Annotated in this window: 42 protein-coding genes and 3 pseudogenes (1 of these 45 running past the window's edge); 24 read left to right on the top strand and 21 right to left on the bottom strand. The window is 70.5% G+C overall.

Translation table 11 applies throughout. From position 1 onward, the window contains the following. Positions 1-282 precede the first annotated feature (282 nt). From SLW56_RS17305 to SLW56_RS17345, 9 genes are all read right to left on the bottom strand, one after another. Entirely contained in the window at positions 283-1383 is a 1101-nt protein-coding gene (locus SLW56_RS17305; RefSeq protein ID WP_267085380.1) for an alginate lyase family protein, read from the bottom strand. Between the two features lie 377 nt (positions 1384-1760). Then, positions 1761-3116 carry a substrate-binding domain-containing protein gene (locus tag SLW56_RS17310; protein WP_267085379.1) on the bottom strand — a complete coding sequence of 452 codons (1356 nt, stop codon included), beginning with the start codon at positions 3114-3116 and terminating at the stop codon, positions 1761-1763. Between the two features lie 154 nt (positions 3117-3270). Further along, positions 3271-4146 carry a methylglyoxal synthase gene (locus tag SLW56_RS17315; RefSeq protein WP_267085378.1) on the bottom strand — a complete coding sequence of 292 codons (876 nt, stop codon included), beginning with the start codon at positions 4144-4146 and terminating at the stop codon, positions 3271-3273. A 104-nt stretch (positions 4147-4250) separates the two neighbouring features. Further along, positions 4251-5306, bottom strand: coding sequence for a glycoside hydrolase family 5 protein (locus tag SLW56_RS17320; protein WP_320695231.1), 1056 nt, complete (start codon positions 5304-5306; stop codon positions 4251-4253). A 352-nt stretch (positions 5307-5658) separates the two neighbouring features. Next, positions 5659-6711 (bottom strand): glycoside hydrolase family 5 protein, encoded by a 1053-nt coding sequence (locus SLW56_RS17325; protein ID WP_267103126.1) that lies wholly within the window; start codon positions 6709-6711, stop codon positions 5659-5661. Between the two features lie 259 nt (positions 6712-6970). Next, the gene (locus tag SLW56_RS17330; RefSeq protein ID WP_267103125.1) at positions 6971-8029 is read right to left on the bottom strand and encodes a glycoside hydrolase family 5 protein; all 1059 of its coding nucleotides are present in this window, start codon (positions 8027-8029) and stop codon (positions 6971-6973) included. Positions 8030-8607: 578 nt separating this feature from the next. Next, on the bottom strand, positions 8608-10098 hold the full coding sequence (locus SLW56_RS17335) for an FAD-dependent oxidoreductase (protein ID WP_267103124.1): 1491 nt from the start codon (positions 10096-10098) through the stop codon (positions 8608-8610). Between the two features lie 126 nt (positions 10099-10224). Continuing rightward, positions 10225-14682, bottom strand: coding sequence for a glutamate synthase large subunit (gene gltB, locus SLW56_RS17340; RefSeq protein ID WP_320695232.1), 4458 nt, complete (start codon positions 14680-14682; stop codon positions 10225-10227). A 322-nt stretch (positions 14683-15004) separates the two neighbouring features. Then, positions 15005-15400 carry an I78 family peptidase inhibitor gene (locus tag SLW56_RS17345; RefSeq protein ID WP_148829055.1) on the bottom strand — a complete coding sequence of 132 codons (396 nt, stop codon included), beginning with the start codon at positions 15398-15400 and terminating at the stop codon, positions 15005-15007. A gap of 391 nt (positions 15401-15791) precedes the next feature. Here SLW56_RS17345 and SLW56_RS17350 point away from each other — a divergent pair, with 391 nt between their 5' ends. After that, positions 15792-17021: a DNA topoisomerase IB gene (locus SLW56_RS17350; protein WP_295965840.1), complete on the top strand. Its 1230-nt coding sequence runs from the start codon at positions 15792-15794 to the stop codon at positions 17019-17021. Between the two features lie 45 nt (positions 17022-17066). On the opposite strand, the gene SLW56_RS17355 is transcribed toward SLW56_RS17350, so the two are convergent. Beyond that, a complete protein-coding gene (locus SLW56_RS17355) occupies positions 17067-17423 on the bottom strand; it encodes a hypothetical protein (RefSeq protein ID WP_267085371.1) in 357 nt (118 codons plus the stop codon). A 139-nt stretch (positions 17424-17562) separates the two neighbouring features. Between SLW56_RS17355 and SLW56_RS17360 the strand changes: the two genes are divergently transcribed. Beyond that, positions 17563-17796, top strand: a complete 234-nt coding sequence (locus tag SLW56_RS17360; RefSeq protein WP_010342266.1) for a hypothetical protein — start codon at positions 17563-17565, stop codon at positions 17794-17796. 71 nt (positions 17797-17867) lie between these two features. After that, positions 17868-18902: an SDR family oxidoreductase gene (locus tag SLW56_RS17365; RefSeq protein ID WP_320695233.1), complete on the top strand. Its 1035-nt coding sequence runs from the start codon at positions 17868-17870 to the stop codon at positions 18900-18902. Between the two features lie 216 nt (positions 18903-19118). Here the strand turns inward: SLW56_RS17365 and ligD are convergent, their stop codons facing one another. The 3 genes from ligD to SLW56_RS17380 all read right to left on the bottom strand — a co-directional run bounded on the left by ligD (position 19119) and on the right by SLW56_RS17380 (position 24452). Next, positions 19119-21761: a DNA ligase D gene (ligD, locus tag SLW56_RS17370; RefSeq protein ID WP_320695234.1), complete on the bottom strand. Its 2643-nt coding sequence runs from the start codon at positions 21759-21761 to the stop codon at positions 19119-19121. Between the two features lie 19 nt (positions 21762-21780). Then, complete coding sequence (locus tag SLW56_RS17375; protein ID WP_152181281.1) at positions 21781-21957, bottom strand: DUF3606 domain-containing protein; 177 nt, start codon at positions 21955-21957, stop codon at positions 21781-21783. Between the two features lie 167 nt (positions 21958-22124). Beyond that, complete coding sequence (locus tag SLW56_RS17380) at positions 22125-24452, bottom strand: TonB-dependent receptor (RefSeq protein ID WP_320695242.1); 2328 nt, start codon at positions 24450-24452, stop codon at positions 22125-22127. A 688-nt stretch (positions 24453-25140) separates the two neighbouring features. On the opposite strand from SLW56_RS17380, the gene SLW56_RS17385 reads away from it, so the two are divergent. Next, positions 25141-25527, top strand: a complete 387-nt coding sequence (locus SLW56_RS17385; protein WP_017909741.1) for a BlaI/MecI/CopY family transcriptional regulator — start codon at positions 25141-25143, stop codon at positions 25525-25527. A gap of 3 nt (positions 25528-25530) precedes the next feature. Beyond that, positions 25531-26712: pseudogene (locus tag SLW56_RS17390) on the top strand (M56 family metallopeptidase); the annotation flags it as partial. 891 nt (positions 26713-27603) lie between these two features. Here SLW56_RS17390 and SLW56_RS17395 read toward each other — a convergent pair. After that, positions 27604-28410: pseudogene (locus SLW56_RS17395) on the bottom strand (ribonuclease H-like domain-containing protein); the annotation flags it as partial. Positions 28411-28712: 302 nt separating this feature from the next. Next, entirely contained in the window at positions 28713-31226 is a 2514-nt protein-coding gene (locus SLW56_RS17400; RefSeq protein ID WP_267082523.1) for a DEAD/DEAH box helicase, read from the bottom strand. A gap of 339 nt (positions 31227-31565) precedes the next feature. Here SLW56_RS17400 and SLW56_RS17405 point away from each other — a divergent pair, with 339 nt between their 5' ends. The 3 genes from SLW56_RS17405 (at position 31566) to SLW56_RS17415 (ending at position 33397) form a co-directional block, all read left to right on the top strand. Next, positions 31566-32039: a hypothetical protein gene (locus tag SLW56_RS17405; RefSeq protein ID WP_017911660.1), complete on the top strand. Its 474-nt coding sequence runs from the start codon at positions 31566-31568 to the stop codon at positions 32037-32039. 118 nt (positions 32040-32157) lie between these two features. Further along, entirely contained in the window at positions 32158-32820 is a 663-nt protein-coding gene (locus tag SLW56_RS17410) for a hemolysin III family protein (RefSeq protein ID WP_153751676.1), read from the top strand. Between the two features lie 64 nt (positions 32821-32884). Further along, positions 32885-33397, top strand: coding sequence for a hypothetical protein (locus SLW56_RS17415; RefSeq protein WP_295965852.1), 513 nt, complete (start codon positions 32885-32887; stop codon positions 33395-33397). 37 nt (positions 33398-33434) lie between these two features. Here SLW56_RS17415 and SLW56_RS17420 read toward each other — a convergent pair whose 3' ends face one another. From SLW56_RS17420 to SLW56_RS17430, 3 genes are all read right to left on the bottom strand, one after another. After that, positions 33435-34343: a hypothetical protein gene (locus tag SLW56_RS17420; RefSeq protein ID WP_295842152.1), complete on the bottom strand. Its 909-nt coding sequence runs from the start codon at positions 34341-34343 to the stop codon at positions 33435-33437. Positions 34344-34396: 53 nt separating this feature from the next. Further along, a complete protein-coding gene (locus SLW56_RS17425; RefSeq protein WP_267117179.1) occupies positions 34397-34954 on the bottom strand; it encodes a lysozyme inhibitor LprI family protein in 558 nt (185 codons plus the stop codon). Between the two features lie 97 nt (positions 34955-35051). After that, positions 35052-36875, bottom strand: coding sequence for a family 43 glycosylhydrolase (locus tag SLW56_RS17430; RefSeq protein WP_267085360.1), 1824 nt, complete (start codon positions 36873-36875; stop codon positions 35052-35054). A gap of 158 nt (positions 36876-37033) precedes the next feature. Between SLW56_RS17430 and SLW56_RS17435 the strand changes: the two genes are divergently transcribed. The 8 genes and pseudogenes from SLW56_RS17435 (at position 37034) to SLW56_RS17470 (ending at position 43981) form a co-directional block, all read left to right on the top strand. Next, the gene (locus tag SLW56_RS17435) at positions 37034-37942 is read left to right on the top strand and encodes a DUF4424 domain-containing protein (protein ID WP_267085359.1); all 909 of its coding nucleotides are present in this window, start codon (positions 37034-37036) and stop codon (positions 37940-37942) included. Positions 37943-38100: 158 nt separating this feature from the next. Continuing rightward, on the top strand, positions 38101-39495 hold the full coding sequence (locus tag SLW56_RS17440) for an MFS transporter (protein ID WP_295910776.1): 1395 nt from the start codon (positions 38101-38103) through the stop codon (positions 39493-39495). Between the two features lie 97 nt (positions 39496-39592). Then, a complete protein-coding gene (locus SLW56_RS17445) occupies positions 39593-40015 on the top strand; it encodes an NUDIX hydrolase (RefSeq protein WP_043094046.1) in 423 nt (140 codons plus the stop codon). Between the two features lie 384 nt (positions 40016-40399). Continuing rightward, a complete protein-coding gene (locus SLW56_RS17450) occupies positions 40400-41215 on the top strand; it encodes an EcsC family protein (RefSeq protein WP_198527688.1) in 816 nt (271 codons plus the stop codon). Between the two features lie 104 nt (positions 41216-41319). Next, a pseudogene (locus SLW56_RS17455) lies at positions 41320-41706 on the top strand (NYN domain-containing protein); the annotation flags it as partial. 178 nt (positions 41707-41884) lie between these two features. Next, positions 41885-42145: an OST-HTH/LOTUS domain-containing protein gene (locus SLW56_RS17460; protein WP_320695235.1), complete on the top strand. Its 261-nt coding sequence runs from the start codon at positions 41885-41887 to the stop codon at positions 42143-42145. Positions 42146-42218: 73 nt separating this feature from the next. Beyond that, positions 42219-42821 carry a class I SAM-dependent methyltransferase gene (locus tag SLW56_RS17465; RefSeq protein ID WP_267117672.1) on the top strand — a complete coding sequence of 201 codons (603 nt, stop codon included), beginning with the start codon at positions 42219-42221 and terminating at the stop codon, positions 42819-42821. Between the two features lie 377 nt (positions 42822-43198). Beyond that, positions 43199-43981, top strand: a complete 783-nt coding sequence (locus SLW56_RS17470) for a hypothetical protein (protein ID WP_010340940.1) — start codon at positions 43199-43201, stop codon at positions 43979-43981. Positions 43982-44285: 304 nt separating this feature from the next. Here SLW56_RS17470 and SLW56_RS17475 read toward each other — a convergent pair whose 3' ends face one another. Both SLW56_RS17475 and SLW56_RS17480 read right to left on the bottom strand, forming a co-directional pair. Continuing rightward, on the bottom strand, positions 44286-44894 hold the full coding sequence (locus SLW56_RS17475; protein WP_320695236.1) for a hypothetical protein: 609 nt from the start codon (positions 44892-44894) through the stop codon (positions 44286-44288). Positions 44895-45165: 271 nt separating this feature from the next. Then, entirely contained in the window at positions 45166-48888 is a 3723-nt protein-coding gene (locus SLW56_RS17480; RefSeq protein WP_320695237.1) for an indolepyruvate ferredoxin oxidoreductase family protein, read from the bottom strand. A 190-nt stretch (positions 48889-49078) separates the two neighbouring features. Between SLW56_RS17480 and SLW56_RS17485 the strand changes: the two genes are divergently transcribed. Together SLW56_RS17485 and SLW56_RS17490 are read left to right on the top strand one after the other, a co-directional pair. Further along, positions 49079-49690: a tetratricopeptide repeat protein gene (locus SLW56_RS17485; RefSeq protein WP_267094106.1), complete on the top strand. Its 612-nt coding sequence runs from the start codon at positions 49079-49081 to the stop codon at positions 49688-49690. A 223-nt stretch (positions 49691-49913) separates the two neighbouring features. Continuing rightward, positions 49914-50828 carry an AEC family transporter gene (locus tag SLW56_RS17490; RefSeq protein WP_043094054.1) on the top strand — a complete coding sequence of 305 codons (915 nt, stop codon included), beginning with the start codon at positions 49914-49916 and terminating at the stop codon, positions 50826-50828. A gap of 218 nt (positions 50829-51046) precedes the next feature. On the opposite strand, the gene SLW56_RS17495 is transcribed toward SLW56_RS17490, so the two are convergent. Continuing rightward, entirely contained in the window at positions 51047-52540 is a 1494-nt protein-coding gene (locus tag SLW56_RS17495; RefSeq protein WP_043094055.1) for an AAA family ATPase, read from the bottom strand. Positions 52541-52667: 127 nt separating this feature from the next. Here SLW56_RS17495 and SLW56_RS17500 point away from each other — a divergent pair, with 127 nt between their 5' ends. From SLW56_RS17500 to SLW56_RS17525, 6 genes are all read left to right on the top strand, one after another. Next, entirely contained in the window at positions 52668-53300 is a 633-nt protein-coding gene (locus SLW56_RS17500) for a ParA family protein (protein ID WP_017913046.1), read from the top strand. A gap of 15 nt (positions 53301-53315) precedes the next feature. Continuing rightward, positions 53316-53792: a histidine phosphatase family protein gene (locus tag SLW56_RS17505; protein ID WP_010340932.1), complete on the top strand. Its 477-nt coding sequence runs from the start codon at positions 53316-53318 to the stop codon at positions 53790-53792. 56 nt (positions 53793-53848) lie between these two features. After that, positions 53849-54403, top strand: coding sequence for a YceI family protein (locus tag SLW56_RS17510; protein ID WP_232760474.1), 555 nt, complete (start codon positions 53849-53851; stop codon positions 54401-54403). Further along, entirely contained in the window at positions 54403-56424 is a 2022-nt protein-coding gene (locus SLW56_RS17515) for a phospholipase D family protein (RefSeq protein ID WP_267101591.1), read from the top strand. The genes SLW56_RS17510 and SLW56_RS17515 overlap by 1 nt, the downstream gene beginning before the upstream one ends. A 144-nt stretch (positions 56425-56568) precedes the next feature. Further along, positions 56569-56988, top strand: a complete 420-nt coding sequence (locus tag SLW56_RS17520) for a hotdog fold thioesterase (protein ID WP_017908098.1) — start codon at positions 56569-56571, stop codon at positions 56986-56988. Between the two features lie 113 nt (positions 56989-57101). Then, positions 57102-57671, top strand: partial view of a lysophospholipid acyltransferase family protein gene (locus SLW56_RS17525; protein ID WP_019801786.1) — the 5' portion only. 225 nt of this gene lie beyond the right edge of the window; the window shows 570 of its 795 coding nt (coding positions 1-570); its start codon is at positions 57102-57104; its stop codon lies beyond the right edge, outside the window.

Genomic DNA, 57671 nt, shown 5'->3' on the forward strand with positions numbered 1-57671 from the left:
TGACCGATCGGCGAGGCGCTGCGCGCCCCGTACCCTCACCCCAACCCCTCTCCCGGGGGGAGAGGGGCTCGGTTCTTCCTTCTTCCGCCGGGACCATGGCCCTGTTTGCGGAGGAAGGTGCCCCGCAGGGGCTGATAAGGCCAAACCGCTGGACCACCTCCCGCGCCGCTGTGCCGCGCGATGAGATGTGCGATGGCTCGCATCGAGACCTGTCGCGTCGCGGACCCTCCGTGATGCCGTGGCTGAGCACCTGCACTCTGATGCCGTCGGAGTCGACGGAAGCTAGCGCGGTGAATCGGGCAATGTGCTGATCGCCAGGCGCCAGGGTGGCGTCCCGTGTCCGAGTTGCCGCGCCAGTTGCACGCACGCCGGATCGTAGGCCGCAGCAAGCACCAGCAGCGATTCCGCCCCCTCCGCGGCATACGGCTTGCCGATCACGTGGCCCGCTTCCCCGTTGTCGGAGCGCGCCTTGTCGAACGGCACCTGGCTGCCGACGAACTCCGCGTGGCTGCGCTCGCCGCGCAGATACGGCAGCAGCCAGTCGACGCTGCGCGCCAGAGATGCGCCGTTCGGCGCGCGCCAGTGGTACAGATCCTCACCGCGTTCGGAGAACAGCAGTGCCAGCGTCACCAGCGGACGCAGGTCGTAGACGTGGTAGGACAGCGCATCGCGCTCGACGAAGTCGATGCTGCGGCCGTCGGGCAACAGGTTTTCGGCGATCTGCTGACGAAAGCCGGTGCGGGCGTAGTTCAGCAGCCGGGCGTCGTCGAGCGCGGCGCCGATCATGCCCACGGTCTTCAGCCGATGGCTGTGCCAGTTGTTGGTGGCGGTCTTGCGCTTGAGATCGCGCGAGCCGATTTCGGCATCGGCGATCTTGCGCATCCATGCATCGATGGCGCGGCGTTGCGCGTCCGGCAGCGCCGGGCGGACGATGCGGTAGGCGAAGATCGCCGGTTCCAGCCCGGTCTCGTCGATCGGGTTGCCGTTGGGCACATTGCGCGCGGTCCATTGCGCGAGCTGGTCGCCGGCGGCCAGCGCGTCGCCGCGCTCGCCGTCCAGGGCGTAGCGCAGCGCCAACGCCTGGATGCGCGGCATGTCGCCCAGGCTGGTTTCGGTCGCCGCCTTCACTGGATCGCCGCGCAGGCGGCCGCCGGTGCTCAGATTCTCGAGCGGATGCGCGCCCTGCGTGCGTGCCATCTCGGCCAGCCGGGCCTGCGCCGCCTCGACCTGCCGCCAGGCCGGATCGGTGGCGGCTGACGCGTGCAACTGTTGCCATTGCTCCGCGGTCGGCCACAGCCGCTGCACCGCGGCGGCGGGCGTGCTGTGGGTCAGCACGAGTCCGGCAAGCACCACGCCGAGAACGGCGTGCGATGAGCGAAGCATGGCGATCTCCGGAAGCGCTGGCGAGGGTGTCGGGCGACTGTAGGCGCGATGCGGTGAACGCCGGATGGCCCGAGTCCGGGAGCACGGTCGCCAGCATGCGCTCGCCGATGCGCGGATGGCGACGGGTCGTATCGGCGCCAGCGCGACGTCACGCGCGCGGCTGCCAATGCCTGACAACGCGCTAACCTCCCAGCTTGCGCCGGTGAGGGCGCTTCGCGCTGCGTACCCTCACCCCAACCCCTCTCCCGACGGGAGAGGGGCTTTGGCTTCCCTTCTCCTCCCCGGACCACGGCCTGCTTTTCGGGGGAAAGGTTCCGAAGGGGACGAGCGGCCGAGCGATGTCGTGCCCAACCGGCCGCAACCACGCTCCGACTGCCCTATCGCGCCCGATCCAGCAACCACAGTTCGACGCGCTCGTTGCGCGCCTTGGCGGCGGCGTCTTCGCCGCCGATCAGCGGATGCAGTGCGCCGAGACCGCGTACCCGTTCCACGGCGACACCGCGTTGCACCAGGTAGGCGGCGACGACGTCGGCGCGGTCGTTGCTGGCGATGGTCGGGTACAGCCGGTTGGCGCTGTCCGGCGTGGCGAAGCCGATCACCGCCAGGGCGCGGCCGTGCATCGCCGGCTGTTGCATGAAGGCGACCAATCGGTCGAGATCCTGGGCGCTGCGCGCTTCGTACATGCCATTGAGCGACTGCAGGCTGAAACGCAGCGTGGTGGTCAGGCGCCGGGCGCCGGTGCTGGCCTGCGCGTAGGTAGCATCCGCGCGGGCAGCGGTGGCGCCGCTCTGCGGCGTGGCCGGATCGACGTCGATCGCCATGGAAATCGGGCCAAGCCGGCGCACCAGCTGTTGCGCCTGCGGACCGAGGGCGTACAGGGCCAGGCTGCGGCCGAGCGCCGACATCATCTGGCCGCCGTACAGGCTATAGCGCTGGACCAAGGGATAGTCCTCGCCGCGCACGGCTGCTGCCGTCGGGAGCACCGCGATACCGCCGTCGGCGATGGCTAGCGCACGTGTGCCGGCCGGCACCGGCGTGGTCAGCCCGACGATCGCCAGTGCGTCGGGATGGCCGACGACGGCGCGTGCCGCCTCGGCCAGGTCGGCATGCAGGACGTTCCCCGGCATGCGCACCGCCGGCAGCCCCAGGCGTTCGCGCAGGAAGTCATCGAGACCGCCGGGGATAGCACTGCGGTGCAGCGCGATCGGCAGGTCCGCGCCGCCGAGTTGCGACCAGCGCGTGGTCCGGCCGCTCAGGATGTCGCGCAGCTGCACGACGCTCAGCGTGGCGATGGGGTTGTCGGCGGCGACCAGCACCCGCGTGCCATCCAGGGCGACGACGAACTGTTGGTCCGGCGAGCCCAGGTCGCCGAGCTGCCAGGCGGCCTCGCGTTCGCGCGCATCGGGCTGACGCGCCAGCATCGCCAGCTCGGCGTCGCCATGCACCAGGTCGGCGATGCCGGCGGCCGAGCCGGTGCCGGCGATCTCGACCACCAGCGGCGCATCGTCGCGCACCGCGGCGATCTCCAGCGTCGTCGCATCGACGCGACGACGTTGCAGTTGCCGGTAGCCCATGCTCTGCAGCCAGGCTTCCACCAGCGCCGGCATCAGCCGCGCGCCGAGGCTGTTGGAGCCGTGTACGCGCAAGCGCTCGGCCGGTTGCGCGGACGCGGACGGCAGCGCGCACAGCGCTGCTGCGCCGAGCAGCAGCAGGCGCAGGGTGAAACGCAACATGGGATCCCCCCTGGGATCTGGACAGGCGCGGCAGTGTTGGCGATCGGCGTGACATCGCAGTGACTGTGCGCATGGTCACGCACGACAACGCGGCGTCGCCGCGTGTCCTGTCAGCGGTCCGCGCGCGACGCGATCGCGCGCGGACCGGACACTCTCAGGCGGATCGAAGCCGGCGTTCGGCGGCCTGCGCCCAGCGTGCGGCGATCGCCGGCGAGGTGATGCACACGGCGCTGTCGGTGACCGTGGTCACCGCGCGTTCCAGCAACTGGATGTCGGCTTCGTGCTGGCGCGCGACATGCGGATCCTCGAAGAAGATCGCGCGGTGGCAGCGCCGTTCCAGCACGCGATCGGCGATCTGCGCGTCGCCGCCCATCGGGCCGCTCTGATAGCGGTGCACCCACGCCTGGCCCTGCGGCCAGCCGCGACTCCAGGCCAGTTCGTTGAGCCGCTGCCCGGTGGTGCCGGTGGCCACGCGCTCGGCGAAGCGCGACAGCAGATCGAAATGTTCGCTGGCGAAGGCCAGCATCTGCGGTTTCATCGCATCGTGCGCGATCAGCGCCAGGGTCTGCCGCTGCAGCGCGTACAGGTCGTCGGCGCCGGCGTCGGCGGCCAGCCCGGCGTGGACGCGCTCCATCTCCACCCAATCGCGGGCGCTGGCCACGGTGGAAATGAACGGCTTGCCGTGGATCACGCATTGGCGCTTGAGCGCGATCGCCTCGGGGAAGATCGAGGACGGGTCGACCGGATCGATCAGGTAGATGGCACCGTCGAGGGTCCGCTCGGCGCCTTCCAGGCCCACGACCTCGGCCACCAGCTTCATCAGTCCGCCCTCGCGGCCGAACGGGTAGCGCCTGAGGCCGGCATGGCCGGCCAGCAGGCCGGCACGAACGATCGCCTCGTGGGTACGGCCGACCGCGTGCAGGCCGAGCTGCAATTCGCGGATACCGGCTTCGCTGGCGCGCAGCCAGCGGAACAGCGCGGCATCCTTGCCCTGGTGGTGCAGTCGGTTGGCGGCCAGGCCCAGGCGCATGCGTCGATCCGTGCGGGAAAGGTGCGACAGTCTGCGCCCGATGGCGGTGTCGACTCAATCGCCGCGATCGCCGGGCCGCCGCTGCGGACCCGGCGTTGCCGCGGTCACTGCGTAACTTGCTGGGCGCGCACCGCCAGTACGTCCATCTGCGGCTTGTCGGCGCCGCTCTTGTCCGGCTGCAGGTTGAACGCGTAGTCGCTGCGCCACCACGCGCCGCCGGCCCAGGCGGTCCAGCCCAGCCAGACGTCGCCGTTGTCGTGGACGTAGCCGAGCATGGTGTCCAGCGCGGCCAGGCAGGTGGGGTCGCTGCTGCCGCCGAACTCGCCGAGGAAGCCGCGATAGCCATTGGCGCGCAGCCATTGGGTGAACCCTTGCAGGCGTTCCGCACCGATGCTGGTGCTGACGCAGGCGGCGCTGGTGCCGGAGGAGTCGGGATCCAGGTATTGATGCACTTCGAACGCCAGGTTGCCGGCGGGGTCGTGGACCGTCAGCAAGCCCTGCGCGTTGGACACGCCGTACCAGGTGCTGTTCCAGCTGTGCGCGCCGCTGAAGGCGGTGCCTGGCACCAGGATCAGGTTGTCGGCGCCGGTGCCACGGATCGCATCGATCGACGCCTGCGCGATGGCCGCCCAATCGCCGGAGGCGAGGCCGTTGGGCTCGTTCATCAGCCCGAATGCCACGCTGGCATCGTTGCCGAACACCAGCGCCAGGCGCCGCCACAGATCGGCCAGCGCCGCCGCCGGTACCGCGTCGCCGCCGATGCGCACGCCGTCGTACTTGGCGTAGTTGTGCACGTCGAGGATCAGTTGCAGGTTGTTGCGCCTGGCGCGTTCGACCGCGGTGCGCAGCGCGTCGAGTTGCGCGGGGTCGAGCGGGCCGTTGGCTTGCGGCTGCAGCCGCTCCCACAGGAACGGCAGGCGCACGATGTTCATGCCCTGCGCCGCGGTGTACGCATAGTCGGCGTCGGTGGGATACACATAGTCCTTGAACAGCACGCCGGGCTTCTTCGCCGAGTTGAACTCGGCGCCGGCCAGGTTGATGCCGGCATAGCGCAGCGTCTGCTGGGCGTTTGCGAACGGCGCGCAGGCGGCCACGAGCAGGCACAGCACGGCGCGCTGCCGCCATTGGGGGGAGCGGAAAAAACGGGAATAGCGTGGCATGACGGATCCTTCGTGGGGAAAGAGCGGCAGGCGACGCCACGATGCGGCGTGCGCGGCCGTGCACCACGCTGCAACCGTCATGCCAGAGCGATCGAGGTCATCGGAAATATGCGACGCATTGCACGTCGCACGCAATGCGGGCACCTCGAATCACCTGCTTGCGTACAACCCGGCGGATGCACGTTGCTCTGTAGGAGAGGCTTAAACCCGCAACGGCGCGTGCCCAGGCAAAAGTCCGCTGCCGCTGAGCCGGTGAAAGGGCACGCGCCGTTCCTCGCAGACATGTCCCGACGTGACTTGGAGGTGCCTAGTTGTCGACGTGCGCCACGGCGTTGTCACGCATGCGCCGCGCTCAGCGCGTGATGCGCTGCGCCCAGGGCGCGAGGATCGCCATCTGCGGACGGTCGTGGCCGTCGGCGTCGGGTTGCACATTGAACGGATAGTCGGCGCGCCACCAGGCGCCGCCGGCCCAGTAGCTCCAGCCCAGCCACAGCGTCGGGTGCTGCGCGATGTCGGCCAGCATGCCGTCCAGCGCGCGCCGGCAGGTGGGATTGTCGGCGGCGGCGAATTCGCCGAGAAAGCCGAGATGGCCGGTCTGCTGCAGCCAATCGGTGAAGGCGCGCAGGCGTTGGACGCCGATGTCGTCGCTCACGCAGACCGGGCTGGTGCCGCTGGAATCGGCGTCCAGGTACTGGTGCACTTCGATCGCCACGCGCTGCAGCGGGTCGTGCAGCGTGGCCAGCGCGCTGGCGTTTGAGGTGCCGTCCACTGGCGTGTACCAGCTATGCGCGCCGGTCCACAGCGCGCCCGGTACCAGGACCAGGTTGCTGGCGCCGGTGGCGCGGATCGCATCGACCGCGGCCTGCGCGGCGGTGGCCCACGCGGCCGGGCTGATGCCGTGCGGCTCGTTCATCAGCCCGAAGACCACCGCATTGTCGCTGCCGTAGGCGCGCGCCAGACGCTGCCACAGGTCGACGAAGGCGGCGACCGGCAGGCCGCTGCTGCCGATGAGGCAGCCGTCGCGGCGCGCGTAGTTGTGGATGTCCACGATCACGTACATGCCCTGCGCCTTGGCCTGCTGCACGGCGTCGTCGATCAGCGCCAGTTGCGCGGCGTCGAGCGGGCCGCGCGGTTGCGGCTGCAGGCGTTCCCAGCGCACCGGCAGGCGTAGCAGGTTCATGCCCTTGCCGGCGAAATAGGTGTAGTCGCTGCTGCGCGGATAGGTGTAGTCGACTCCGACGATGCCGGGAATCTTCGACGGCGCGATCTCGGCACCGGACAGGTTGACGCCGGCGAAGCGCAGCGACTGCTGCGCCTGCAGCGACGACAGTGGAACGGATAGGCACAGCAGCAGCGCGGCACGCCAGGCGTGCCGCGACCGCCGCCGCAAGGTGCGCGCGATCATGGTGAGTCTCCTTCGGCATCAGAGGGGGAACCCGGCCGAGGAGATGCCAGGCCGGGCTGATGACTACGGTGTGCGGACACCGTAGTGCATTGCCGAGGACGAGGCGATGCGCTGCGTGCGCGCATGCATGGATCTGTGCGGCGATTGGCAGCGCGAACCGGTACTGGATCGCGCTGCATGTGCTATGCCAGGCGTGCGCGTCGCACACGTTGCATGGCGTGTTGCCGCGTTGCCGACACGCGGCGCCGGCAGCGACGGCTCACTTCTTGCCGGTGATCTCGCGCGCGTACTTGGACAGGATCTCCATCTGCGGCTTCTCGCTGCCGTCCTTGCCGGGCTGCACGTTGAACGGATAGTCGGGCTTCCACCACGCACCTGCGGCCCACCAGGTCCAACCGAGAATCACGTCGTCGTTCTTCTGCATGTAGCTGAGCATGTTCTCCAGCGCCTGATTGCAGGTGGGCGTATTCGCGGTGGCAAACTCGCCGATGAAGCCGACCTTCTTGTTCTCGCGCAACCAGCTGACGAAGCCGGCCAGCTTCTCGGCGCCGGCGGTGGCGCTGACGCACTCGCCCTTGGTGCCGCTGTTGTCGCGGTCCAGGTACTGGTGCGCTTCGAACGCCATGCGGTTGCGCGGATCCTTCAGCGGCTGCAGCGCAACCGCGTTCGGCGTGCCGTAGGCGGTGCTGCGCCAGCTGTGCGCGCCGGTGTAGGCGGTGCCCGGTACCAGGATCAGGTTGTTGGCGCCGGCCTTGCGGATGGCATCGATCGCCGCCTGCGCCGCGCTGGCCCAGTCGGTCGAGGAGACTGCGTTGGGCTCGTTCATCAGCCCGAAGATGACGTGGTCGTCGCCCTTGAACTCCTTGGCCAGGCGCCGCCACAGGTCGGCGAACACCTCGTCCGGGGCGCCCTCGCTGCCGACCAGCGCGCCGTTGTACTTGGCGTAGTTGTGCGGGTCCAGGATCAGGTACAGGTGGTTGGCCTTGGCCTGCTCCACCGCCTTCTTCAACAGCGCCAGTTGCGCCGGGTCGAACTCGCCCTTGGCGGTGGGCTGCAGGCGCTCCCACAGGAACGGCAGGCGGATAGTGTTCATGCCCTTGCTGGCGAAGTAGCTGTAATCGCTGGCGGTCGGGTAGGTGTAATCCTTGTACAGCACACCGGGCTTCTTGCCGGAGTTGAACTCGGCGCCGGACAGGTTGACGCCTGCGTATTTGAGCACGCTGCGGCCTTCGGCGGCGGCGTTGCAGGCGACGGTGGCGAGCAGCAGCGCCAGCGGCAGGGAACGCCAGCGCGGGGAACACGACGAGGAAAGCGGCATGGGGGAGCTTCCTGGAGTGAGGGGAGGCGCCGTCCGCTCGGGGGAGTGCGGGACGGCAGGCGCAAGCGTGCAAGGATCGCCCCCGTGATCGCCAGCCTGCACGCACCCGTGTTAGCCCGGCATTCACCTGGCGCGGACATGCTGCGCGCGGACGTCGGCGGCGTCACATCAGGTGCGTGGTGCACCCGTCGGCAGCGGCGTGATCGAGGTCGCGGCCATGCGTCCATCGCCGGCGCGCCAGGTTGGGCGCGCAGCGAAGGACGAGCGGTGGAGAAGGCGTTCGCTAGAGGCCAACGACGCAACCTGCGCCGCGGCGGTGGTGGCGTTGGTAAAGGCGATCGCTGCCGGCGGCGGCGGTGCCGAGGCGGTAGCGTTCGACGAGGTCCATGCCGAGGCCAGCGCTGGCGACGTGGCTGGAGGCCAGCCGCTCCAGGCGACCTCGACTTTCGGCGAATGCGCAGCGCAGCGGTTCGGCGATGCGGTCGAAGGTCGCATCGCCCAGTCGAGCAAGTATTGCCGTCGCCGTCGCCGCCGAACTGACCGAACGCTGCAGCAGCCTCGCAGCGTCGCAGCCTCGCTCAGGCCGCAGCCTGGGTCGTCACCGGCAGGCGGTTGCCGATCCATTCGGCGATGCTGGCTGCCGCGTCGCGGCCTTCGGCCACCGCAGTCACCACCAGGTCGGCGCCGCGCACGGCGTCGCCGCCAGCGAACAGTTTCGGGTTGGTGGTCTGGTACGGCAGGCGGCCGCTGCCGTCGGGCTCGCTGCCGCCGGCGAGGATGCGGCCGTTGGCGGTGCCTTCCACGCCTTGCGCCGCCAGCCAGTCCGGCACGCTCGGCGAGAAGCCGAAGGCGATGATGACCACGTCCGCGTCCAGCAGCGATTCGCTGCCTTCCACCGGCACCGCGGCCTGGCGCCCGCGCGCATCTGGCTCGCCCAGACGGGTCTGCACCACGCGTACGCCGGCCAGGTTGCCGGCGGCATCGGCTTCCACCGCCAGCGGCTGGCGGTTGAACAGGAAGCGCACACCTTCCTCGCGCGCATTGGCCACCTCGCGCGCCGAGCCGGGCATGTTGGCCTCGTCGCGGCGGTAGGCGCAGGTGACCTTGGCCGCGCCCAGGCGGATCGCGCTGCGCACGCAGTCCATGCCGGTATCGCCGCCGCCGAGCACCACCACGCGCTTGCCGCTCAGGTCGGGCAGCGCGATCTTGTCTTCCCAGCCGGCGATCGGCCGGCCCCAGGGATCGTTGCCGCCGACGATGCGGCTGTTCTGCACCAGGAACGGCAGCGCCGGCAGCACGCCGGGCATGTCCTGGCCGGGCAGGCCGCCGTCGGTGTAGCGGTAGGCGCCGGTGCCCAGGAACACCGCGTCGTACTCCTCGAGCAACTGCTCCAGGCTCACGTCGCGGCCGATCTCCACGCCCAGGCGGAACTGCACGCCCATGCCTTCGAGCACCTCGCGGCGCTTGCCGATCACGCTCTTGTCCAGCTTGAAGCTGGGGATGCCGAACTGCAGCAGCCCGCCGATCTGCTCGTAGCGGTCGTATACCACCGCCTGGATGCCGGCGCGGGCCAGACGGTCGGCGCAGCTCAGTCCGGCCGGCCCGGCGCCGACCACCGCCACGCGCTTGCCGGTGGGTTCGACCTGGCTCAGGTCCGGGCGCCAGCCGTTGTTGAGTGCGGTATCGACGATGTACTTCTCCACCGCGCCGATGGTGACCGCGCCGAATTCCTCCAGCGTGCAGCTGCCTTCGCACAGGCGGTCCTGCGGGCACACCCGGCCGCACACCTCAGGCAGCGGATTGGTGCTGTGGCACAGCGCCGCGGCCTCTTCGATGCGGTTCTCCTGCACCAGCTGCAGCCACTGCGGGATGGCGTTGTGCACCGGGCACTTCCAGCTGCAGTACGGGTTGCCGCAATCCAGGCAGCGCCCGGCCTGGTACTGCGCGTCGGCCTTGTCGAACTTGCCGTACAGCTCGTTCCAGTCGCCGGAGGTGCGCAGTTCCACCGGAATGCGTTGCGGCATCTGCCGGGGCAGGTCGAGGAACTGGAAGGCGTGCTTGCGGCTCATGGTGTGGGGAACCGGGAATGGGGAATGGGGAATGGCAAAAGCGAATCTGCGCGCGCGATCGGAAACTGGGGGAGCCGGGCTTTTACCATTCCCGATTCTCCATTCCCGATTCCCGGCGCGCCGCCTTCAAGCGGCGCGCCTCAGCGACTCGGTCAACGACTCGATGCTCGCCGCCTTCGGTTTGACCAGCCAGAACTTGCCGACGTAGTCGCGGAACTCGTCGAGGATCTGCTGCGCCCAGATGCTGCCGGTCAGTTCGCGGTGGCGGCTGATCAGCTTGTGCAGGTGCTGGCGATGGCTCTCGAAGCCTTCGGCGGAGATGCGGTGGATGTCGATCAGTTCGTGGTTGTAGCGGTCGACGAAGTCGCGGTCCACGTCGAGCACGTAGGCCAGGCCGCCGGTGAAGCCGGCGCCGAAGTTCAGGCCAACCTTGCCCAGCACCAGCACGATGCCGTCGGTCATGTACTCGCAGCAGTGGTCGCCGGCGCCCTCGATCACCGCCAGCGCGCCGGAGTTGCGCACCGCGAAGCGTTCGCCGGCACGGCCGGCGGCGTACAGCTCGCCACCGGTGGCGCCGTACAGGCAGGTGTTGCCGATGATCGCGGTGCTGCGTGCCTCGAAGCGCGCGCCGCGCGGCGGACGCACCACCAGGCGGCCGCCGGCCATGCCCTTGCCGACGTAGTCGTTCGCCTCGCCTTCCAGCTCCAGGTGCAGGCCGCCGGCGTTGAACGCGCCGAAGCTCTGCCCGGCCGAGCCGCGGAAGCGCAGGGTCAGCGGTGCATCGTCCATGCCGTGGTTGCCGTGGACGCGGGCGATGGCGCCGGACAGGCGCGCGCCGATCGAACGGTCGGTGTTGTGGATCAGGAAGCGATGGTCGCCGCCGCGCTTGTGCGCAATGGCGTCGGCGAGCAGGCCGTCCATCTGCGTGGCCAGGCTGTCCGGCGATTCGTACAGGCGCTGCGCGGCGCAGTGGCCGCCGTCATGACGCACGTCCTTGAGCAGCCGCGACAGGTCCACGCGCACGCCTTCGCGCGGCGAGATGTCCAGTTGCTGCAGCAGTTCGGTGCGGCCGACGATCTCGTCCAGCGAGCGCACGCCCAGGTACGACAGCCATTGCCGCACTTCCTCGGCCAGCAGCCGGAAGAAGTTCTCCACGCGCTCGGGCAGGCCGACGAAGTGGTTGGCGCGCAGGCGCTCGTCCTGGGTGGCCACGCCGGTGGCGCAGTTGTTGAGGTGGCAGATGCGCAGGTACTTGCAGCCGAGCACGATCATCGGCCCGGTGCCGAAGCCGAAGCTGTCCGCGCCCAGGATCGCCGCCTTGACCACGTCCAGGCCGGTCTTCAGGCCGCCGTCGGTCTGCAGGATGGTGCGCGTGCGCAGGTCGTTGGCGACCAGCGCCTGGTGCGACTCGGCCACGCCCAGTTCCCACGGCACGCCGGCGTAGCGGATCGAGCTGACCGGGCTGGCGCCGGTGCCGCCGTCGTGGCCGGACACGGTGATCAGGTCGGCGCCGGCCTTGACCACGCCGGCGGCGATGGTGCCCACGCCGGCATGGCTGACCAGCTTCACCGACACCAGCGCGCTCGGATTGACCTGCTTGAGGTCGTAGATCAGCTGCGCGAGGTCTTCGATCGAGTAGATGTCGTGGTGCGGCGGCGGCGAGATCAGGCCGATGCCCGGCTTGGCGTAGCGCAGCCGCGCGATCAGTTCGTTGACCTTGTGCCCGGGCAACTGGCCGCCTTCGCCGGGCTTGGCGCCCTGCGCGACCTTGATCTGCAGCACCTCGGCGTTGACCAGGTATTCGGGGGTGACGCCGAAGCGGCCGGAGGCCACCTGCTTGATCTTGGAGCGCTTCTCGGTGCCGTAGCGCGCCGGGTCTTCGCCGCCTTCGCCGGAATTGCTGCGCCCGCCGAGGCGGTTCATCGCGATCGCCAGCGCCTCGTGCGCCTCCGGCGACAGCGCGCCGAGGCTGATCGCGGCGGTGTCGAAGCGGCGCAGCAGGTCCTCGGCCGGGGCGACCTCGTCCAGCGGCGTCGGCGTGGCCGCGCGCTTGAGTTGCAGCAGGTCGCGCAGGGCCGAGGCCGGGCGCCCGTGCACCGCGGCGGCGTAGGCGTCCCAGTCGGCCTGCAGGCCGCTGCGGGTGGCGCGCTGCAGGGTCAGCACCACGTCCGGGTTGTACATGTGGTACTCGCCGCCGTGCACGTACTTGAGCAGGCCGCCCACTTCCGGCTTGAGCAGGTCGTTCCAGGCGCGCGCGGCGAGCTGCCGCGCCTCGGTGTCCAGCCGCGCCAGGCCGACGCCGCCGATGCGCGCGGCGGTGTCCGGGAAGCACAGCGCCACCACGTCCGGATCCAGCCCGACGATCTCGAACAGCTGCGCGCCGCGATAGCTGGCGATGGTGCAGATGCCCATCTTGGAGATGATCTTGGACAGGCCCTTGTAGATGCCCTTGCGGTACTTGCGGCCGATCTGGGTCTGCTCGCCGCCGCTCTTGAGCAGCAGGATGCCGCGCCGGCCCAGGTCGAACAGGGTCTGGTAGGCCAGGTACGGATACACCGCGGTGGCGCCGAAGCCGAGCAGGCAGGCCATGTGGTGCGGATCGCGCGCGGTGCCGGTCTCGATGATCAGGTTGACGTCGCAGCGCAGGCCCACCCGCGAGAGGTGGTGGTGCACCGCGCCGGTGGCCAGCAGCGCATGCGCCATCGGCCGCTCCGGCACCGGGTAGCGGTCGGTCAGCAGCAGCATGACCTTGCCGTCGCGCGCGGCCTGTTCGGCCTCGGCGCAGATGCGCTTGAGCCCGGCCTCCAGGCCTTCCTCGACGCTGTAGGACAGGTCGATCTGCGCGTTGCGGGTCAGGTACTGCGGCATCTTCAGCAACTGCCGCAGCTTGCGCTGGCTGAGCACCGGCGAGTTGAGGATGACGTGGTTCACCGTCTCCGGGCCGGCATGGAAGATGTTGGTCTCCTTGCCGAGCTGGGTGGTCAGCGACATCACGCAGTCTTCCCGCAGCGGGTCGATCGGCGGGTTGGTGACCTGGGCGAAGGCCTGGCGGAAGTAGTCGTACAGCGGCCGCGTGTGGCGGCTGAGCACCGCCATCGGCGTGTCGTCGCCCATCGAGCCGGTGGCTTCCTGCTCGGTCTCGGCCAGCGGCCGCAGCACCTGCTCCACTTCCTCGGTGCTGAGCTGGAACAGCTTGTGGTAGCTGCGCAGGGTGCGCTCGTCGAACGGCTCCTCGACCAGCGAGGGGTCGATCAGTTCGGTCTGCAGGTAGGTCACGCCCTGCTGCAGCCATTGCTTGTACGGGGCGCGGCCGCGGTTGATGCGGTCGATGGCGTCCGAATCGAGCAGGTCGCCGCGCTTGAGGTCGATGGCCATCATCTCGCCGGGGCCGAGCTTGCCCTTGCGGGTGACGCGCTCGGCCGGCAGTTCCCACACGCCGGCTTCGGAGGCCACCAGGAAATGCCGGTCGGAGGTCAGCATCCAGCGCGCCGGGCGCAGGCCGTTGCGGTCGAGCATGCATGCGGCGTAGCGGCCGTCGCAGGCGACGATGCCGGCCGGGCCGTCCCACGGCTCGGTGTTGAGGCCGTAGAACTCGTAGAACGCGGCCAGGTCGGCGTCCTTGAACTCCAGCGACTGGGTGGCCGGCGGCACCAGGATGCGCAGCGCCTGCAGCAGATCCATGCCGCCGGCGACCAGCAGCTCGAGCATGTTGTCCAGGCTCTGCGAATCGGAGCCATGCATCGAGATCACCGGGTCCAGCTCGGCGATGTCGAAACGCGGGGTCTTCCAAACCTTGCTGCGCGCCTGCGCCCAGTGCCGGTTGCCCTCGATGGTGTTGATCTCGCCGTTGTGCGCGAGCAGGCGGAACGGGTGCGCCAGCGGCCAGCGCGGCAGCGTGTTGGTGGAGAAGCGCTGGTGGAACACGATGGCGCTGGAGGCCAGGTCGTTGCGCTGCAGGTCCGGGTAGAAGGTGCTGAGCTTGTCCGGCAGCACCATGCCCTTGTAGCTGATGCCGTTGGGCGAGAGCGTGGTGACGTAGAAATCGGCGACCTCGCGCAGGCGCTGCTCGGCGCGGCGGCGGGCCAGGAACAGGGCCAGGGCGAACGCGTCTTCACTCTGCTCGGCACCGGCGTCGACGAACACCTGCTCGATGCGCGGCAGGGTGTCCTTGGCCAGTTGCCCGCACACCGCATCGTCGGTGGGGGTGAGGCGCCAGCCGCATGGCTGCGCGCCGACGCGGCGCAGTTCTTCTTCCAGCACCTGGCGGCAGCGCGCGGCGGCGTCGGCATCGTCGCGCGGCAGGAACACGTTGCCGGCAGCGAAGCGCGCGCCGACCGCGATGCCGGCCTCGCGCGCCAGCGCGCGCAGGAACGGCTCGGGTTTGCGGATCAGCAGGCCGCAGCCGTCGCCGGTGAGGCCGTCGGCGGCGACGCCGCCGCGATGGGTCATGCGCGACAGGGCGGCGATGGCGGTATCCACCAGTGCCCGCGAAGGTTGGTCGTCGAGTTGCGCGACCATGCCGAAACCACAGGCATCGCGCTCGTCTTGGGGGTCGTAGAGCCCGTGGCGGTTGCGGGGGGCCATGTCTGCCTCTGAAAGCGATCCGAAGGAACGCGGCGACACTCGCCCCCGCTCTGTCCTGGAGCGCTTCTTGAGGTCACCGGAATCCCGACTAAAACATAGTTGGTGCGGTGCCGCAATACACCGTTACACCTGCAACTTCAGCGCTGGCGGCGGCGCTGTCGCCGCCGCCGCGCCGGGCGTCCTGGCGGCGCCCCCGGGCCTGTCCTTGTGCGTGCCCGGGACTGTGTCATTGCCCGTCATGGACAGACGTCCACTCCCTCGCACTTCCTTGCCCCGGGCGCGCGCAAGGGTGGCGCGACCTGCCCGGGAATGAGGACAGGCCCTAGCCGCAGCGCACGCCGGTGATCTGGTTCTTCTCGTCGACCTCGATGTTGAGCCGTTCGCCGTTGAACTCCATGGTCACTGCCTGGTTCGGCTTGAGCACGCGCGCGGTCTTGGCGCCGGTGTCGCTGCGCGCTTGGTCCAGCAGCGCCGGCGCGAAGGTCTGGCCGACCAGGCCCTGCGCCTGCGAGGCATCGCAGGTGCCCACCGGCGGGGCGTCCGGTGCGTTGGCCGGGTCCGGCGCGGCGGCCTGCTGCGCGGCGGCCTGGGCCTTGGCGCTCACCTGTTCCTGCTCGTCCGGCGGCGGCGCGCCGCAGGCCGCCAGGGCCAGCGCCAGGCAGGCCGTGCCGAGCAGGCCGGCACGCGTGGACGCACGGGAGGAAAGGAGGTTGCTCATCGGGGCTCCTATGGCTGGAGGGAAGAGGGGTGAAGCATAGAGCGTGTGATGCGCTTTGCGTCGCCGTCGTCTCGCCGGGCGACGGCAGGCGCCGGCGCAGCGCAGGTTCCGGTGGCGACAGGATCGGATACCGCGCGTTCGCCAGGCGTTAACCGGCACGCTGAGGCGCCTTGCGGGAATGGCTTGAGCCGGGACGCGTGATGACCAAGGCGCGTTGACCACGTCAGGCGTCGGGACTGAAGTCCCTCTCACGCGGACTGCAGTACTTCCGCAGCGTTGGACCGACATGCCGCAGGCGGCGATCGCTCACGCGGCCTAGGCGCGGCACTGCCGACAATCGATGCTCGTGGAACCGGCGGCGCGGGCCGCGGTTCCGGCTTCCGGAGGTCCGATGTCCAACGCGTCCCGTTCCACCGCCGCGGCCGAGGCGGCGCGTGCGCGCCAGTCCCGCCAGGCCGCCAGCAGCGCCGGCCTGGTCTATGTCAGCGATCAGGAGCCGGGCATCGTCCGGCGCCGCGCCGGCAAGGGGTTCGGCTACCGTCTGCCCGACGGCAGCGCGGTGCGCGATGCCGCCACCCTGCAGCGCATCCGCCAGTTGGCGATCCCGCCGGCCTACACCGAGGTGTGGATCTGCACGCGCGACAACGGTCACCTGCAGGCCACCGGACGCGACGCGCGCCGGCGCAAGCAGTACCGCTACCACGCCGACTGGGCGCAGGTGCGCGGCGACGGCAAGTTCGAGCGCATCGTCGCCTTCGGCCAGGCCCTGCCGCGGCTGCGCCGGCGCCTGCGCCGCGACATGGCCCTGCCCGGCTACCCGCGCGACAAGGTGCTGGCGATGGTGGTGGCGCTGATGGCCGAGACCCTGGTGCGCGTGGGCAACGCCGAATACGCGCGCAGCAACCGCTCCTACGGCCTGACCACGCTGCGCAATCGCCACCTGGCGTTCGTGAAGGGCGGCCGTGCGCGGCTGCAGTTCCGCGGCAAGGGCGGCCAGGAGCACGACATCGAGGTCGACGACGTGCACCTGGTCAAGCTGATCCGCGGCTGCCAGCAATTGCCCGGGCAGGCACTGTTCCAGTATCGCGACGACGACGGCCAGCTGCAGCCGGTGGATTCGGGCGAGGTCAACGACTACCTGCGCGAGGCGATGGGCGAGAGCTTCACCGCCAAGGACTTCCGCACCTGGGGCGGCACCCGCGCCGCGCTGCAACGGCTGGCCGCGCTGCCGCTGCCCGACACCGGCGGCGAGCGCGCGCTGGCGCAGGCGCAGAATGCGGTGATCCGCGAGGTGGCCGAGGCGCTCGGCAACACCCCGGCGGTGTGCCGCAAGGCCTATATCGACCCGTGCGTGTTCGACGGCTGGCGCTGCGGGCGCCTGCACGGCCTGTGCGAGGGCGTGCGCGGCGAACGGCAGTGGGATCTGATCACGCTGAAATACCTGGGGCGGGCACGCACCGCGGCACGCAAGGCGGCCAAGGCCGCCGATCGCAGCTCGGCCAAAGCGCCGTCGCTGCGCAAGGGCGCACGTGCTGCGCGCAAGGGCGCTGCGGCGGGCGCGCAGGGCAGCGGTACCCGCGCCAAGCGCAAGACCGCAACTCCCGCACGCAAGCGCGCCTGAGCACCGCGCCGCCGCGGGCGCGGCGGGCGGGCCCGGCGACGCGGATCAGCCGCAATACACGGTAGTGATGTTGTTGGTCGGGCCGATCTCGACGGTCAGGCGGTCGCCGCCGGTCTCGCGCGCGCCGCGGTTGGCGCTGTCCACGCCGCTGGCGGTGGCGCCGTTGTCGCTGACGCTGCTCTTGACCACCTGCACCTTGAGGCTGTCGCTGTCGACGCGGGCGCGTTCGACGGTCATGCGCGAGGCGGCCAGGCCGACCGCGCCGCGCACCTTGTCGATATGGCATTGGCCGGAGATGACGCCATCGATCGGCTGCACCTGCGCCACCTGGGTGGTGCTGCAGGCGCCGAGCAACAGCACGGCGGCGAACGGGGCGAGGCGGGCGAGCGGGTGGCGGATCATGGGGCGTCTCCTTCGATCGATGGCGCGAGCCTGTCGCGGCGCATGTTTGCGCCGCATGAAGAGATCGCGCCGGCGGTTTCACCGGTCGTGGCCGCCGGCGGGGACAGACTCGGGATTCCCCCAGCAACCGGAGCCGATCATGGCCACCTGCGATGTCTGCGGAAACGACTACGACCAGGCCTTCACCCTGACCCAGGGCGCGCGCAGCGGTACCTTCGATTCGTTCGAGTGCGCCATCCACGCCTTCGCCCCGCGCTGCAGCCACTGCGAGTGCCGCATCGTCGGCCACGGCGTGCAGGCCGGCGAGCGCATGTTCTGCTGCGCGCACTGCGCCCAGCACGCCGGCGTCAGCGGTCTCGCCGACCGCGCCTGAGCGACGCCCGTTCCTTCCCTTCGAGGAGGGTTGCGCGACCGCGTCCTCCTCCCGTCTCCGGAGTATTGCCGATGGCCTCCCGCAAGCGTCCTGCCGCCACCAAGTCCGCCCCGTCGAAGCGCAGCAGCGCCACGGCGTCGTCCAGCGCCAAGACCGTGCAGCAGCAACGCGCGCTGCAGCGCGCGGTCGATGCCGGCGACGCCAAGCCCAAGCCCAAGCGCGCCAAGCCGGGCGACGCCGGCCAGGCCGGGCCACGCAAGCAGCCGCAGCGCATGCCCAAGCAGCACCTGGCCAAGCCGGGCAACGAGCACGAGCTGGCGCTGCAGCCGCGCTTCGAGGCGCCGGAGTACGTGGGCAGCGGCAAGCTGCGCGGCATGAGCGCGATCGTGACCGGTGCCGATTCGGGCATCGGGCGCGCGGTGGCGGTGCTGTTCGCGCGCGAGGGCGCGGATGTGGCGGTGCTGTACCTGGACGAACACGAGGATGCGCAGGTCACCCGTCAGCACGTCGAGAACGAAGGCCGCCGCTGCATCGCCATCGCCGGCGACGTGAAGGATCCGGCGTTCTGCGAGGACGCGGTGGCGCAGACCGTCAAAGCCTTCGGTGGGCTCGACGTGCTGGTCAACAACGCCGCGTTCCAGCTGCATTGCGATGCGCTGGAGGACCTGAGCGAGGCGCACCTGCAGGAGACCTTGCAGACCAACATCGCCGGCTATTTCCACATGGCGCGCGCGGCGCTGCCGCATCTCAAGCGTGGTTCGGCGATCGTCAACAGCGGTTCGGAGACCGGGCTGTTCGGCAGCAAGTCGCTGTTGGACTATTCGGCGACCAAGGGCGCGATCCATGCCTTCACCATGGCCCTGGCCAGCCAGTTGCAGCCGCGCGGCATCCGCGTCAACGCGGTCGCGCCGGGGCCGGTGTGGACGCCGCTCAATCCTGCCGACAAGCCCGCCGAGGACGTGGCCGAGTTCGGCAAGCAGAACCCGATGGGACGCCCGGCGCAACCGGAGGAACTGTCGCCGGCGTACGTGTTCCTGGCCTCGCCGATCACCGCCAGCTACATCAATGGCGCGATCCTGCCGGTGATGGGTGGGCCGACGGGCTAGTGGGTGCGTGGGTTTGCGGGTGAGTTGGCTGGCGGTCGGACCCTCACCCCAACCCCTCTCCCGCCGGGAGAGGGGCTCGGCTTTTCCCTTCTCCACTCGGGAGAAGGTGCCCCGCAGGGGCGGATGAGGGTGCGGTCGCTCGTGTTCAATCTCAGCGAGTCGCTTCGCGCCCCGACCCTCACCCCAACCCCTCTCCCGGGGGGAGAGGGGCTTTGCTCACTCCGTTTCGGCCCAGCGCGACAGGTTCTGCTTCAGCGCGTCGATGCCGGCCCAGGGATCCTTGCGTCGCCGTTTCAGCTTGGCCGGGACGTCGCGCAGCTTGAAGGCGTCGGCGCGGTGCAGCCTGGACAGGTCGCTCCAGGCCAGCGGCATCGCCACCGGCGCGCCGGCGCGGGCGCGCAGCGAGTACGAGGCCACGGCGGTGGCGCCGCGGCCGTTGCGCAGGTAGTCGACGAAGATGCGCTGGTTGCGCAGGCGCTTGCTGGCGGTGGCGAGGAAGCGCTCGGGTTGCGACTGCGCCAGTGCGTCGGCGAAGCCGTGGGCGAAGCGCTTGGTCAGGTCCCAGTCGCAGCCCGGTGCCAGCGGCACCACCACGTGCAGGCCCTTGCCGCCGGACACGCGCACGAACGACTCCAGCTCCAGTTGCGCGAGCAGCTTGCGGATGTCGGTGGCCGCGCGCTTGACCTCGGCGAACGGCACATCCGGCCCCGGGTCGAGGTCGAACACCACGCGGTCGGCACGCTCCGGGGACGCGGCATGCGCGCCCCACGGGTGGAACTCCAATGCATTGAACTGCACCAGTTCCAGCAGCCCGGCCGCATCCTCGACCACCAGGTACTCGGCCTGGGTGCCGCTTTCTTCCTTCAACCGCACCGACGACACCAGTTCCAATCCGGCGGTGTGGTGCTTCTGGAAGAAGCACGCGCGTTCGGCACCGGCGGGGCAGCGGATGATCGACAGCGGGCGACCGGCGATCTCCGGCAGCAGGTGATCCATCACCGCACTGTAGTAGTCCCAGACCTCGCGCTTGGTCGCGCCGATGTCGGGGAAGACCACGCGGCCCGGGCTGGACAGGGTCGGCGGCGTGCGCGCGGTGCCCGTGGCCGCGACGTCGCGCTTGCTGCGCCGGGGACCGCCGGTCTTGTTCTCGCTCGACTTCGCCGCCTTCGCCACCTTGGTTGCCTTCGTTGTTTTGACCGTTGCGTCTGCCTTGGCTTTCCTGGCCGCCGGCGTCACCCGCGCCGCCGCCGCGCGCGGTGCCGGTGCGTCGGCATCGCGCAAATCGGCGATGTCCTTGTCCGGGCGCACCGCCTTCAGCGAGGCCTGGCGCAGCAACTGCTGTCCGCCGATGCCGCGGTAGAACACCTCCACCACGAAGCGCGGCGCAAACCAGCGCGCGCTGCGCAGGTCGGTGTCGGTGGTCGGCACGTGCACGCTGGGCGTGGCGCTGCCGGCCTTGCCGATCAGCGCGGTCAACTCGCGCAGCAAGGCGTCGGAGAAACCGGAGCCCACGCGCCCGACGTACAGCCAGCCATGTTCGGGATCCGGCCGCGCCAGCAGCAGCGAGCCGAAGCCGCTGCGGCTGCCCTTGGGTGCGGTGTAGCCGACCACCGCGAATTCGTCCGAGCGCAATTGCTTGGTCTTGCGCCAGTCGTCGTTGCGGCCGCCGTGGTAGCCGCGGTCGGCGCGCTTGGAGACGATGCCCTCGAAGTGCTGCGCGCCGGCGAGCTGGAACGCCGCGTCGCCGTCGCCGTCGATGTGCGAGCTGAAGGCCAGGTGCGCATCGGCGTTCTGCAGCAGCCGCTGCAGCAGCGCCTTGCGTTCGGACAGCGGTGCGGCGGCGATGTCGATGCCGTCCAGGTGCAACAGGTCGAACAGGGCCAGCGCCAGCGTGCCCTGGCGCTCGCCGGACAGCACTGCCTGCAGCAGGTTGAAGTCCTCCTTGGTCCCCTTGCCGGCGATCAATTCGCCATCCAGCGCCGCCGAGCGCAGGCCCAGCGCGGCGATGGCGTCGCGGATCTCGGGAATCTTGTCGGTCCATTCGATCGCGTTGCGCGACCACAGCCGCACCACGCCGTCGGCGACAGTGGCCAGGATCCGGTAGCCGTCCCACTTGATCTCGTGGATCCACTGCGCGCCCTGCGGCGGGGCATCGCCCAGCCGGGCCAGCTGCGGCGCGAACGGTCCGTCCGGCGCCGCCGCCGACACCGCGCCGGGCAGCGCCTCGGCCAACTTGGCCCAGTTCGTCCGGCGGCCTTTGCGCACTGGCGCCACCACCGTGACCTTGCGCTTGTCCGGTTTGCCGGCGCCGGCGCGCTTGACGTCCTGCGCCGGCGCCGCGGTGACATCGGCCAGCAGGTCGTCGGCTTCCAGGTCGCTGGCGAAGGCGTCGTCCTCCTTGAACAGCAGCCACTGCGGTTGCCGCGCCGGCTTGCCCGAGCGCACCAGGTGCCAGCCGCCCTTGAGCTTGTCGCCGAACAGTTCAAAGCGCAGATGACCCTTGGCCAGTTGCGCCTGCGGATCGTCCGCGCTGCTCCACACGCCGTGATCGAACTGGGCGACGTGGCCGCCGCCGTATTCGCCCTGCGGGATCTCGCCCTCGAACGTGGCGTAGTCCAGTGGATGGTCTTCCACTTCCACCGCCATGCGCTTGACCTTGGGGTCGTAGCTCGGCCCTTTCGGCACCGCCCAGCTCTTCAGCGCATCGCCGACCTGCAGGCGGAAATCGTAATGGCGGCGGCTGGCGTGGTGCAGCTGCACGACGAAGATCGGCCGCTGCCCCGCCGGCACCGGCTTGCCCGGCTCCGGTTCGCGGGTCTTGTCGAAGCGGCGCTTGCGGCGGTAGTCGGCGAGGCTCATGGCGCGGGCCCGGCCCGCGTCACGTGCGCAGGTGCGCGCGGACCGCCGCGGCGCTGCTGCCCACGGCCTGCACCGCGGCGCGCAACTCGTCGGCGGAGACGTGCAGTGCCTGCGTCCAGTCGCGCACTTCGCCGTCTTCGTGGAGGTTGATGCGGTCGCGATCGGGCGAACCGGTGTTGCGGGTGTAGTCGCTCATGCCGATGTCCTGCTGTGCAGAAGCCGCTGCGGTCGTGGGGCGCCGCGTGTGGCGGCGAGGGCCGACGGACGCGGCATGCGTCGGCGGACCGGTGCGGAAACTTCTAGTCGCTCCGCCGTGGCACCGCCGTGAACGCCGTGTCTGCCCCATGCATGCGCGCCTCCCACTCAGAACGCCAGCGAGGTGCTGAACAGCAGTTGCCGCGGTGCGCTGCGCTGCAGCGTCTGGTAGTCGCCGGCGAACGCCGAGCCGGCGATGTTGGCGGTACCGATGTTGTGGCGGTCGAGCAGGTTGCTGACGTCAAGGCGCAGTTCCAGGCCGGGTAGCGGGCTGTCGGGCCCCAGCGTGTACGCCGTGTACGTGTTGACCTGCCAGAACGCCGGTACGCGCAGGTCGTTCTCGTAGGTGAAGGGCTGATGCAGGTACTCGGTGCTGGTGGCACCGAGCCGCCAGTGGCGCACATGCGCCGACAGGTCGCTGACCAGCGACAGTTGCGGATAGCCCGGCTGCGCCTTGCCCTGGATCGGATAGACGTTGCCGTCGACGATGACGTCGCGGTCGTAGACCGAGCGCGCCAGCGCCACGCCTTGGTAGAACTGCAGGTGCGGGGTGAGGTCGACGGTCACGCCCAGGTCGGCGCCGAAGGTGTGCATCCTCGGCATCACCTGCACGGTGTTGACCTGCGCGAACTGGGTGCCGACCGCGGCCGACAGCAGGCGATGGCGGATGTCGCCGTAGAACACGTCCGCGGTGACGGTGGCGCGGTCGAAGCGATGGGTGCCGCCGAGGGTGAGGTTCCAGTCCTGTTCCGGCTGCAGGTGGCGGGCGAGGCGGTCGAAGCTGGCCTGGTCGGGCACGGTCCAGGCCGAGGCGGTATAGCCGATGTTGCCGCGCTGGGCGACGCGGAAGCCGTTCATCGCGCTGCCCAGGTCGATGAAGCCGTCGGTCTGCGCGGTCGGGCTCCAGAACAGCGACAGGTGCGGCAGGAACGCGCTCCTGGCGCGCAGCGTGCCGGCCGCCGGCCGGTCCGGCGCATCGCCGACACCGCCGCCGCTGGTGCGGAAATCCACCGCCTTTGCCCCCAGGCCCAGCACCAGCGTGTCGCTCAGCGCGATGTCGTCGTGCAGGTAGACCTGGCGCGCGCGGGTGGTCCACTGCGAGACGTTGTCGGTCTTGAACGCCGGGCCGTACACATCCCACGGCCCGGTGGTGCGCAGCGGCCGGCCCTGCCCCAGCAGCGGTTCGGTGTACCAGGACGTCGCCGCGTCGGCGCTGCTGTGCTCCTGCCAGAGACCGGCGCTGAGCGTGTGCCGGCCATGCACATAGGTCAGGCTGAGCAGGCCGCCGGTACGCCGCAGGTGCGGCGCCTGCACCTGCTCGGAGAACGGCGCGCCGTTGGGTGAGGGCGTGGTCGGATCGCTCAGCGTGGCGTGGGTGCGGCTGTGCGCGCTGTAGACCTGCACATGTCCGCTGAGCGCGTCGGAGATGCGGAAATCATGCGCGAGCGAGGCGATGCGGTCGTCGGTGACCTGGCCGGTGTCGTATGGCAGCAGCCCGGCCAGCGTGCCGCAGCGGTAGACGCCGCAGGAGGCGGCGGCGTTCTGCGGCAGGGCGATGGCGTAGGCCCTGGCGTAGTCGGGATAGAGACTGTCGGCGCGCCAGCCCAGCTTGCCGAGCATGTCGAAGGACAGGTTGTTGTAGCCCCACATCGCGGCGTGGCTGGCCGACAGGAACACGGTGAACGTGCCCCATGCCACGTCCTGGGTCGCCTTCAGGTCGCCGCGCAGGAAGCGCTGGGTGCCGCCGCCCTGGTATTTGTCCGCGCCTAGCCGTTGCAGGTCGACCTGCAGCTTCGGGCCGTTGTCGCCGAGTTGCCCGCTCTGCGCGGAGACCGTGGTGACCCGGGTCGCGTCGCTGCCCACGCCCTGCTTGACGCGCAGGCCGGGCGTGTCCTTCGGTTCGCCCAGGCGGTACTCCAGCGCGCCGCCGTTGGCACTGCTGGAGAACACGCTCACCGGTGCCGCGCCGGGGCTGACCGTGATGGTGCCGATGGCGTCCGGCACGCCCACGTTGACCACGCTGGTGCCGGTCAACGACAGGAAGCCGCTGTCGTTCAACGGCACGCCTTCGAAGCTGATGCCCATTTCGTTCATGCGGAACCCGCGCACGAACAGGCTGGTGGCGGAGACGTCCAGGCCCAGCCCGTCGGTGGCGGTGTAGCTGGCGCCGGGCACGGTCTTCAGCCGCGCCAGGCCGTTGCTACCGGCGAGGTCGGCGTCCATGTCGCCGGCATTGATGACATAGCGGTTCGGGCCGACCACTTGCGTAGGCGCCACCGCCGCCGCATGCGGCGAGGCCACCACATCCAGCGCGGACAACGTGGTCGGTGTGGTGTCCGCATCGGTGCCGGCGGCCGCGTCCGCAGCGTGCGCCGGGGACGCTGCGAGGCAGGCGGTCAGCGTCGCGGACAACAACGACGGCGTGCACGCGCGCATGCGGCGATGCGGTGCAGAGATCGGCAAGGCGGTGGCGAGGAGATGGGAGGAGGTCGCGTGCATGGTCGGATCCGGCGTGGAGTGGGAAGCGGTGGCGCACGCGCGCACCCAGCGCAGGGCCGCCTGTTCGCGGCGGCGTCCGGCTGGCTGTGCGTTTGCGATGACAGTGCGCCGGCGCTGCGGCGCGGAACAGGGAAGATGGCGCGCGGCAGGTGCGGCGGCCCGCTCCGGATCGATGGAGGCGAACGGCGCAGCTGCGGCAGCGCGCTTCCCGCGGTGAATACAGCGGCGTGAAGCGATGCAGGTAATTCTTGCATCGCATGTGCGCTTGCACCATTGCGCGTTGGTACAGCGCTGCCTGCTGCGCGTATGCGATGCGATACATGGGTATAGGGCGCTGGTGCCGCTGCGCGAACGAGGATGGATCAGCGCCGACGTCTACGGCGAATGCATGCACGGTGGCCGGGGGGGGGGGGGCGACCTCATGCTGCTGTACGCGTGCGCGAGACATGGGGCCGAATGCTCAGGACCGATGCGATTCCACCGGCAGGCGCCGGGTGCGACTGGCCTCGCGGAGCGGCGCCATCGCCAGGCTTGCAGACGCCTGCCGCCCATGACCTGCGACCTATTGACGACAGTTGTCGTCACGGGTAGCTTTGCCGACACGTGTAGTCATCGGAGTGGGCGGATGCGCCGCAAATCGATCGGGGACCAGGAACTGGCCCTGCTGCAGTACATCGCCGAACACGGCGATGCCAGTGTCGGCGAGGTCGCCGCCGGCTTCGGCGAGGCGCGCGGGCTGGCGCGCTCGACCGTGCTGACCATGATGGAGCGCCTGCGCGCCAAGGCCTATCTGCGTCGCCGCCAGGTGCAGGGCGTGTACCGCTATGCCGCCACCAGCGGCCAGGACGACGTGGTGCGCAGCGCGGTCGGCAGCTTCGTCGAGAAGACCCTGCAGGGCTCGGTCTCGCCGTTCGTGGCGTGGATGTCGCAGCGCGCCGAGGTCAGCGACACGGAACTGGCAGAACTGGAGGCCCTGGTGGCCAAACTGCAATCGCAACGGCGAGAGGACTGAGCCATGCACAGCCTGGTGGGGACGGACGTGTTCGAGAGCCTGCTGTCGCGCCTGCTGGCGACCAGTGTGCAGACGCTGGTGCTGGTCGCGCTGATCTGGGCGCTGTGCCGCTGGCTGCCGACCCTGCCGGCGGCGACGCGTTGCCGGTTGTGGTGGCTGGTCGCCGCGCAGAGCGTGCTGGGCCTGCTGTGGGCCGGGGCGGTGCAGCTACCGGTGCTGCCGGCCGCGCCGGCGCCGGTCGTTGTAGCACCGGCGGCCGTCGCCACGGTGTCGGCGACGCCGGCAGGCGCTGCGATGCCGCGCGTGTCCGCTGCGATGCCTGCGCAGATCAACGTCAACGCCACCGCTGCCACCGCGGCGATCGCCGCACCCCCGGCCACGACATCCCTGGCCGCCTGGCCGTGGGCGCAGGCGCTGGTGGCGCTGTGGCTGGCCGGCGTGCTGGTCTGCGCCGCGCACAGCGTGCTGGCCTACCGTCGCAGCCGCCAGCGTGCGCGCGCGGCGGCGCCGTGCACCGACACCGCCCTGCTCGGTGCGCTGCGCCTGGCGGCCGAGGCCCACGGCCTGCGCCAGCCGCCGCAGCTGCGGCTGTGTGAGCGCACCGATTCGCCGCAACTGATCGGGCCGTGGCAGCCGGTGCTGCTGCTGCCGGCGCGGCGCATGGACAGCCTGCGCGCCGACGATCTGGACATGGCGCTGACCCACGAACTGGTGCACCTGCAGCGCCGCGACCTGTGGTGGGGGCTGCTGCCGGCGGTGGCGCAGCACCTGTTCTTCTTCCATCCGCTGGTGCACCTGGCCAACCGCGAGTACGCCCTGGCCCGCGAGGCGGCCTGCGATGCGGCCGTGGTCGCCGGCCATCGTCATTGCCGTCACGACTACGCGCGGCTGCTGGTGCAGCTGGGTGTGGCACCGCGGCCCAGCGCCGGCCTGGCCAGCGCTTCGCCGACCTTCCTGAGCTTGAAACGGAGATTGCAGATGCTGCAGACCACGTCCGCTTTTCCGCGCCTGGGCGCGGCCCTGATCCTGACCGCGGTGACCGTGCTCGGCGTGGCGCCGCTGCGCCTGGTGGCCCAGCCCGGCCATGCGCTGCCTGCCGCCGGCAAGCCGGCTCCCGCCTCCCCGGCGCAGGCCGCGGCGCCACCGAGCGAATACACTGCCGATGACGCGGCCCGCGAAGCGGCGCTTGCGGCGGCGGAGGCGCAGGCTGCCATGGCGGCTGCAGATGCAGCGAAGCAGGCAGCCGACGCGAGCGCAGCGGCGCAGGAGCCTGAGATGGAAGCCGCGAACGCGGCGGCCGCGGAGGCGGCCGATGCGGTCGATATGGGGGACGCCGGTGCCGCCGCCCGCGCCGCCAACGTGCCCGCAGTACCGCCGCCGCCGCCGCCCGCGCCGCCTGCGCGGCCTGCAATGGTGGTCCCGGCGGTCCCGGCGGTCCCCGCGCCGCCGCCGGCCATCGGCTCGCGGATCAGCACGCGGTCGATGCAGAAAACCCGCAACGGTCAAATCGAACAGTCGTATGTCCGGGTCAAGGGCAACCATTCGACGATGAGTGGCAGCAGCGACGAACTCGCCAGCATGAAGCGCGAGACCCAGGGCGATGGCCTGTGGTTCCGCCGCGGCGGCAAGCGCTATGTGGTGCACGATCCTGCGCTGCTGGCCCGCTTCGATGCCCTGTTCGAGCCGATCGGCAAGCTGGGCGCGCAGCAGGGCGAGCTCGGCAAGCGCCAGGGAGCACTGGGCCGAGAGCAGGGCGAGCTGGGTCGTGAACAGGGCAAGCTGGTCCGGGAGAGCATCGCGCTGGCGGCGGACCGCATGGACTCCAACGGCATTGCCGCCAAGGCGCAAGCACGTGCCCAGACCGAACTGGCGCAGCGCCAGGACGCGCTGTCGGCGAAGATGCGCGCGCTCGGCGAACAGCAGGCCGCGCTGGGCCGTCAGCAGGGCGAACTGGGTGCGCGTCAGGGCGAATTGAGCGCGCAGATCGATCGCGAGGTCGACCGCCTGTTCGATGCCGCCATCGCCGCGGGCAATGCGCAGCGGCTGGAGTGATGTCGCCGGCGGCGTGCGCAGCGCCTACGCCGACGCGGCCGCCGCCAGCGCGCGTTCTTCGGCCTCGGCGGCGACCAGGCGCTGCAGCAGCAGCGCCAGCGTGACCACGTCCTGGTGGTTGTGTGCGGCGACGCGGCGCAGGTTGCGCGCGTTGCCGCCGCGCAGGTAGCTCAGCCACGCCGCTGGCGCTTCCGAGCCCGGCAGGTCGTCCTCGCGCACCACGCGCAGCAATTGCCGCTCGATGGTGGCGAGCTTGCAGTTCTCCCAGGTGCCGCGGTAGCGGCGGCGGGTGGGATGCAGCAGATCCACGTGGTCCAGCGCCGACAGCGGATCGGCGCAGCGCGCCAGCCGATAGCGGGTCTTCAACAACGGCGCGTCGTAGCAGCGGCCGTTGTAGCTGGACAGCACGGTGCCCGGCCGCAGCCAGGCGCGGAACGCTTCCAGCATCGCTTTCTCCGCGCCCATCGTTGCCATCAGCAACTGGCGGATGCGCAGGCCCGGGCCGTCGGCCGGATGCACGCTCCAGTCGGCCGCGCCGATCATGAAGGCGCGGGTGCCGGTGCCGCCGGCCAGGCCGGTGGTTTCGGTGTCGAAGAACAGCAGGTCGGTCGGTTCCACCGCATCCTCGCGGCGGGCGAAGGCCAGCGACAGCGCGCCGGCGGGGATCGGCTGCGGCAGGAACGCCTCGATCAGGTGCAGCCCGGGTGCGATCTCCACCCCGGGCAGGTGCCGGTCCGGCGCCGCGGCCGGTTTGCGTGCGGATGCAGCCGCGGTGGGCGCGACCGCACGCTCGCGCAGGCCGAGCAGGCGCCGCAGCGCGGACACATCGGTGCCGCCGCGGTCGAACGGGGCGATGGCGATGGGTGGCGCCACGGCGGTGTCGGTGCCGCCACCGCGTGCGGGAGCAGGGGGCGTGCGTGCGGCCGCCGTTGCCGTTGCGCGCGATGCGTCGTCGCCGCGCATCGCTGCCGGCGCCTGTCGTGGCGCGTGCGGGGTCGCTGCTGCTGCAGTGCCTGCACGTGACGCGGGAGCCGCGTCGGCCGTGGTGCGGCTGCCGGAGGACGCAGGCGCGCGCTCGGCGCTGGCGTCGCCGGCCTGCCGGCGCAGCGCGCGCAGGCGCTCCAGGCTGATGCTCATGCGCTCCACTCCGGCAGCGCATCGGCATCGGCATCGATGGCGATCGTGGTTGCGCCGTGCGCGTCCAGCGCCGCGTCGTCCTCGCCGTCGAGCAACAGGCGCAGCACGCGCAACGCCAGCGCCCGCGGCGTGGTCGCGCTTTCCTCCTGCGCGGCCAGCACCGGGCCGACGCAGGCCGGACAGCCGGCCACGCAGTCGCAGCCCTGCACCAGTTCGCGCGCGCGCTGCACCAGTTCGGCCTGGCGCCGCCACAACGGTTCGCTGAGGCCGACGCCGCCGGGGAAGTTGTCGTACAGGTACACGGTGGGCACGAACTGCTGCAGTTCGACGCTGGCCGGCTCGCCGCTGTCGCCACCGCGCAACTGGCCGCGGCCCTTGGCGTCGGCCACCGCGAACCAGGCGCCGTCACCGTCGCCCACCGCCTGCTGCAGATCGCGTGCGTCGGCCATCACCGCCACCGTGGCCACCACGTGCAGCGCGTAGGCCGCGCCCAGGAAACCGTCCAGCGCGTCCTGCTTGCTGCCGAACGCCTTGAGCAGGGTGGCCTGCGGCAACTGCCACCACACCGCGGTGGTGTGCAGTTCCTGGTCGGGCAGGTTGACCGGGCCGTAGCCGATGTTCTCGTGGGTGTAGTAGCGGATCTTCTTGTAGCCGGCCACGCGCCGCACCACGTGCACCTCGCCGTGGTGCGCGTCGCCGCGTCCGGCCGCGCCGCCGTCGAAGCGGTCCAGCACCTTGAGCTTGGTGAAGTCGATGCTGTCGGTGTAGTAGTCCACGTGGGTGCGGGTGACGTAGGCCTTGCGGCCTTCCCAGTCGAGCTTTTCCACCTGGTAGGGCGTACTCTGCACCATGTGGATGGCGCCTTCGTACAGGGTCAGCGCGGCGGCCGAATAGTCCACCTCGGCGATGATCTGCTGCTTGCCGTCGGTCTTGTCCACCACCACGAAGTTGCCGTCGGCCACCGAGCGCAGGCTCACCGCGTTGGCCGGGTAGCTGTCGGCGATCCACTCCCAGCGGTCGCCTTCCTGGTGCACCACCTCGCTCTCGGCCAGCGCTTCCAGGAACACCGCGGGGTCCACCGGGCCGAACGCCTCGCCGGCGACGAAGGTCAGCTCGAACGCGGCGCAGCGGATGTGGTCGAACAGGATCAGCGGCTGGTCCGGGGCGATGCGGGCGTGTTCCGGCGAGGCATCGGCGAAGAAGTCCGGGTGCCGCACCACGTACTGGTCCAGCGGCTGCGAACTGGCCACCAACACGCCCAGCGCCGGCTGCTGGCGACGTCCGGCGCGGCCGAAGCGCTGCCAGGTGGCGGCGACGCTGCCGGGGTAGCCGTTGAGCACCACCACGTCCAGCGCGCCGATGTCCACGCCCAGTTCCAGCGCCGAGGTGGAGACGATGCCGTCGATGCTGCCGGCGCGCATCGCCCGCTCGGCCTCGCGGCGCTCGCTGGGCAGGTAGCCGCCGCGGTAGGCGCGGATGCGCGGCGGCTTGCGCGGGTCGTGGTCGAAGATGTCCTTCAGGTACTTGGTCAGCACCTCCACCATCAACCGCGTCTGCGCGAACACCAGGGTCTTGAGCCCGGACTTGATCGCGATGCGCGCGATGCGGTTGCTCTGCGAGCGCGCCGAGGCGCGCAGGCCCAGGTCGGCGTTGACCACCGGCGGGTTCCACAGCAGCACGTGCTTGTCGCCGCTGGGCGCGCCGGAGTCGGTGATCGCGTGCACGCGCTGCTCGATCAGCGCCTCGGCGTGCGCGCGCGGGTTGCCGATGGTGGCCGAGCACAGGATGAACTGCGGCGTGACGCCATAGAACGCGCAGATGCGTTTGAGCCGGCGCAGCACGTTGGCGACGTGGCTGCCGAACACGCCGCGGTAGGTGTGGATCTCGTCGATCACCACGTAGCGCAGGTTCTCGAAGAACTGCGCCCACTTGGTGTGATGCGGCAGGATCGCCTGGTGCAGCATGTCCGGGTTGCTGACCACGATGTCGCCGTGCAGGCGGATCGCCTGGCGCGCATCGCCGGGGGTGTCGCCGTCGAAGGTGAAGGCCTTCACCCCGAGGTCGCCGGCACGGTTGAGGTCCAGCAGCTCGGCCACCTGGTCCTGCGCCAGCGCCTTGGTCGGGAACAGGTACAGCGCCTTGGCCTGCGCGGTCATCGCCGCGGCCACCACCGGCAGCGTGTAGCACAGCGACTTGCCCGAGGCGGTGGGGGTGACGATGGCCACGTGCTCGCCGCGCTGCGCCGCGTCCCAGGCCTCGGCCTGGTGGCTGTACAGCTGCGCGATGCCGCGTTCGCGCAATGCGGCGGCCAGCGCCGGCGGCACGTCGTCCGGGATCGGCGCGTAGCGGCCGGCCTGGCCGGGGATGGTGAAGCTGCCGGTGATGCGGTCGTGGTAGCGGCGCTCCAGCCGCGCGCTGAGCAGGGCGCCATCGCGCGAGGGCATCCCGTCGGTGGTGGACAGGGCGCGCTCGGCGTCCTCGGTGCGCGGGGCTAGGGCGTGGGCGGGCATCGGCACGGCTCTCAAAGCGGAACAGGGAAGCGAAATCGCGTCTCAGGGTATGAGACCGGGCGCGCCGAGGCGAGACGGGCAGGCTGAGCGGATTCAGGCTGGGCGATTGCATGCGGCACGCATCGCTGTTCGCACTGCATGCGGCAGCCTATTGGCGATGCGTGCCGGCCCTGCGCGTCTGTACCGACACAGCGGCCGTCTGCGCCGATGACACGCCCTCGGCAGCGCGTACTACGCAGATCAGGCTTGTGCCGATGGCCGCGTTCCGCGCGAGGCGCGAGGCTTTCGCTACCCGTCGTGCAATGACGGACCCCGTTCACACACTCAGGAGCGAATGCCATGGTCACCGCCGAATTTCTGCAGGATAACGGCTTCAGCAACAAGGCGTCGGTCGACGCCAACGTCTACATCAAGGATGTCACCAAGGCGCTGCCGTCTTCCGGCAACCTGCATGCGCATCTGAAGGTGACATTTGCCGATGCGCATCGGCTGGCGTTCGAAATCCACGGCACTATCCGCGTCGACGCAGACGCGCAGGCGTTGGGCAAACGTAGTGGCGACGACAGCACCATCGGTCGCGCTCTGTGGGTGTACGCGGATGGCACGTTCCGCACGTCGGTCGAAGCCGCCTTTTGGCAGGAGCAGGGCGGCGTCACCCCGTCCCAGCTCAAGACCTATGCGCGTAAGCTGAAGGATCAAGTGCGGCAATGGGAGCAGGCACTGGAGCGCGAAGGTGCCGATAGCCATCCTTCGCCGGCAGGAAACAAGCGCGCACTCGACGATCTGGACACGCGCTATCCGCTCGGTAAGTAATCGCCAGCGCGGTCTTGGCAGGATGCTGCGCGTGGCGAAGCAGGGATCAGCCGCTACGCGCGTATCCTGTGCGTCCCCCAGCACCAAGGCACCGCTTCCCGGAGTGCCGAAGATCGCCTTGTCCGCATCGACTTCCTCGCCAGCCCCGCACTACCGCACCGCCGCCGCGCGCCGCGCCGATCTGCTCGTGCATGCCGCCGGCCTGCTGCTGGCCGTGGTCGGCGGCGCGCTGCTGGTCTGGCGCGCCCATGCCAACGACGCGCTGATCGTGGCCACCAGCATCTACGCGCTGGGGCTGCTGACCATGTTCGCCTGCTCGGCGGCGTACAACTTCGCCCCGCCGCAGCGCCAGCCGGTGCTGCGCAAGCTCGACCACGCCGGCATCTTCGTGATGATCGCCGGCTCCTACACGCCGTTCTTCGTGCTGGCGCTGTCCGGCGCCTGGGTCTGGTCGATGACCCTGGCGGTGTGGGGCGTGGCGCTGTTCGGGGTGTTCGCCAAGCTGTTCCTGCCGGGCATCGCCAAGGGCTTCTGGGTGGCGATCTACCTGCTGCTGGGCTGGGCGGGGATGGCGGCGGTCAAGCCGATCGTGGCCGGGCTGGACACGCCGGTGCTGTGGCTGATCGCTGCCGGCGGGGCGATCTACACGGTGGGCGTGGCGTTCTACGTGCGCAAGTCGATGCTCTACAACCGCGCGATCTGGCATGCGCACGTGCTGGGAGGCGCACTGGCGCACTGGTGCGCGATCTGGCTGTGCCTGCGCCCGCTGTCGGCGACGTGAACGGTGGCGCCGATGCGCTAGAGATGGCCGTGCCGCGTCCGTAAGCTCGGGCGTCATGGACAGCATGCACACAGCGGAACCGACCGGCCGGCGCCTGCGCACGATGCTGGCAATCGCCTTGCTGGCGACCTGCGCGAATGTGCAGGCACAACAGGCCGCACCGGCCGCACCGGCCGCTGCGCCGCCGCCCTCGGTCGCAACGCCGTCCACATCCGATGCCGCCGCGCAGCCCGACATCCAGACCCTGGGCGAAGTGCGCGCGCTGCCGCCGGACGAGGGCGAGCCGCTGGACCTGTACCGCTTCAAGAATCCGGTGTCGCCGCCACCCAACCGCTTCGACAAGGACTGGCGTCCGCCGCCCTCGGTGGAGCAGGTCAGCCAGAGCGGCGGCTACATCGCGCTCGGTGTCTACTACCTGGCCGGCAAGGCGGCCAAGGGCCTGCACGCGCTGACCGGCGGCCCCGACCAGGTCCAGGCTGCCGTCGCGCGGCCACCTCCACAGCTGAGCGAGGCCGAACTGCAACGCGCCATGAAGGTGTGCGCGGAACAGGGCGGGGGCTGCGCAGCGGGGCAGTGAGCGCGCCGCCGCACAAGCGTCGCCCACCTCGGCGACCTCAACCGCAGGCCCAGTCCAATCGCAGGTCCTGGATGTCCAGTTGCGCGACGCCGCCGCCGAAGTTGTAGCCGCCGAAGGCCTCGTCGAACTCGATGTAGTACGGGCTGAAGTCCGGGATGCCCTGTATCGGGCGCATGGTGCCGCCGAGGTGGTTGATGGCGTGGCCGGCGGCCCAGTCGTGTTCGCGGTAGTGCTCGCGGCTGACCACGCCGTCCTGCCAGTAGTAGAACGGCTGATAGCCGCCGGGATCGGGCGCGTCGCCGAACGTCTCGCGCGGCGGTACCCCGGCATTGGGATCGTGCTCGCGCCGGCGCAGCCGCAGCGGACGATGCAGGGCGAAACGGTCCGGCGCCTGCGGCAGCGGCACGCTACGCGCGTCCCACGCTTCGCATACTGTCGCGCTTCCGACCTGCAACCATTCCGGCGGCGGCGTCTGCTGCAGCAACGGGCTGTCCACCAGCGGCGGCGGCCGGCATGGCGCGCCATCCACCTCTTCCTGCCGCAGCAGGATCAGCGCATAGGCGCAGTCCAGCAGGTCCTGCATGCGCCGCAGCCGCGGGTGGGCCTGCAGCGCGCGTTCGCGGAACGGTTGCAGCGCCGGGTCGGCCAGCGCCTGCGCAGGCGTGGTGATCGCGGCGTGCATCCCGTCCACTGTTCCGGCCGGGCCGCCGTCGTTATGGTCCGGCGCGGTGGCGAAGAACGACACCGCGACGATGTCCGGGCCGTGCACGCGGTAGTCCGGTGGCAGCCGCAGGGTGAAGCCGTGCTGCATCGGATAGCCGCTCCACGGATCCAGCGGCCATTGCGCCGCGGCGATGCCCGGCGGCAGGCCGAAGCACCAGCCGTCGCTGTCGGGAGCGGGCGCGCCGTCGTGCCAATCTCCGGGTTCGATGTCGTAGGCGTACACGGGCGTCTTCGACGGATCGCAGGGTGTGGTGGAGGGTTGACGCGACCGCACCCTCAACGCCCGCCGCGCGTATAGCCTTCCAGTTCGTCGGCGCGGGAGCTGATCCGGCGCAGGGTGGCTTCGGCGCTTTGCAGGCCCGCCTCCTGGCCGCGTGCGCCGAACGCACGGTCGAGCTGTGCGGCCTGGTCGTTGGACTGCTGCCAGGTGTACTGCGCGTCCATCAGGCGGGAACGGTCGGTACCGCTGATGCGGTAGCGCAGCTTGTCGTAGGCGCGGTCCAGGCGCTCCTGCTGCACGCGCTGTTCGCGCTGGATGCAGCGCCGGTTCTCGTCCAGGCCCTGGGCCTGCTTGCGGCAGTCGTGGTAGGCGGCGGACAGACCATCGCTAGGTGCAGCGGCTTCGGCGCCGGCCGGCGGCATCTGCTGCAGTTGCTGCTGCATCTGCTGGATCTGTTGGGCCTGCTGCTGCAGCAGGCGCTGCTGTTGCTGCAGTTGCGCATCGCGCGGGTCGGTCTGCTGCGCGGCGGCACTGCCGCACACGCCGGCGACCATCGCGGCGATCAGCCAGGCGCGCAGCCGGCGCTGGCGCTGGGTTCCCTGGTGCTGGTGCATCGTCCTTCTCCTTCGATCGGCAACCGATCCTGCCGCGCGCCGCATCGCCGGCGCGCGGTCGAGGTGGGGCCAAGCATACGGGAAGGCGGTGATGGCTTCATGGCACGGCGATGCGGGCGCTCAGCGGGGAGACACCGCGCTCGTCGAAGGCTTCGACGGCGAACACGTAGTCCTGGTCGCGGTTCAGCGCCCGGATCTCCAGGTCGGTGCCATGGTCGGCGAACACCTGGTAGGTCAGGTTGAGGCGGTCGGCGCGCAGGCCCCAGCGCACGTTGTAGCCGACGGCGCCGGGCACCGCCTGCCAGTGCACGCGGGCATTGCGGCGGTCGGCATCGCGCTGCGCGACAACGCCGGTCGGCGCCGGCGGCGGGGCGCCGTCGGCGTTGCCGAACACGCGCAGGTCGCTGATCGCCAGGTGGGCGGCGCCGACGTGGCCGTGCACGTAGCGGATGTAGCGGGTGCGCACCGGCGCGGGCAATTGCAGGTAGGCGTTGGGCCGGTCGCGGCGGTCGGCGCCGTCGCCGACCTCGGCCAGCGGCAGCCAGTGGCGGCCGTCGCGCGAGTGCTGCAGCCGGAACGCGGTGTAGATGTCCGGCGCATCGCCGTAGCGGCCGGCACGGTAGTCGGCGAAGTTGACCTGCACCGCGCGCACGCTGCGTTCCCCGCCCAGGTCGACGGTGAGGGTCTCGCCGGGCGTGTTGCGTGCGGCCACCCAGTAGCTGCGCGGGTCCTCGTCGGTGGCGCGGTCGGCGGCGAAGCCGTCCAAGGTGGACGAGGCGGTGGCCGGCTTGCGGTAGGACAGCAGCATCCAGCCGGTGAACAGCGCCTCCGGGTCGGCCACCGGGCCGTCCGGCATCCAGTGCGGGAAATCGCCGAAGCGGGTGGACACGCGCATCTGTCCGTCGGCGGCGAACGCGGCGGGGAACAGCACGATGCGCCGTTCGAAGGTCCAGTTGGCGCCAATCCAGGCGGTGCCGCTGTTCCACCAGTTGCCGTGCGCGTCCTGGAAGGTGGAGCCGTGGCCGGCGCCCTGCATGAAGCCGCCGGGCTTGTAGGCCACCGGGTTGTACGCCGCATAGACGAACGGGCCGAGCGGGTGCTCGCCGACGTACACGCCGTTGGCGTAGGCGTTGTACTCGCTGCCGGGCGCGCCGTACTGCAGGTAGTAGCGGCCACCGGTCTTGGTCATCCACGCGCCTTCCAGGTAGCTGCCGATCGGGCTGCCGTCGGGGAAGCGGGCACCGCGGTGGTCGGGGCCGAAGCGCTCCCAGCCGTGCTGCGCCGGGTCCAGCGCGAGCAGCGGCGTCGGCACGCCGCGGAAGGCGAACCCCTGCGCGTTGCGATCCATGGCGATGCCATACAGCGGATAGCGGTCCGACGAGCCCCAGTACAGGTACCACTGGCCGTCGTCGTCGATGAACAGGTCCGGGTCCCAGGGGCCGGGCGGCACGTCGCTGAGCGGGCGGCCCTTCATCTCGGTGCCGATCGGCTGGGCGCGCGGCAGCTTGGGCAGTAGCCGGGTCAGGAAGTCGAGCTTGCCGCTGGCCGGGTCGCGGGTCTGCAGCAGCGGGCGCGGTTCGAAGGCCGACTGCATGATCACCAGGCGGTCGCCGTCGGCCACCACCGCTGGCGCGACGATGCTCTCGAACGGCCAGCGGCTGGGCGTGACGAACTGCCAGTCGAGCAGGTTGCTGGAGCGCCAGTAGCCGTCGGCCAGCGTCTGGAACAGATAGTAGGCGTCGCCGAAGCGCACGAACACCGGATCGGCGCCGGTGCGATAGGAAATGCCTTCGTTGAGTTGCTCGAAGTTGTAGCGGTAATCCAGGTCGATCGGATTGGCGTAGCTGCGCTGGCCTGGCGCCTGCGCCGCGGCCAGCCCGGCGGACGCCAGCAGCGCCAGCGTTGCGAATGCTCTGAACATGGCGATGGCCTTCCCCCCGTGGCGGCGCCGGCTACCGTAGCAAACGCAGCGGCAGGGCGCGATGCGGCAGGCCATGCCGCCGCGGTTACCATGGCGCCCGCCCGTTCGCCGCTGCCGTGCTGCGGCCGCGGCGCCTTCCTTCGCCGACCGCCGACTCCATGACCGCCAACGTCTCGCCGCGCCGCCTGCTGCCCCTGCTGTTGTCGTCCTTGCTGTTCGCGGCCGCTGCCGCCTTCGCCAACGACAGCAGCATCGGCGACGCCAATGGCTCCATCGAACTGATCCGCCAGCCGGACATCCGCATGAGCAAGGAAGACCTGTTCATCAGCGAGGAGCGGGTGCAGGTGGACTACGTGTTCACCAACACCAGCACGCGCGAGCTGCTGGTGCCGATCGCCTTCCCGATGCCGCCGATGTACTTCGGCATGGCCGACCACAGCGCGCTCACCGACTTCAGGCTGTGGGTGGACGGCAAGCCGGTGCGCACCGAGCGCAAGCTGGTGGCGAAGCTGGACGGCAGCGACATCTCGCGCGCCTGGGCGGCCAGCGGCTGGACGCCGGACGACCTGGCCGAGTATGTCGAGGGCGGCACCGTCCCGGCCGGGCGCACGCCGTTGCCCGCGCGCTGGTTCGACGCCGACGGGCAGCCGCGCTTCACCCTCAGCGAGTACTTCGTCTGGCAGCAGCGCTTTCCCGCCGGCGGTACGGTGGCGATCCGCCACAGCTACGTGCCCAGCGTCGCCACCGGCGTGCCGATGCCGGCCAGCGACCTGATCGGCGAGTACGCCAAGTCCACCTGCCTGGACGCCGCCACCCAACAGCGCCTGCGTCGCCGCGCCGGCGCCAACGGCCTGCAGTGGAGCAACCTGCGCTACGTGCTGCGCACCGGCGCCAACTGGAAGGGGCCGATCCAGGACTTCCACTTGACCCTGAAGAAGCGCGCGCCCGGCGACCTGCTCAGCCTGTGCTTCGACGGCGAACTGCAGCGCACCGATGCGCTCACTTTCGAGTTTCGCCAGCGCGACTTCGTGCCCGAGCGCGATCTGGACATCCTGTTCCTGCGCTGACGCGCCATCGGCGCCCGCAGCGGCCGGCCGCGCCGAAGCCGACATCCGGCTGAACGCCGATGCGGCGCGGTCGGCAGTTTCGACCCGACGCGGTGGCGCGCGCGGCGGCGGATCGGGCAGCATGCGGCGGCGCGATCCCTCCCCCAGGACCTGCCCGCATGCGCGATGCCGCCGTTGCCGCTTCCGATCCCGTCGCCCTGGTGGCGGCGCGCCTGGAGCGCCTGCCGCCGACCCGCAGCCTGTGGCGCCTGGTCGCGCTGCTGGCGCTGGGCGGCTTCTTCGAACTGTACGACCTGTTCCAGACCGCCTACCTCAGCCCCGGCCTGCTGCGCGACGGCATCTTCGCCGAGGGCGCGGCCGGCGTGTTCGGCATCGCCGACCAGGCCGCGTTCGCCTCGGCGACGTTCCTGGGCCTGTTCCTCGGCGCAAGCCTGCTCAGCCCGCTGGTCGATCGTTTCGGGCGCCGCGCGGTGTTCTCCTTCGCGCTGCTCTGGTACTGCGTGGCCACGGTGGCGATGGGCCTGCAGCACCGCGCGCTGGGGGTGATCCTGTGGCGCGGCGTGGTCGGCATCGGCCTGGGCGTGGAACTGGTCACCATCGATACCTATCTGTCGGAAATGGTGCCGCGGCAGATGCGCGGCGCTGCGTTCGCGCTGGCGTTCTGCCTGCAGTTCCTGGCGGTGCCGGCGGTGGCGTTGAGCGCCTGGGCGCTGGTGCCGCACGCGCCGCTGGGCCTGAGCGGCTGGCGCTGGGTGGCGCTGCTCAGCGGTGGCTTCGCGCTGGCGGTGTGGTGGCTGCGCAGCCGTTTGCCGGAGTCGCCACGCTGGCTGGCCACGCAGGGCCGCCACGCCGAGGCCGACGCGGTGCTGCAGCGGCTGGAAGCGCGCTGTACCGCCGACCTGGGGCGGCCCTTGCCCGCACCCGAGCCGGCCTCGGCGCCGGCCGCGCCGACGCCGCAACTGTCCGCGCTGTGGCAGCCCCCGTACCGGCGCCGCATGGCGATGCTGGTGAGCTTCCACATCTTCCAGGCGATCGGCTTCTTCGGTTTCGGCAACTGGTTGCCGGCGCTGCTGGCGCGGCAGGGCGCCGACAGCGTGCACGGCCTGGGCTACGCCTTCGCCATCTCGTTGGCGTATCCACTGGCGCCGCTGCTGCTGATCGGCGTTGCGCAGCGCTGGGAGAACAAGTGGCAGGTGGTGGTGTCGGCGCTGGGCGCGATGCTGTTCGGCCTGCTGTTCGCCTGGCAGAGCCAGCCGCTGCTGCTGATCGCCTGCGGCGCGGCGGTCACCTTCTGCAATGCCTGGATGAGCTTCGCCTATCACGGCTACCAGGCCGAACTGTTTCCCACCGCGCTGCGCGCCCGCGCGGTCGGCTTCTGCTACTCCTTCAGCCGCCTGTCCACGGCCGCCAGCAGCCTGCTGATCGGCGTGTTGCTGGAGCGCACCGGCCACCGCGGCGTGCTCGCCTGCATCGCCGCCAGCCTGCTGATCGCCGCCGCGGTGGTGGGCCGGTTCGGGCCGCGCACCCGCCAGCGCGCGCTGGAGCGGATCTAGGCGTGTGGGATATGTTGAGACGCGCGCGAAGTGGCCTGGCGCACATCGAGGCGTGCATCGCGTCCAGACTGGCCCTTTACCTACCGCGGAGGACGCCATGCAACCGTTCAACGGCGCCAAGCTGGCGCTGCTGTGCGACGACGCGCTGCTGGTGTACCAGCGCGATGTGAAGCCGGAGATTCCCTGGCCGGGACTCTGGGACCTGCCTGGCGGCGGCCGCGAGGACGACGAGAGCCCTGAGCGCTGCGCTCTGCGCGAACTGCAGGAGGAGTTCGGCCTAGTGCTGGAGGAAGACAGGCTGACCTGGGGCCGCTGCTATCCGTCCCTGCAGCCCGGGTCCCTGCCGAGCTGGTTGTTCGTTGGCCGCCTGAGTTGTGTCGAGATCGCCAGCATCCGCTTCGGCGATGAAGGCCGGGGGTGGCTGCTGATGCCCGTGGCCGAATTTCTCGCCCATCCCCAGGCCGTGCCCCATCTGCAGGAGCGCCTGCGCGACTACCTGGCTCAGTGCGTGCAGGGGTAGCTGGTCTGGCCGGCCAGTTGTTGCCTGCGATACGAGAAGCGGGTTTACAGCGTGCGTCGCGGGGCATGCAACCGCCGCTATGACGGCTGCCTCTGCAGCGCCGATCCTGCCACCTTGGGCCATGGCCAGTTCGGTGGACCGGCGCGATGTCGCCGGGGCCAGGGCGCCACGCTTGGCCTGGCGGTGGACCGGCCGTCCTGTCTGGCCGCGCCCGGCGCCGCGTGGGCCAGACGCAGGCGCGGTGTGCGGCAGGGGCCTGCCTCAATCCCGATCACGCGTTCCGGCCGCGCGATTCCTTAACGTCCCGCACCGGTCATCGTCCCTCGACACCATGCCGGGGCGGCCCGGTGCATGCTGTCGCCTCCCTCGCCACGAGCTTCAGCCATGACCTCGCTATTGCCCGTCCCCGTGATGGATGCCGCCGACCACCGCGACCTGGCCCAGGCGCGCGCCCTGCTGGAACACCCCGGCCTGGCGGCGAAGATCGCCAATGCGGTGGGCGCGCCGATCGAGGCGCTGATCAACAAGCGCCTGCCGAAACTGCTGTCCTCGCGCATCGATGCGGTCAGCCAGCGTGCGCTGCGGGTGGCGTTGCGTTCGGCGCTGCTGACCCTGCGTGGGCAGGCGCCGGAACGCGCACGGCCGCGCCTGCATGGCGCCGCGGTGGCGGCGACCGGTGCGGCCGGCGGCTTCTTCGGCCTGCCCGGGCTGGTGGTGGAACTGCCGCTGACCACGACCCTGATGCTGCGTTCGATCGCCGACATCGCCCGCGCCGAGGGCGAGCGCCTGGACGACCCGACCACCGCGCTGGCCTGCCTGGAGGTGCTGGCGCACGGCGGCCGCAGCCACCGCGACGACGGCAGCGAATCGGGCTACTTCGCGGTGCGCGCGGCGATGGCGCAGCAGCTCAGCGCCGCGGCGCAGTACATCGCCGCGCACGGCCTGGGCAGCAAGGGCGCGCCGGTGCTGGTGTCGCTGCTGTCGCGCATCGCCGCCAAGTTCTCGGTCACGGTCAGCGAGAAGCTGGCGGCGCAGGCGGTGCCGCTGGTCGGCGCGGCCAGCGGCGCGCTGCTCAACACGGTGTTCATCTCGCACTTCCAGGCGATGGCGCGCGGCCACTTCATCGTGCGCCGGCTGGAGCGCCGCTACGGCGAGGCCGCGGTACGCCAGGCCTACGAGGCGTTGCCGGCCGGGCGATGAGCCATGGCGGTCGCCGCGTTGCGCTGGCTGTGGGCAGCGCGCGCTGGCACAGTGGTGACCGCCGCCACGCTTCTCCCGATCTTTCCTTGCCGCAGGTGCACGCCATGAAAACCCGCCACCGTCCCGACAGCGACGACGACCAGCCACGGCTGGCGGTGCTGATCGATGCCGACAACGCGCAGCCGTCGGTGATCGAAGGCCTGCTCGCCGAAGTCGCCAAGTACGGCCTGGCCAGCGTCAAGCGCATCTATGGCGATTTCACCAGCACGCGCATGACTCAGTGGAAGCAGGCGCTGCTGAAGCACTCGATCAGCCCGGTGCAGCAGTTCGCCTACACCAGCGGCAAGAACGCCACCGACAGCTCGCTGATCATCGACGCGATGGACCTGCTCTACACCGGCCGCTTCGACGGCTTCTGCCTGGTCTCCAGCGACAGCGACTTCACCCGCCTGGCGCAACGCCTGCGCGAGGAAGGACCGACCGTGTACGGCTTCGGCGAGCGCAAGACCCCGGATGCGTTCGTGCAGGCCTGCGACAAGTTCATCTACACCGAAGTGCTGCGCAGCGAGGCCAGCTCGGCGGAGCCGGCCAAGCCCGCCGCTGCGGCTGCCAAGCCGGCGGCCAAGGGCCGCAAGAAGCCGCCACGCGACGCCGGCCAAGCCCGAGCCCGTGCCCGCCGCCACCGAGACCAAGCAGGCGCCGCTGACCCTGCTGCGCCAGGCCATCGAGGAAGCCTCCGACGACCAGGGCTGGGCCGGGCTGGGCAGCGTCGGCAGCTATCTGAACAAGGTGCGGCCGGATTTCGATCCGCGCCTGTACGGGCACAAGAAGCTCAGCGACCTGCTGCGCCGGCTGTCGTCGCACTTCGAACTGGAGGAGCGCGGCAACGAGGGCGGCGGCAAGCGCATCTTCGTGCGCTCGCGCGGATGAGCTGTCAGCCGCTGCCATTCGCACTGGTGCGTGCCGTCGTGGCGCGCAATGGCACATACAGGTGCACGCCACGATGAGCGATCGACCCTACGCCCCGTCCTGCGACCGCAACCGCGATCCGATCCTGCAGGTGCTGCAGCGGCAGTTCGCCGATCGTCGCCAGGTGCTGGAGATCGGTAGCGGCACCGGCCAGCACGCGGTGCATTTCGCCGCGGCGCTGCCGCAGCTGACCTGGCAATGCAGCGAGCGCGCCGAGCACCTGCCCGGCATCGCGCAGTGGCTGGAGGTGGCGGCGCTGTCGAACACGCCGCCGGCGCTGGCCCTGGACGTGCGCGAGGGGCCGTGGCCGCGCACCGGCTACGATGCGGTGTTCACTTCCAACACCTTGCACATCATGGGCTGGGACGCTGTGCAGGCGTTCTTCGCCGGCGTCGGCCAACTGCTGGCAAACAGCGCCGACGGCATGCTGGTGGTCTACGGCCCCTTCAACTACGGCGGCGCCTTCACCAGCGACAGCAATCGCGACTTCGATGCGTGGCTGAAGGCGCGCGACCCGGCCAGCGGCATCCGCGATGCCGAGGCGGTGGACGCGCTGGCGCAGGCGCAGGGACTGGCGCTGCAGGAAGACGTGGCGATGCCGGCCAACAACCGCTGCCTGGTCTGGCGGCGCGGCTGAGGCAGCAGTGCCACCCGGCGATGCCTTGGCGCCGTGCGGGAGCGCGATCGCGCAGGCGGATACGCCGTGGGCGCCCAATCTGACTGTGTCAGCCATGTCGTGACTGTGCATGCGTCAGCGACGCGGAGTGCGTGGTCGTACCGAATACGCCGACGTGCTTGATGCAGCACTGTCTTGGCCGGTTGCATGCCTGCGCTGCATGGTGGGCGACGCAGTAGGCGTTGTGTCCAGGTGACGAAGCCGCACTCTCTCCCTCATCACGGGTTCACCGCCGTGCCACGGCGGATTCACCGCGCGCTTGCGACTGTGCGCCGACACCCGCCGCCGCCGAACGGGCCTGCAGCCGGTGCTTCCTTCCTTCGCCACGGAGCATACCCATGGACAACAACGACAAAGCCCGCGATCTCAATCGCGATCCGATTTCCGGCACCCCGGGTTCGCATCCGGTCGGGGTCGGCATCGGCGGCACCGCTGGCGGCGTGGCCGCGGGCGCGCTGGCCGGCACCGTGTTCGGGCCGCTCGGCACCTTGATCGGCGCGGCGGTGGGCGTGGTCGCCGGCGCAGCCGCGGGCAAGGGCGTGGCCGAGCGCATCGATCCCACCGGCGAGGACGCCTATTGGCGCGAGGAATACCGCAACCGCGACTACGCCAAGGCCGATTACGACTACGACCGCGACTACGCCGCGGCCTATGGGCTCGGCCTGCAGGCGCGCGAGCAGTATCCCTCGCGCACCTGGGACGAACACGAGCGCGAACTGTCTCACGACTGGGGCACGCGCCGCGGCGACTCGCGCCTGGAGTGGGACGAGGCGCGGCTGGCCGCGCGCGATTCCTGGGAGCGTGCCGACGCCACTTACCGCACCTACGAGGACAGCGACCGCTACTACGCCGATCGCTTCGACACCGTGGACTACCGCGAGACCGACAGCAGCTACGACGACTACCGCCCGGCCTACCGCTACGGCGTGCAGGCGCGCAGCCGCTACCGCGACCGGGTCTGGGACGACCGCCTGGACACGGACCTGGAAAGCGGCTGGGAGCGCGCCAAGGATCGCTCGCGGCTGAGCTGGGCACAGGCCAAGGCGGCCGTACGCGAGGCCTTCGATTCGGATCGCTACGATCGCCCGGGCCGCGGCAACCCGCCTGATCCGCGGGTCTGATTCGACGTTCGTTGCGTTGAATGGCACTCGGTCGAGTTGCCACCTGGCACTCGATCGAATCGCATCCTGATACGACACAGCGGCCGCTCGCCCAGGGCCGCTGTGTCGTATGCGAAGTGTACGCAAGCGACCGTGTGGGAGGGACTTCAATCCCGACGCGCAGACCCTTCCGTCATCGGCAGCATCGCGATCGACCGGGATCCATCTGCATGGTAGTAGTGCGCTGCAAACCGTTGGGCATAGGCTGCATCGCCACCTGGTGACATGGCAGGTCGCGGCTGAAGCCGCTCCTGCAGCCTGGTTCCTACGGTCCGTCCGATGTCGGTGAGCTATCCGGAGGTTGTTGAGACGTCGATTGCGACGAATCGTCCTCCTCCGCCTCCGCCTCCGCCTCCGCCTCCGCGTCTTCCTTCAAGGCGGCATCCCACCAGGCCGGCGCCGCCAGCCGTTCTTCTCCATAGCCGTTCATGCAACCTGTTCGTTGTTGCTCCAGGCGCTTGTAGTCCAGGGTGAGACGCTGCACGTCCTGTTGCTCTGGCCACTCTGTGTAGGCGAAGTAGCCCTCGTACTGGTTCCCATTGATGCAGGCGATATACGAATCCGCCCGCAGCCCGGCTGCCTTAAAGACCAACACCCGCGCTTCGCCGTTGCGATCCAGGCGGCCATGGAAGACCGTCCATTTGCCCGACGCGCAACTCGCGCCGGAGATCCCCATGTAGCTCAGACACGGAATCGACCACACGTCCTGCTGGACGCGGATCCTAGCGCCCGAGAGTGGCCGATCGGGTCCCGCCACGACACGGATCGTGATGAACCGCGGCATGATCCAGGGGCCGGCGTGCTCCGCCAGCAGGTAGAACAGCAGGATGGCGCCCACCAGCGCCACGCATGCGAGTTTGAGCAAACGCTTCACGCGATGTTCCTTCGAGGGTGATGCGGCCGTGGATCGCTGGCGATCCACGCAACGTGCGGATGATGCCCAAGGCTGGGCGCCCTGGGCGATGCTGCTGTCCTGCGTGCGGCTGGAGTCGGGTCGCGGCTGCAGCCGCTTCTGCGGCAGATGCATGGACGCCAGGGAACGCGGGAAGGCTGCAGGCGCAGCGCCAGCCGCGCCGCGTTCGGTCAGACGCCCCCGATGCCGCCACTGCGCCGCCGCTGCACGGCGGCAGGCGTTCGTCTCCCGCTCAGGCCGCCTGCACGATATGCAGCGCCTTCGGATTGCGCCAGGTCGCCAGCAGCCGCGCTTCCTGTTGCTTGGCCTCGTGCAGGTGCGCTTCCTTGACGTGGCCGTAGCCGCGGATGTGCTCCGGAATGCTGGCGATCTGCACCGCCAGCGCCAGGTTGTCCGCCTGCAGCCGCTGCAGCAGTTCGTCCACGGTGGCGAGGTAGTCGGCGATCAACTGCCGTTCGCCGCGCCGCTCGGCGCTGTAGCCGAACACGTCGAGGGCGCCACCGCGCAGGCGGCGCAGCTTGGCCAGCCACTTGAACGCGGTGAACATCCACGGGCCGTATTCGCGCTTGCGCAGCCGGCCTTGCGCGTCCTTCTTCGCCAGCAGCGGCGGCGCCAGGTGGAAGCGCACGCGGTAGTCGCCCTCGAACTGCGCCTGCAACTGCTGCGCGAACGCGCCGCTGGTGTACAGCCGCGCCACCTCGTACTCGTCCTTGTAGGCCATCAGCTTGAACGCGTAGCGCGCCACCGCTTCGGTCAGCGCGGTCGAGGTCGGCGCCACGCGCTGCTCGGCAGCGCGCACGCGCTCCACCAGCGCGGTGTAGCGCGCGGCGTAGGTGGCGTCCTCGTAGTCGACCAGGAAGGCGTGGCGGCGCGCGACCAACTCGTGCAGCGAGCGCGACAGGCGGCTGTCGTCCAGCGGCGCGTGGCCGGCCTCGCCGCTGTCGGCGGCGGCCGGCAGCTCGCGCGCCGGACGCGGATTGGCGGGATTGCGCGGCGCGGCGCTGGCGCCGGCCTCGTGGCCTTCCCACTCGCCGGGTGGCAGCTGCTGCAGCCCCGGCGCCTGGCGTTCGCGTTCGTCCGCGGCCGGATCGGCGAGACCCGCCGCGCGTCGCACCGCCGGCAGGTCCAGCGCCGCCAGGCGGCCCCAGGCGAAGGCCTGCTGGTTCATCGCCACCGCCGCGCCGTTGAGTTCGATCGCGCGCATCAGCGCCGCGTGCGACAAGGGCACAAGGCCCTGCTGCCAGGCGTAGCCGAGCATGAACAGGTTGCTGGCAATGGCGTCGCCGAGCAGCGCGGTGGCCAGCTGCGTGGCGTCGAGCAACAGCGGATCGCGCCCGCCCAGCGCCAGGCGCACGCCGGCAATGATCTCGGCGGCCGGGAACTGCATGTCCGGGTGCGTGGTGAAGGTGCCCGGCATCGCCTCGTAGCTGTTCAGCACCACCTGCGAGCGATCGCCGCGCACCTTGGACAGCGCCCAGTAGTCGTTGACCACCACCATGTCGCACCCCAGCACCAGGTCGGCCTCGCCGGCGGCGATGCGCACCGCGTGCAGGTCTTCGGGCTGGCGCGCAATGCGGATATGCGTGGTGACCGCGCCGCCCTTCTGTGCCAGGCCGGTCTGGTCGAGCACGCTGGCACCCTTGCCCTCCAGGTGCCCGGCCATGCCCAGCAGCGCGCCGATGGTGACCACGCCGGTGCCGCCGACGCCGGTGATGAGGATGTTCCAGGGCTGGCTCAGGTCGCTGCGGAAGCTTGGTGTCGGCAATTGCTCCAGCAGCGCCGCAGCGTCGGCCTTGCGGCCCTTGCGCGGCTGCCCGCCGTGCACGGTGACGAAGCTGGGGCAGAACCCGGACACGCAGGAGTAGTCCTTGTTGCAGCTGGACTGGTCGATCTGGCGCTTGCGCCCGTATTCGGTCTCCTTCGGCAGCACCGACACGCAGAAGCTCTTCTCGCCGCAGTCGCCGCAGCCTTCGCAGACCAGCGAGTTGACCAGCACGCGCTTGGGCGGATCGGGCAGCTTGCCGCGCTTGCGCCGGCGCCGCTTCTCGGTGGCGCAGGTCTGGTCGTAGATCAGCACGCTGGTGCCCTTGACCTCGCGCAGCCGCCGCTGCACCGCGTCCAGCTCGCTGCGGTCGTGGAAGTCCACCTCGCTGGGGAACAGCTCGCGGCGTCGCGTCCACTTGCCGATGTCGTCGCTGACCAGGGCGATGGTGTGCACGCCCTCGGCGCGCATCTGCCGGGCGATGTCGGGCACGCTGAGGGTGCCGTCCACCGGCTGCCCGCCGGTCATCGCCACCGCGTCGTTGTAGAGGATCTTGTAGGTGATGTTGACGCCGGCGGCGATCGACTGGCGGATCGCCAGCGAGCCGCTGTGGAAATAGGTGCCGTCGCCCAGGTTCTGGAACACGTGCGGGGTGTCGGTGAACGGTGCCTGCCCGGCCCAGGTGACGCCTTCGCCGCCCATGTGGGTGAAGGTGTCGGTGGCGCGGTCCATCCACGTCACCATGTAGTGGCAGCCGATGCCGCCGAGCGCGCGCGAGCCTTGCGGCACCACCGTGGAGGTGTTGTGCGGGCAGCCGGAGCAGTAGTGCGGCACGCGCGGGAAGTTGGCGCGCGGCAGCGCCATCTCGGCTTCCTTGGCCTCCATCCAGCGCAGCCGCTGTTCGATCGAGTCGGTGTTCACCGCGGCCGACTGCGGCAGGCGCAGGATGCGCCGGCCGATCACCCCGGCGATGGTGGCCGGGGTCAGTTCGCCGGTGGACGGCAGGATCCATTCGCCGGCCTCGTCGTACTTGCCGACGATGCTCGGGCGCGGGCCGGCGCTGGCCGGCCAGTTGTAGAACTGCTCCTTCATCTGCCGCTCGATGAAGGCTTTCTTCTCCTCCACCACGACGATGTCCTGCAGCCCGCGCGCGAACGCGGCGATGCCCAGCGGCTCCAGCGGCCAGGTCATGCCGACCTTGTACACGCGGATGCCGATGCGCGCGCAGGCGTCCGCGTCCAGGCCCAGGTATTCCAGCGCCTGCAGCACGTCCAGGTAGCTCTTGCCGGTGGTGACGATGCCCAGCCGCGCCTGCGGCGCATCCATCACCGTGCGGTCGATGCCGTTGGCGCGGGCGAAGGCCTGCGCCGCGCGCACCGCGTAGCGATGCAGGCGCATTTCCTGGTCCAGCGGCGGATCCGGCCAGCGGATGTTGAGGCCGCCCGGCGGCAGCTCGAAATCCTCCGGCAGCACGATCTGCCGCGCGAACGGATCCACCTGCACCGAGGCCGAGGATTCCACGGTCTCGGCGATGGTCTTGAAGCCGATCCAGCGCCCCGTGTAGCGGCTCATCGCCCAGCCGAGCAGGCCCATGTCGAGGATGTCCTGCACCCCGGCCGGATTGAGCACCGGCATCATCGCGCTGACGAACTCGTCCTCCGAGCCGTGCGGCAGGGTCGAGCTGCGGCAGGCGTGGTCGTCGGCGGCCAGCGCCAGCACGCCGCCATGGCGCGAGGTGCCGGCGGCATTGCCGTGCTTGAACACGTCGCCGCAGCGGTCCACGCCCGGGCCCTTGCCGTACCACATGGCATACACGCCATCCACGCGCGCGCCGGGGAACAGGTTGGTCTGCTGCGTGCCCCAGACCATGGTCGCGCCCAGGTCCTCGTTGAGTCCGGGCTTGAACACCACGTTGGCCGCGTCCAGATGCTTGCGCGCGCGCCACAGTTCCAGGTCGAAACCGCCCAGCGGGCTGCCGCGGTAACCGCTGACGAAGCCACCGGTGTTCAGCCCGGCGGCGCGGTCGCGCAGTTGCTGCATCAATGGCAGCCGCACCAGCGCCTGCACCCCGGACAGATAGATGCGGCCATCGGTGCGGGTGTACTTGTCTTCCAGCGTATAGCGGGTGTCCACGCCGTCGGCGGCCGCTGCGGCGAGGGAGGACGACGGACGCGGATCGGCGATGCGGTTCATGGCTTGCCCGGAAATGGAAGGCTGGCGGGCGCGCAGCGCCTGCCGCGCGCGATCGCCCCGATTGTATCAGCGGCGATTTTTGCACCCGTTCTCGTCCACGCCGGCCGTGGCGGGGTAGGATGGGACCCGGGTGAGGGGATCACTCCAGGGGATTGCAGCAGTGAAGGCATACACATACGCAGTGGCCGCGATGCTGGCCTGCATCGGCCTGGCCACCGCGGCCAGCGTGCGGGCGCAGGCATTGCCGGCACCGAAAGAGTTCTACTTCGACGAAGACCGCGGCACCACCCGTCCGGTCACCGCCATCGCCGGCAGCGGCGAGGCCCTGGTGGACCGTCTGGCCAGTACCGTGCAGCGCGATCCCAACGCCAACGAGGCGCGCGCCCAGCTGGCCGGCATCGCTATGGCCGGCGGCCGCCAGGAACTGGGCGAACAGCTGTACCAGGCCGCGTTGCACGGGCTGCCCGCCGGCGTGCAGCGGCGCCAGGTGCAGTGGAACTACGGCTGGGACCTGCTGCGCGCAGGTGATCCGGCGCGCGCGCTGGCGCAGTGGAGCGGACTGGTCAACGGCCGCCCGGCGGCGCCGGACTGGCTGCCGCCGACCCTGGCGCTGGCGTTGTGGCGCCTGCAGCGCAAGGACGAGGCCGTGAAGTGGTACGCCGCGGCGGCACGCACCTGGCCGGACAAGTGGGGCGCCACCGCCGATTTCGCGGCGTTGCTGCCGGCCTGGCGCGACGACGAGCGCGCGACCCTGGCCGAAGTGCAGGCCGCCTGGAAGGCCGCGCCGCCGGCCTGGCCCTGAGGCACGCGGGTCCAGGAAGCACGACGCGGCCTGCGCAAGCGGCCGGCGCAATCGAGGGTCCGGGTGTGGTCGGTCGCACAGCGCACCGTGTCGTCGTGCCTGCGCGGAGCGCCGGCGCGTGCTGGGCGCAGGCCAGGTGCGGCTTCGGTCGCCGACGCCTCGACGGCCTGCGTGCACATGCCATGCGATGATGCCGCGTACCCGCTGATTTCGTGCTGTGCCGATGGCTTTCGATGCGTTCGCCCTGATGTTGGTCATGCTGGCGCTCGGCAAGCTGTTCGCGCGTCAGCGCGTCCTGCCGGCCAACACCACCGAGGTGCTCAACGGGGTGGTGCTGTACCTGTGCCTGCCGGCCTCGGTGCTGATCTACGTGCCGCGCCTGCAGTTCAATCTGGAACTGCTCGGATTGATGCTGACGCCGTGGCTGCTGACCGGCGTGAGCGCGCTGGCGATGCTGGGCTTGCGCCGGCCGTTGCGGCTGCGCCGGGATCAGCAGGCGGTGCTGCTGCTGTGCGTGGCGCTGGGCAATTCCAGCTTCATCGGCTACCCGATGGTGCGCGCGCTGCTCGGCGAGGCGGCCTTGCCGTATGCGGTGGTCTACGACCAGTTCGGCACCTTCGTGCTGCTGTCCAGCTTCGGCCTGTACGTGCTGGCGCGCTACAGCGGCGAGGCGCCGCCATCGCCGCGGCAGACGCTGTTGCGCATGGCGCGGTTCCCGCCGCTGTGGGCGCTGCTGTTCGCGCTGACCCTGATGCCGGCGCAGCCGCCGGCGTGGATCGCCTCCGGCCTGCAGCACCTGGCCGATGCGATGCTGCCGCTGGTGATGCTGGCGGTGGGATTCTCGATCCAGTTGCGCTTGCCGCGCGAAGAATTGGCGCCGTTGGCCGCCGGCCTGGTGCTGAAGCTGCTGGCGCTGCCGGCCCTGGCCTGGCCGTTGTCGTGGGTGCTGGGCCTGCGCGGGCAGGCGCTGCAGGCCAACGTACTGGAATCGGCGATGCCGACCATGATCACTGCCGCGCTGCTGGCGATCTCGCATCGCCTGGCCCCGCGCCTGGCCGCGGCCCTGGTCGGCTACGGGATTCTGCTGTCGCTGGTCACCTTGCCGGCGTGGGCGTGGTTGTTGGGGGCGTTGCGTTGAGCCTGCGCCGTGGGCGGTGCCTGGATTGGCGGGTGTGGGATGGCGTGCGCGTCGTACCCTCATCCGCCCCTTCGGGGCACCTTCCCCCAAAAAGGGGGCCGTGGTCCCGACGGGAGAAGGAGAAGCGTAAGCCCCTCTCCCCCCGGGAGAGGGGTTGGGGTGAGGGTCGGGCGCAGCCTCGCACAGCGGCATCCCCTGATCTCAGCAACCGCCCGCCGCTAATCCGCCGGCACCGTCCGCCCGCTGGCCCAGCTGCGCAGCGCCTGCACCTGTTCGGCCATCAGCACCGACAGCGGTCGGGTAGTGCGGATCTCCTGCATCAGCAGCTCGGTGTCCAGCGGCCGCTGTTCGGCGTGCGCGGCATACAGTCCGGAGACGATCGCCTGCTCGATCTCGGCACCGGAGAAGCCGTCGGCGGCGGCAGCCAAGGCCGGCAGCGCGAACGCGTCCGCATGCAGCTGCCGACGCGTCAGGTGCAGGCGCAACAGCTCCACGCGCGTCTGCGGGTCGGGCAGGTCGACGAAGAAGATCTCGTCGAAGCGGCCCTTGCGCAGCAGTTCCGCCGGCAGCTCGTGCACCTGGTTGGCGGTGGCGACGATGAACACCGCGGCGCTGCCGTCGGCGCTGCCGCGTTCGGCCATCCAGGTCAGCAGCGTGCCGAGCACGCGCCGCGATACGCCGCCGTCCTCGCCGCCGCTGGCCAGGCCTTTCTCGATCTCGTCCATCCACAGCACGCACGGCGCCAGTTGCTCGACCGCGGCCAGCGCGTCGCGCAGGTTCTTCTCGGTCTCGCCGTGGTACTTGGCGTACAGCGCGCCCATGTCCAGGCGCAGCAGCGGCACGCCGAACCCCGCCGCGGTGGCCTTGGCCAGCATCGACTTGCCGCAGCCCTGCACGCCGAGCAGCAGCACGCCCTTGGGCGGGTCCAGCCCCGGCGGCGCGGTGCCGGCGAACACCGCGCGGCGCTGTGCGATCCATTGCTTGAGCCGGCGCGCACCGGCCACGTCCTCGAAGCGCGTGGCATCGTTGTCGTACTGCAGGTGGCCGCTGCGGTTGAGCAGTTCGAACTTGAGCTTGGCCAGTTGCGGCAGATCGGATGCGGTGAGCGCGCCGTCGGCGTAGATCAGTTGCCGGGCGATGCGCCGCGCGTCGATCAGGCTGAGCCCGCGCAGATTGCGCAGGATCTGCTTGACCGCCTCGCCGTCGACCTCGACCCGGCGTCCGCCGAACTCGCGCGCATAGCCCAGCGCCTCCTCCTGCACCATCTTCAGCAGCGCGTTGGCATCGGGCAGGCGCGGATTGAAGCGGGTCGCCAGCGCCTCCAGCTCGGCCGGCAGCTCGATCCGCGTGCCGATCAGCACCAGCACGTGCGGCTGGCAGTGGCGGCGCTCGACGATGTCGCGCAGCAGGCGCTGGTGGCTGGCGTAGCCCAGGTACGGGGTGACGTCGAGCAGCAGGTAGATGCCGCGCTGATCGGCCTGCTTGATCGCCTGCAGCACCGCGCTGGCGTCCGGCGGCCCGCTCGGCGGGTCCTCGCGGTCCAGGTCGATGCGGCGCAGGCCCTCGGTGATCGACCAGCGGTGCAGGGCGCGCCAGACCTGCATCAAGGCCTGCCGGAACAGGTCGACGATGCGCGCCTCCTCCTGCGTCTCGATCACGATCAGGGGTGTGTTGGCGCGGATCAGCGCGACCAGGTCCTGCAGCTCGCTCATGGCATCGGAAGGCGAAGGGGGCCGCCACGATAGCAAGCCCGGCGGCTGGCGGCGTGCTGCGCGTTGACTACCGGCTGACGTAGGGCCGGTGTACGCTCCGGCTTCTTCCCCCGGAAGCGAGGCGTGCATGAAGACGATCCTGGTGGCCGGCTCCAAGGGCGGCGTGGGCAAGACCACGGTCGCCACGCACCTGGCGGCGTCCTACGCGCTGGCAGGCAAGCGCACGGTGCTGGCCGATGCCGATCCGCAGGGCTCCTCGACCCGCTGGGCCGAACGCCGTGCCGGCCTGGACAGCGCGGTGCTGCCGATCGACGCCAGCCGCAAGCGCAGCTGGCGCGCGGCGCTGCCCGACGACGCGCAGCGGGTGATCGTCGACGCCGCCGCCGGCGCCATGGCCGAGGACCTGACCCACTTCCTCGACGAGGCCGACGCGGTGGTGGTGCCGGTGATGCCCTCGGCGCTGGACATCGAGGCCACCGTCGGCTTCCTCAACACCCTGGCCAAGGTGCCGCGGGTGCACCAGCGCAAGCTGCCGGTCGGGCTGGTGCTCAACCGCAGCAAACCCTGGACCAATGCCACCCAGCAGGCGCTGCAGATGCTCGCCGAATGGCCCTACCCGGTGGTGGCGCAACTGCGCGACAGCCAGGCCTACGTGGTGCTGGTGGGGCTGGGCCGCAGCCTGTTCGATTACCACTCCGTCCAGGTCCGCGACCACCAGCAGGACTGGGAACCGTTGCTCAAGTGGCTCAAGAAGGCCTGACCGATGACCATCGTTTTGCGAGAAGTGATTCTGCTGCGCCATGCCCACGCCGAACCGGCCGACACCGGCCAGGCCGATTTCGACCGGCCGCTGTCGCCGCACGGCCTGGCCGAGGCCGAAGCCGCCGGGCGCTGGCTGCTGGAGCAGCGGCTGGTACCGGACCGGGTGCTGTGTTCGCCGGCGCGGCGCGCGCGCGAAACCCTGGAGGCGGTGCTGGAGCTGACCGGCTACGTCGAGCAGCGCCTGGAGCCGCGCATCTACGAGGCGACCTCGGGCACCCTGGCCGATCTGCTGGACGGCCATCGCGATGTCGAGCGGCTGTTGCTGGTCGGCCACAACCCGGGCCTGGAGCGGCTGGCGGCGCTGATGCACAGTGGCCAGTCCGGCGACTACCGCGGCATGCCCACCGCCAGCGTCGCCGTGCTCGGGGTCCCGCACGACGCGGCAATCGAGCCGGGCGTGGCGCGCTTGACCGCGTTCTGGTGGCCCTGAGCCCGCTGCGCAGGTTCCTGCGGCCGGCGCTGTGCGCCGCGCTGCTGCCGTTGTGTCTGTGGTGCGCCGTCGGCCACGCGCAGGTCACGCCGGCCTTGCTGGCGCCCGGCGAATACGCCCTGGACCCGGCGCAGTCGCGCTTCGGGTTCGAGATCCGCACCCGCTTCGGCCAGCGCATCGAAGGCTTCTTCCCGCGCTACGAGGGCACCGTGCACGTGCTGCCCGATGGCCGCCACCAGGTGCACCTGCGCCTGTTCACCGCCTACGTGGAAATCCCCGGCAAGCCGCGCTACACCGGCTGGATGCGCGGCGAGGATTTCTTCGACGCGCCGCGCTACCCCACCGTGTCCTTCGACTCGCAGCCGTTCTCGCCGCAGGTGCTGGGCAAGGGCGGGCCGATCCCCGGCATCCTGAGCATCCGCGGGATCAGCCACGCCGAGACGCTGACCGTCATGCCGGCCGCATGCACCCGCGCAGGCTATGATTGCGACGTCATCAGCCGCGGTACGGTATTGCGTGGACGTTACGGAATGGACAAGTGGGATCTGGCCTTGAGCGACCGGGTCACCTTCGTGCTGCGCGCACGCCTGACCGAGGCGGCCACTCGGTGATATCAAAATTGATGCGGGTGCTGGTGGTGGTGGCGCTGCTGCTCGGCAGCGGCTGCGCGAGCCTGTCGCAGGCGCAGCACGGCCGCGCCGTGGCGATCGCCGAGGCCGCGCGCGACCGCCAGGTCGACTGCACGCGCGGGGACCACTGCGCGCTGGCCTCGCCGCTGCGCGGGCTGGCCGGCAAGGCCTTCGCCCAGTCCGGCGCCGGCGCGCCGCGGCACTACGCCACCATCCTCGACCACGGCGAAGAGGCGCTGGTGGCGCGGGTCAACCTGATCCGCAGCGCCAGCCGCAGCATCGACCTGCAGACCTACATCTTCGACAAGGACGACAGCGCGCGGCTGGTGATGGACGAACTGCTGGCCGCGGCGCGGCGCGGCGTGCAGGTGCGGGTGCTGATCGACCAGCTCTCGGCGATCTCCGACCTGCAGATCCTCGGCGCGCTGGCCGGCGCGCACGAGAACTTCTCGCTGCGCATCTACAACCCCACCTTCGGCCTGGCCAAGCCCAACTACTTCCACTACGCCGCCAGCGTGCTGTGCTGCTTCCGCCGCTTCAACCAGCGCATGCACAACAAGCTGCTGGTGATCGACGATGCGATCGGCGTGGTCGGCGGGCGCAACTACCAGGACGACTATTTCGACTGGGACGCCGAGTACAACTTCCGCGACCGCGACGTGCTGGTCGCCGGCCCGGTGGCGCGGTCGATGGCCGCCAACTTCGACGCCTACTGGGCGGCCCGGCGCAGCGTGCCGGTGGCGCGGCTCAACGACGTCGGCAAGCTGCTGCTGCGCCAGGGCGTGCCGGCGATGCCGCCGGCGCAGTTCCTGCGCCCGGAGCGGGTGCAGCGGGTCAGCGAGGAGGCGTCCGATCCGGCCTTCGTGGAGAACGCCTTCGTGCTGCCGGCGTTGCCGGTGAAGCATGTGGACTACGTCGCCGACCTGCCGCAGAAGCACCGCCGCGAACACGGCCCCAAGGCCATCTCCACCGCGCCCAAGCTCGACCGGCTGATCGCCGACGCACGCCAGGAGATCATCCTGCAGACGCCGTACCTGGTGCTGTCGGACCCCGCGCAGGAGATCTTCCGCGACCTGCGCAAGCGCACCCCGCCACCGCGCGTGGTGGTGGCCACCAACAGCCTGGCCGCCACCGACAACCCGGTGGTGTATGCACTGTCCTACAAGTACAAGCGCCGCAACCTGCGCGAACTGGGCTTCGACATCTACGAGTACAAGCCGTTCCCGCTGGATGCGCCGGTGGACTACGCCAACCTGCTGCCGGCGCCGTTGCAGGGCGAGGTGCCGGCCGCGTCGGCCAGCGGCGAAAACGCAGGCGAGCACGGCGGCGGCGATACCGGCAGCGGGCGCAACACGCTACTGGGCGGCAGCGCCGCCGGACGCAGTTCGCTGCTGGGCAGCGGCAGTGGCGGGCCGTCCGGCAGCCGCGGCGACGGCAGCCAGGTCGCGCGCCGCGTGCTGCGCACCGAGACCCGTCCGTCGTACCTGAGCCGGCGCATCGCCAACCGGCCGCTGCCGGTGACCCGCGAGGGCGCGCGCATGGGCCTGCACGCCAAGTCGCTGGTGGTGGACCGCCGCGTCGGCGTGATCGGCACCCACAACTTCGACCCGCGCAGCGAGACCTACAACACCGAGGGCGCGGTGATCGTCGACGATCCGGCGTTCGCGCAGGCGCTGGCGGCCAGCATCGGCCGCGACATCGAGCCGGAGAACTCCTGGGTGGTGGCACCGCGGGTCAAGCCGCCGGTGCTGTCGGGCCTGAACTACAGCATGGGCAAGGTCTCCGAGGCGCTGCCGGTGCTGGATTTCTGGCCCTGGCGCTACGCCACCGACTACGAATTCCAGCCCGGCCCCGACTGCCCGGCGCCGCTGACCCGGCGCGACCCGGGCTTCCACCGCTGCTACAACGCAGTGGGCGACTTCCCCGAGGTCAACGTCGGCCCGAAGTGGCTGCTGGTGCGGATGTTGACCGCGTTCGGCTCGGGCTTGGTACCGATTCTCTGAGGGGCGGGGATTTGGGATTGGGGATTGGGGATTCGTAAAAGCAGATCCCTGCGACTTGATGCCCCGTGCAGGCGCGATAATGTCCGCGCAGGGGATGCCGCTGTCGCCAATCCCCAATCCCGACTCCCCAATCCCGGCCCCCCAATGCCCTTTCGCGAACCTGCCGATCTCGCCGTCCTCAACGCCGATTGCCGCGACACCCTGATCGCGCACCTGGGCATCGTCTTCACCGAGGCTGGGCCGGATTGGCTGCGGGCGACGATGCCGGTGGACGCGCGCACGCGGCAGCCGTACGGGCTGCTGCACGGCGGCGCATCGGTGGTGCTGGCCGAGACCCTGGGCAGCACTGCCGGCAACCTGTGCGTGGAGCCGGGGCGGATCTGCGTGGGTCTGGAAATCAACGCCAACCACCTGCGCGCCGCGCGCAGCGGCACGGTCACCGGCACCGCGCGGCCGCTGCACGTGGGCCGGACCACGCAGGTGTGGGAGATCCACATCGAGGACGCGGCCGGCAAGCCGGTGTGCGTGTCGCGGCTGACCCTGGCGGTGGTCGACCGCGGCTGAGCCCGGTCCCGGGCTGAACCCTGCCTCGGCGGTCACGGGCGACGTGTCTGCGGGCGCGTCTTCGGGGTGACACAATTGTCCGCTAGGCCCCCGCTTCCGGTACCCTTGTTCGAATGAGCGAGTTCTCCCCACCCGCCATGCGCCAATACGGTGGGGCGCTGCGCTGGGTTCGTTACGGCTACCGCGTGCCGCTGCTGGCGTTGCACGTGCTGTTGTCGCTGCCGTTCCTGCTGGTGTGCATGGCGCTGTCGCCCGGCCGCGCCGGCACCGAATCCTTCGGCGACCGCATGGTCTGCTGGTGGTCGACCTGGCTGCTGCGCATCTTCGGCCTGCGCGTGCGCCGCATCGGCGCGCCGCTGCCCAATCCGGTGCTGTTCGTCGCCAACCATGTCAGCTGGATCGACATCGTGATGCTGCACAGCCAGCGCATGATGGGCTTCGTCGCCAAGCGCGAGATCGCCGGCTGGCCACTGGTCGGCTGGCTGGCCGCGCGCGGGCAGACCATCTTCCACCAGCGCGGCAGCACCGAGTCGCTGGGCGGGGTGTTGCAGGCGATGCTGGAGCGGCTGCGCTCCGGGTGCTCGGTCGGCGTGTTCCCGGAAGGGCGCACCCGCAGCGGCCAGGACGTGGGGCCGTTCCACGCGCGCATCTTCCAGGCCGCGGTCGAGGCCGAGGTGGCGGTG

Source organism: Xanthomonas sp. LF07-6 (genome assembly GCF_034105445.1).
Lineage (GTDB): Bacteria > Pseudomonadota > Gammaproteobacteria > Xanthomonadales > Xanthomonadaceae > Xanthomonas_A > Xanthomonas_A sontii.

Coding starts and splice junctions, on each gene's coding strand:
- SLW56_RS17365 (WP_320695233.1), top strand. CDS start 17,868: ATGGCCTCCCGCAAGCGTCCTGCCGCCACCAAGTCCGCCCCGTCGAAG.
- SLW56_RS17430 (WP_267085360.1), bottom strand. CDS start 36,875: ATGTTCAGAGCATTCGCAACGCTGGCGCTGCTGGCGTCCGCCGGGCTG.
- ligD (WP_320695234.1), bottom strand. CDS start 21,761: ATGAGCCTCGCCGACTACCGCCGCAAGCGCCGCTTCGACAAGACCCGC.
- SLW56_RS17335 (WP_267103124.1), bottom strand. CDS start 10,098: ATGAGCCGCAAGCACGCCTTCCAGTTCCTCGACCTGCCCCGGCAGATG.
- SLW56_RS17400 (WP_267082523.1), bottom strand. CDS start 31,226: ATGCCCGCCCACGCCCTAGCCCCGCGCACCGAGGACGCCGAGCGCGCC.
- SLW56_RS17360 (WP_010342266.1), top strand. CDS start 17,563: ATGGCCACCTGCGATGTCTGCGGAAACGACTACGACCAGGCCTTCACC.
- SLW56_RS17405 (WP_017911660.1), top strand. CDS start 31,566: ATGGTCACCGCCGAATTTCTGCAGGATAACGGCTTCAGCAACAAGGCG.
- SLW56_RS17345 (WP_148829055.1), bottom strand. CDS start 15,400: ATGAGCAACCTCCTTTCCTCCCGTGCGTCCACGCGTGCCGGCCTGCTC.
- SLW56_RS17425 (WP_267117179.1), bottom strand. CDS start 34,954: ATGCACCAGCACCAGGGAACCCAGCGCCAGCGCCGGCTGCGCGCCTGG.
- SLW56_RS17520 (WP_017908098.1), top strand. CDS start 56,569: ATGCCCTTTCGCGAACCTGCCGATCTCGCCGTCCTCAACGCCGATTGC.
- SLW56_RS17440 (WP_295910776.1), top strand. CDS start 38,101: ATGCGCGATGCCGCCGTTGCCGCTTCCGATCCCGTCGCCCTGGTGGCG.
- SLW56_RS17380 (WP_320695242.1), bottom strand. CDS start 24,452: ATGCGCGCGTGCACGCCGTCGTTGTTGTCCGCGACGCTGACCGCCTGC.
- SLW56_RS17490 (WP_043094054.1), top strand. CDS start 49,914: ATGGCTTTCGATGCGTTCGCCCTGATGTTGGTCATGCTGGCGCTCGGC.
- SLW56_RS17375 (WP_152181281.1), bottom strand. CDS start 21,957: ATGAGCGACTACACCCGCAACACCGGTTCGCCCGATCGCGACCGCATC.
- SLW56_RS17355 (WP_267085371.1), bottom strand. CDS start 17,423: ATGATCCGCCACCCGCTCGCCCGCCTCGCCCCGTTCGCCGCCGTGCTG.
- SLW56_RS17415 (WP_295965852.1), top strand. CDS start 32,885: ATGCACACAGCGGAACCGACCGGCCGGCGCCTGCGCACGATGCTGGCA.
- SLW56_RS17450 (WP_198527688.1), top strand. CDS start 40,400: ATGACCTCGCTATTGCCCGTCCCCGTGATGGATGCCGCCGACCACCGC.
- SLW56_RS17465 (WP_267117672.1), top strand. CDS start 42,219: ATGAGCGATCGACCCTACGCCCCGTCCTGCGACCGCAACCGCGATCCG.
- SLW56_RS17470 (WP_010340940.1), top strand. CDS start 43,199: ATGGACAACAACGACAAAGCCCGCGATCTCAATCGCGATCCGATTTCC.
- SLW56_RS17385 (WP_017909741.1), top strand. CDS start 25,141: ATGCGCCGCAAATCGATCGGGGACCAGGAACTGGCCCTGCTGCAGTAC.
- SLW56_RS17330 (WP_267103125.1), bottom strand. CDS start 8,029: ATGCCGCTTTCCTCGTCGTGTTCCCCGCGCTGGCGTTCCCTGCCGCTG.
- SLW56_RS17435 (WP_267085359.1), top strand. CDS start 37,034: ATGACCGCCAACGTCTCGCCGCGCCGCCTGCTGCCCCTGCTGTTGTCG.
- SLW56_RS17315 (WP_267085378.1), bottom strand. CDS start 4,146: ATGCGCCTGGGCCTGGCCGCCAACCGACTGCACCACCAGGGCAAGGAT.
- SLW56_RS17485 (WP_267094106.1), top strand. CDS start 49,079: ATGCTGGCCTGCATCGGCCTGGCCACCGCGGCCAGCGTGCGGGCGCAG.
- SLW56_RS17495 (WP_043094055.1), bottom strand. CDS start 52,540: ATGAGCGAGCTGCAGGACCTGGTCGCGCTGATCCGCGCCAACACACCC.
- SLW56_RS17305 (WP_267085380.1), bottom strand. CDS start 1,383: ATGCTTCGCTCATCGCACGCCGTTCTCGGCGTGGTGCTTGCCGGACTC.
- SLW56_RS17445 (WP_043094046.1), top strand. CDS start 39,593: ATGCAACCGTTCAACGGCGCCAAGCTGGCGCTGCTGTGCGACGACGCG.
- SLW56_RS17500 (WP_017913046.1), top strand. CDS start 52,668: ATGAAGACGATCCTGGTGGCCGGCTCCAAGGGCGGCGTGGGCAAGACC.
- gltB (WP_320695232.1), bottom strand. CDS start 14,682: ATGGCCCCCCGCAACCGCCACGGGCTCTACGACCCCCAAGACGAGCGC.
- SLW56_RS17480 (WP_320695237.1), bottom strand. CDS start 48,888: ATGAACCGCATCGCCGATCCGCGTCCGTCGTCCTCCCTCGCCGCAGCG.
- SLW56_RS17320 (WP_320695231.1), bottom strand. CDS start 5,306: ATGCCACGCTATTCCCGTTTTTTCCGCTCCCCCCAATGGCGGCAGCGC.
- SLW56_RS17350 (WP_295965840.1), top strand. CDS start 15,792: ATGTCCAACGCGTCCCGTTCCACCGCCGCGGCCGAGGCGGCGCGTGCG.
- SLW56_RS17310 (WP_267085379.1), bottom strand. CDS start 3,116: ATGTTGCGTTTCACCCTGCGCCTGCTGCTGCTCGGCGCAGCAGCGCTG.
- SLW56_RS17325 (WP_267103126.1), bottom strand. CDS start 6,711: ATGATCGCGCGCACCTTGCGGCGGCGGTCGCGGCACGCCTGGCGTGCC.